Source organism: Hymenobacter metallicola, from assembly GCF_004745645.1.
GTDB classification, from domain to species: domain Bacteria; phylum Bacteroidota; class Bacteroidia; order Cytophagales; family Hymenobacteraceae; genus Hymenobacter; species Hymenobacter metallicola.
Genome location: NZ_SRMB01000001.1, coordinates 1952461 through 2009213, shown reverse-complemented (window position 1 = coordinate 2009213; position 56753 = coordinate 1952461). Strand labels below are relative to the sequence as shown.

Annotated in this window: 52 protein-coding genes (2 of these 52 only partly in view); 18 read left to right on the top strand and 34 right to left on the bottom strand. The window is 59.0% G+C overall.

The features are described 5' to 3' along the window. The 3 genes from E5K02_RS08490 to E5K02_RS08480 all read right to left on the bottom strand — a co-directional run. Window positions 1–118: the 5' end (the start) of a TonB-dependent receptor gene (locus E5K02_RS08490; protein ID WP_135393964.1), read on the bottom strand. Its footprint begins 2663 nt before the window's first position; the window shows 118 of its 2781 coding nt (coding positions 1–118); it begins with the start codon at window positions 116–118; the stop codon falls past the left edge of the window. Window positions 119–184: 66 nt separating this feature from the next. Next, window positions 185–916 carry a hypothetical protein gene (locus tag E5K02_RS08485; RefSeq protein ID WP_135393962.1) on the bottom strand — a complete coding sequence of 244 codons (732 nt, stop codon included), beginning with the start codon at window positions 914–916 and terminating at the stop codon, window positions 185–187. A 545-nt stretch (window positions 917–1461) separates the two neighbouring features. Beyond that, window positions 1462–1764, bottom strand: a complete 303-nt coding sequence (locus tag E5K02_RS08480) for a hypothetical protein (RefSeq protein WP_135393959.1) — start codon at window positions 1762–1764, stop codon at window positions 1462–1464. Between the two features lie 144 nt (window positions 1765–1908). On the opposite strand from E5K02_RS08480, the gene E5K02_RS08475 reads away from it, so the two are divergent. Beyond that, window positions 1909–3348: a cytochrome P450 gene (locus E5K02_RS08475; protein WP_167856325.1), complete on the top strand. Its 1440-nt coding sequence runs from the start codon at window positions 1909–1911 to the stop codon at window positions 3346–3348. A 208-nt stretch (window positions 3349–3556) separates the two neighbouring features. Here E5K02_RS08475 and E5K02_RS08470 read toward each other — a convergent pair whose 3' ends face one another. Beyond that, window positions 3557–4867: a peroxiredoxin family protein gene (locus tag E5K02_RS08470; RefSeq protein WP_135393955.1), complete on the bottom strand. Its 1311-nt coding sequence runs from the start codon at window positions 4865–4867 to the stop codon at window positions 3557–3559. Window positions 4868–5027: 160 nt separating this feature from the next. Between E5K02_RS08470 and E5K02_RS08465 the strand changes: the two genes are divergently transcribed. The 3 genes from E5K02_RS08465 to E5K02_RS08455 all read left to right on the top strand — a co-directional run bounded on the left by E5K02_RS08465 (window position 5028) and on the right by E5K02_RS08455 (window position 11009). After that, a complete protein-coding gene (locus E5K02_RS08465) occupies window positions 5028–7322 on the top strand; it encodes an aconitate hydratase (RefSeq protein ID WP_135393953.1) in 2295 nt (764 codons plus the stop codon). 141 nt (window positions 7323–7463) lie between these two features. Beyond that, window positions 7464–7928, top strand: a complete 465-nt coding sequence (locus tag E5K02_RS08460; RefSeq protein ID WP_135393951.1) for a hypothetical protein — start codon at window positions 7464–7466, stop codon at window positions 7926–7928. Window positions 7929–8126: 198 nt separating this feature from the next. After that, window positions 8127–11009, top strand: a complete 2883-nt coding sequence (locus E5K02_RS08455) for an MSEP-CTERM sorting domain-containing protein (protein ID WP_135393949.1) — start codon at window positions 8127–8129, stop codon at window positions 11007–11009. A 53-nt stretch (window positions 11010–11062) separates the two neighbouring features. Here E5K02_RS08455 and E5K02_RS08450 read toward each other — a convergent pair whose 3' ends face one another. Next, complete coding sequence (locus tag E5K02_RS08450) at window positions 11063–11470, bottom strand: hypothetical protein (RefSeq protein ID WP_206025929.1); 408 nt, start codon at window positions 11468–11470, stop codon at window positions 11063–11065. 106 nt (window positions 11471–11576) lie between these two features. Beyond that, window positions 11577–11792 (bottom strand): hypothetical protein, encoded by a 216-nt coding sequence (locus E5K02_RS08445; RefSeq protein ID WP_135393947.1) that lies wholly within the window; start codon window positions 11790–11792, stop codon window positions 11577–11579. A 530-nt stretch (window positions 11793–12322) separates the two neighbouring features. Here E5K02_RS08445 and E5K02_RS08440 point away from each other — a divergent pair. Then, complete coding sequence (locus tag E5K02_RS08440; RefSeq protein ID WP_135393945.1) at window positions 12323–12667, top strand: hypothetical protein; 345 nt, start codon at window positions 12323–12325, stop codon at window positions 12665–12667. 262 nt (window positions 12668–12929) lie between these two features. On the opposite strand, the gene E5K02_RS08435 is transcribed toward E5K02_RS08440, so the two are convergent. Continuing rightward, window positions 12930–14000, bottom strand: coding sequence for a type VI secretion system baseplate subunit TssG (locus tag E5K02_RS08435; protein ID WP_135393943.1), 1071 nt, complete (start codon window positions 13998–14000; stop codon window positions 12930–12932). A 160-nt stretch (window positions 14001–14160) separates the two neighbouring features. Here E5K02_RS08435 and E5K02_RS08430 point away from each other — a divergent pair, with 160 nt between their 5' ends. The 5 genes from E5K02_RS08430 to E5K02_RS08410 all read left to right on the top strand — a co-directional run bounded on the left by E5K02_RS08430 (window position 14161) and on the right by E5K02_RS08410 (window position 19567). Next, entirely contained in the window at window positions 14161–15006 is an 846-nt protein-coding gene (locus E5K02_RS08430) for a TssN family type VI secretion system protein (RefSeq protein WP_135393941.1), read from the top strand. A 117-nt stretch (window positions 15007–15123) separates the two neighbouring features. Then, window positions 15124–16299 (top strand): hypothetical protein, encoded by a 1176-nt coding sequence (locus E5K02_RS08425; RefSeq protein WP_135393939.1) that lies wholly within the window; start codon window positions 15124–15126, stop codon window positions 16297–16299. 33 nt (window positions 16300–16332) lie between these two features. After that, the gene (locus tag E5K02_RS08420; protein WP_135393937.1) at window positions 16333–17229 is read left to right on the top strand and encodes a hypothetical protein; all 897 of its coding nucleotides are present in this window, start codon (window positions 16333–16335) and stop codon (window positions 17227–17229) included. A gap of 46 nt (window positions 17230–17275) precedes the next feature. After that, entirely contained in the window at window positions 17276–17701 is a 426-nt protein-coding gene (locus E5K02_RS08415; RefSeq protein ID WP_135393935.1) for a GPW/gp25 family protein, read from the top strand. Window positions 17702–17728: 27 nt separating this feature from the next. Continuing rightward, entirely contained in the window at window positions 17729–19567 is a 1839-nt protein-coding gene (locus tag E5K02_RS08410) for a type VI secretion system baseplate subunit TssF (RefSeq protein ID WP_135393933.1), read from the top strand. Between the two features lie 80 nt (window positions 19568–19647). Here E5K02_RS08410 and E5K02_RS08405 read toward each other — a convergent pair whose 3' ends face one another. Beyond that, a complete protein-coding gene (locus E5K02_RS08405) occupies window positions 19648–22164 on the bottom strand; it encodes an ATP-dependent Clp protease ATP-binding subunit (RefSeq protein ID WP_135393931.1) in 2517 nt (838 codons plus the stop codon). Between the two features lie 353 nt (window positions 22165–22517). On the opposite strand from E5K02_RS08405, the gene E5K02_RS08400 reads away from it, so the two are divergent. From E5K02_RS08400 to tssD (E5K02_RS08390), 3 genes are all read left to right on the top strand, one after another. Continuing rightward, on the top strand, window positions 22518–22958 hold the full coding sequence (locus E5K02_RS08400; RefSeq protein WP_135393929.1) for a hypothetical protein: 441 nt from the start codon (window positions 22518–22520) through the stop codon (window positions 22956–22958). Window positions 22959–23005: 47 nt separating this feature from the next. Next, window positions 23006–24382 (top strand): DUF5458 family protein, encoded by a 1377-nt coding sequence (locus tag E5K02_RS08395; RefSeq protein WP_135393927.1) that lies wholly within the window; start codon window positions 23006–23008, stop codon window positions 24380–24382. 100 nt (window positions 24383–24482) lie between these two features. Then, window positions 24483–24884 (top strand): type VI secretion system tube protein TssD, encoded by a 402-nt coding sequence (gene tssD, locus E5K02_RS08390; protein ID WP_100335079.1) that lies wholly within the window; start codon window positions 24483–24485, stop codon window positions 24882–24884. 246 nt (window positions 24885–25130) lie between these two features. On the opposite strand, the gene E5K02_RS08385 is transcribed toward tssD (E5K02_RS08390), so the two are convergent. The 7 genes from E5K02_RS08385 to E5K02_RS08355 form a co-directional block, all read right to left on the bottom strand. Then, complete coding sequence (locus E5K02_RS08385) at window positions 25131–25673, bottom strand: SMI1/KNR4 family protein (RefSeq protein ID WP_135393925.1); 543 nt, start codon at window positions 25671–25673, stop codon at window positions 25131–25133. A 287-nt stretch (window positions 25674–25960) separates the two neighbouring features. After that, window positions 25961–26575, bottom strand: a complete 615-nt coding sequence (locus E5K02_RS08380) for a hypothetical protein (RefSeq protein WP_135393923.1) — start codon at window positions 26573–26575, stop codon at window positions 25961–25963. A 120-nt stretch (window positions 26576–26695) separates the two neighbouring features. Beyond that, a complete protein-coding gene (locus E5K02_RS08375; RefSeq protein WP_135393921.1) occupies window positions 26696–26890 on the bottom strand; it encodes a hypothetical protein in 195 nt (64 codons plus the stop codon). A 125-nt stretch (window positions 26891–27015) separates the two neighbouring features. Further along, on the bottom strand, window positions 27016–27603 hold the full coding sequence (locus tag E5K02_RS08370) for a hypothetical protein (protein WP_135393919.1): 588 nt from the start codon (window positions 27601–27603) through the stop codon (window positions 27016–27018). Between the two features lie 15 nt (window positions 27604–27618). Next, on the bottom strand, window positions 27619–32037 hold the full coding sequence (locus tag E5K02_RS08365; RefSeq protein WP_135393917.1) for an RHS repeat-associated core domain-containing protein: 4419 nt from the start codon (window positions 32035–32037) through the stop codon (window positions 27619–27621). Window positions 32038–32085: 48 nt separating this feature from the next. Then, window positions 32086–32922, bottom strand: coding sequence for a hypothetical protein (locus tag E5K02_RS08360; protein WP_135393915.1), 837 nt, complete (start codon window positions 32920–32922; stop codon window positions 32086–32088). 39 nt (window positions 32923–32961) lie between these two features. Beyond that, window positions 32962–34773 (bottom strand): type VI secretion system Vgr family protein, encoded by a 1812-nt coding sequence (locus tag E5K02_RS08355; RefSeq protein WP_135393913.1) that lies wholly within the window; start codon window positions 34771–34773, stop codon window positions 32962–32964. 445 nt (window positions 34774–35218) lie between these two features. On the opposite strand from E5K02_RS08355, the gene E5K02_RS08350 reads away from it, so the two are divergent. The 3 genes from E5K02_RS08350 (at window position 35219) to E5K02_RS08340 (ending at window position 37142) form a co-directional block, all read left to right on the top strand. Further along, complete coding sequence (locus tag E5K02_RS08350) at window positions 35219–36274, top strand: hypothetical protein (RefSeq protein WP_167856324.1); 1056 nt, start codon at window positions 35219–35221, stop codon at window positions 36272–36274. Between the two features lie 95 nt (window positions 36275–36369). Beyond that, entirely contained in the window at window positions 36370–36699 is a 330-nt protein-coding gene (locus E5K02_RS08345) for a hypothetical protein (protein WP_135393909.1), read from the top strand. Window positions 36700–36764: 65 nt separating this feature from the next. After that, the gene (locus tag E5K02_RS08340) at window positions 36765–37142 is read left to right on the top strand and encodes a hypothetical protein (RefSeq protein WP_135393907.1); all 378 of its coding nucleotides are present in this window, start codon (window positions 36765–36767) and stop codon (window positions 37140–37142) included. 165 nt (window positions 37143–37307) lie between these two features. Here the strand turns inward: E5K02_RS08340 and E5K02_RS08335 are convergent, their stop codons facing one another. The 7 genes from E5K02_RS08335 to E5K02_RS08305 all read right to left on the bottom strand — a co-directional run bounded on the left by E5K02_RS08335 (window position 37308) and on the right by E5K02_RS08305 (window position 44457). Continuing rightward, the gene (locus E5K02_RS08335) at window positions 37308–37583 is read right to left on the bottom strand and encodes a hypothetical protein (protein ID WP_135393905.1); all 276 of its coding nucleotides are present in this window, start codon (window positions 37581–37583) and stop codon (window positions 37308–37310) included. An 87-nt stretch (window positions 37584–37670) separates the two neighbouring features. Beyond that, window positions 37671–37874 (bottom strand): YqaE/Pmp3 family membrane protein, encoded by a 204-nt coding sequence (locus E5K02_RS08330; protein WP_135393903.1) that lies wholly within the window; start codon window positions 37872–37874, stop codon window positions 37671–37673. A gap of 51 nt (window positions 37875–37925) precedes the next feature. Continuing rightward, complete coding sequence (gene tssD / locus E5K02_RS08325) at window positions 37926–38333, bottom strand: type VI secretion system tube protein TssD (protein WP_135393901.1); 408 nt, start codon at window positions 38331–38333, stop codon at window positions 37926–37928. A 33-nt stretch (window positions 38334–38366) separates the two neighbouring features. Further along, window positions 38367–38759, bottom strand: coding sequence for a type VI secretion system tube protein TssD (gene tssD, locus E5K02_RS08320; RefSeq protein WP_135393899.1), 393 nt, complete (start codon window positions 38757–38759; stop codon window positions 38367–38369). A gap of 90 nt (window positions 38760–38849) precedes the next feature. Then, window positions 38850–39893, bottom strand: a complete 1044-nt coding sequence (locus E5K02_RS08315; RefSeq protein WP_167856323.1) for an ankyrin repeat domain-containing protein — start codon at window positions 39891–39893, stop codon at window positions 38850–38852. Between the two features lie 4 nt (window positions 39894–39897). Continuing rightward, window positions 39898–41349, bottom strand: a complete 1452-nt coding sequence (gene tssD / locus E5K02_RS08310) for a type VI secretion system tube protein TssD (protein WP_135393895.1) — start codon at window positions 41347–41349, stop codon at window positions 39898–39900. Window positions 41350–41643: 294 nt separating this feature from the next. Continuing rightward, window positions 41644–44457, bottom strand: a complete 2814-nt coding sequence (locus tag E5K02_RS08305) for a S8 family peptidase (RefSeq protein ID WP_167856322.1) — start codon at window positions 44455–44457, stop codon at window positions 41644–41646. Window positions 44458–44596: 139 nt separating this feature from the next. On the opposite strand from E5K02_RS08305, the gene paaN reads away from it, so the two are divergent. Beyond that, the gene (gene paaN, locus E5K02_RS08300; protein WP_135393891.1) at window positions 44597–46267 is read left to right on the top strand and encodes a phenylacetic acid degradation protein PaaN; all 1671 of its coding nucleotides are present in this window, start codon (window positions 44597–44599) and stop codon (window positions 46265–46267) included. A 77-nt stretch (window positions 46268–46344) separates the two neighbouring features. Here the strand turns inward: paaN and E5K02_RS08295 are convergent, their stop codons facing one another. The 7 genes from E5K02_RS08295 to E5K02_RS08265 all read right to left on the bottom strand — a co-directional run bounded on the left by E5K02_RS08295 (window position 46345) and on the right by E5K02_RS08265 (window position 51122). Beyond that, window positions 46345–46605: a hypothetical protein gene (locus E5K02_RS08295; protein ID WP_135393889.1), complete on the bottom strand. Its 261-nt coding sequence runs from the start codon at window positions 46603–46605 to the stop codon at window positions 46345–46347. A 140-nt stretch (window positions 46606–46745) separates the two neighbouring features. Then, window positions 46746–47483, bottom strand: coding sequence for a LytR/AlgR family response regulator transcription factor (locus E5K02_RS08290; RefSeq protein WP_135393887.1), 738 nt, complete (start codon window positions 47481–47483; stop codon window positions 46746–46748). 45 nt (window positions 47484–47528) lie between these two features. Then, the gene (locus E5K02_RS08285) at window positions 47529–48611 is read right to left on the bottom strand and encodes a sensor histidine kinase (protein ID WP_135393885.1); all 1083 of its coding nucleotides are present in this window, start codon (window positions 48609–48611) and stop codon (window positions 47529–47531) included. Window positions 48612–48656: 45 nt separating this feature from the next. Continuing rightward, on the bottom strand, window positions 48657–49241 hold the full coding sequence (locus E5K02_RS08280; RefSeq protein ID WP_135393883.1) for a DUF7010 family protein: 585 nt from the start codon (window positions 49239–49241) through the stop codon (window positions 48657–48659). 111 nt (window positions 49242–49352) lie between these two features. After that, the gene (locus E5K02_RS08275) at window positions 49353–50297 is read right to left on the bottom strand and encodes an alpha/beta fold hydrolase (RefSeq protein WP_135393881.1); all 945 of its coding nucleotides are present in this window, start codon (window positions 50295–50297) and stop codon (window positions 49353–49355) included. 195 nt (window positions 50298–50492) lie between these two features. Beyond that, window positions 50493–50807 (bottom strand): outer membrane protein assembly factor BamE domain-containing protein, encoded by a 315-nt coding sequence (gene bamE, locus E5K02_RS08270; protein ID WP_135393879.1) that lies wholly within the window; start codon window positions 50805–50807, stop codon window positions 50493–50495. A gap of 9 nt (window positions 50808–50816) precedes the next feature. Then, window positions 50817–51122, bottom strand: a complete 306-nt coding sequence (locus E5K02_RS08265) for a hypothetical protein (RefSeq protein ID WP_135393877.1) — start codon at window positions 51120–51122, stop codon at window positions 50817–50819. A 188-nt stretch (window positions 51123–51310) separates the two neighbouring features. On the opposite strand from E5K02_RS08265, the gene E5K02_RS08260 reads away from it, so the two are divergent. Beyond that, window positions 51311–51766: an energy transducer TonB gene (locus E5K02_RS08260; RefSeq protein ID WP_167856321.1), complete on the top strand. Its 456-nt coding sequence runs from the start codon at window positions 51311–51313 to the stop codon at window positions 51764–51766. Window positions 51767–51990: 224 nt separating this feature from the next. Here the strand turns inward: E5K02_RS08260 and E5K02_RS08255 are convergent, their stop codons facing one another. The 5 genes from E5K02_RS08255 to E5K02_RS08235 all read right to left on the bottom strand — a co-directional run. Next, complete coding sequence (locus E5K02_RS08255; protein WP_135393873.1) at window positions 51991–52545, bottom strand: hypothetical protein; 555 nt, start codon at window positions 52543–52545, stop codon at window positions 51991–51993. Between the two features lie 37 nt (window positions 52546–52582). Further along, entirely contained in the window at window positions 52583–53338 is a 756-nt protein-coding gene (locus E5K02_RS08250) for a hypothetical protein (protein WP_135393871.1), read from the bottom strand. A gap of 206 nt (window positions 53339–53544) precedes the next feature. Beyond that, window positions 53545–54783 (bottom strand): PQQ-dependent sugar dehydrogenase, encoded by a 1239-nt coding sequence (locus tag E5K02_RS08245; protein ID WP_135393869.1) that lies wholly within the window; start codon window positions 54781–54783, stop codon window positions 53545–53547. A 184-nt stretch (window positions 54784–54967) separates the two neighbouring features. After that, window positions 54968–55744 carry a DUF2490 domain-containing protein gene (locus E5K02_RS08240; protein WP_135393867.1) on the bottom strand — a complete coding sequence of 259 codons (777 nt, stop codon included), beginning with the start codon at window positions 55742–55744 and terminating at the stop codon, window positions 54968–54970. Between the two features lie 85 nt (window positions 55745–55829). Next, on the bottom strand, window positions 55830–56753 hold the final stretch of the coding sequence (locus E5K02_RS08235; protein WP_135393865.1) for a PAS domain-containing protein. 3429 nt of this gene lie beyond the right edge of the window; only the last 924 of its 4353 coding nucleotides appear in the window; the start codon falls outside the window, past its right edge; its stop codon occupies window positions 55830–55832.

Below are 56753 nucleotides of genomic sequence, written 5' to 3'. Positions count from 1 at the left end.
GGGGCGTGTTGGTGAACGAGCCACTTATCGTTTGCTCGGCCGGCGCGTTCTGGCCGTACAAAGCCGGGCTGCAAACAACGAGTAGCACTAATAAAAAGGTGCGGTAGAGGTAGCTCATTAGGATACTGAAAGGAGAGCAGGGTAGAGGGTAATCAAGCGGGCCGTACGGGCGTAATTGCGCTTTTTACAGGGTATGGTAGTATTTCGCCAGCTCCAGCAGGGAGGCTTCCCGGGCCGCGGCCTTAAAGCTCAGCTTGTGCTCGGCAATATATTTTTGCAGTTCTTTTTTGCGGTCGGGCAGCAGCTTAAGCAAGTCGCCTTTGGCCGTAATGGGGTAGTAAGCGCCATCTTTTTTAGCGAAGACCTTATCCTTTTCCGAAAACTTGGCTTCGGTGCCCAGGGTGGTGGCCCGCTCCTGCACCACTTTGTAGCGCTTTACCAGCAGTTGCAACCGGTCATTGAAAATCTGGTCGTAAAACCCGGGCTTCATCTCCGAGTCCGAAGGCAGCTCGGCCCCGACCCAGACAAAGGTGTGCCCGTCCAGGCTGAAGCTGTTGACCTTCTCGCGAATCAGCTTGATCAGCAGCGGGCTGGTAGCGTGCTTGATTACAACCTGGTCGTTGACGATGTCATAGCGTATGGGTATGGCTTCGTACGTGTAGCCATCGTAGGTAATGGCAGCCGGGCGGGCCTCGTCCGAGGCAAAAAACTGGTGCCCCCGGGCCGTGTGGTATTTCTGAATAAAGTTGAGGTACTCCGGCCCGTTGAACAGCTGGGCTTCATTGCCTAGGGTGCTGGTGTAGAGCTGCTGGGCATAGGCCAGCGCCGGCGACGCGGTAGTTTGGGCGTAGCAGCCGAATCCGCTGAATAGGCACAGCCAAAGCCCGGCAGGGCAGAGTATATTTTTTGTCAACATTGCGCTAGTAAGACACCCCCTTGCGAGGCTGCCGATTAAGGAAACCCTGAATAATAGACCGCCGCTGCCCCGGGAAAATACTCGGCCCAAACGCACGTATAATTACTGACACCAGCCGAGGGAAAATGGCTGCATGGGGCAAAATAGTGACATTTTACCAAAGTTGTATACAATGGCAACCTTGCTAAGTAGCCCTGCGCTATTCTGCAAAGACAACCTTGCCTGGTCAGCTAAAGTAAGAAACCGTGATTTGTGCTTAAGTAACTATTTGATAAATAGAGTTTTGGCCTTTTTGGAAAAAGCATAGCTCGCAGCAGGCAGCCGCCAAGGGAAATGTCGTGCCGAGGCGCTGCTGACGAAAAGCGGAGCCATGTCAAATTGCATATTTTATTGTTTTTACGCTGATTAATCGGTAGATATTGAGAGGCTAAGGCTGTTTGTAGCGGTATTATTGAGGACTTTATAAAAAAGTAAGCCCACCCACCTGGCTAGGTGAGTGGGCTTAGGCAACCGCTTGGTGAAGCGGCCGGAAAAGCAACTATTCGTTAAACCTTCACTTGGTAGGCCACGCTTTCGGGCTTCACGTCCGATACGTCGAACAGCACGCCGTCGAAAGTGCTTTTCACGGTAATTTCGTGGGTCATGTCGCAGCCGGGGCACTTAATTTCTTCTTTCTCGAATTGGCCGTCGTCTTCCGTGGAATTGGCCAGATGATCGGGGGCCGGCACACCAATCAGGTCGGTAAAGACCTCGGTCTGACAGTGGTTACACTCAAATTTGAGTCCCACGGTGCGCCCTTGCAGATCATCGAGAGGTGCTGGGGTATTAGGTTGCTGCTGAATCCACATAGGAGAAGGGGTTTGGTTTGGAAAGAGTCGGAACAGATGAGAGCGTCGAGTAAGGCCGCGCCCTTGCTAGCTTACGAGGTCATTCTTAAAAAAGATAAACCTGGGTTCCTGGCACACTCGCCATGAGCAGGTTACTTTTGAATCTTGCCCGCTGTTAGACGCGTATTCATGGTCGATTCTGCTTTTCCCGCTGTGTCCTTGCCCCGGGTGCCCCGCTGGCAGTCCCTTCTCCGCTCGTTTGCCCTGGCCAAAGACCCGCTGCCCATTCTGGACAGCTCGCTGGAGCGGTTCGGCGACACCGTGCAGCTGTTCATTGGCGGCGTGCAGCCTTCTATTCTGACCCGGGACCCGGGCCTGATTCAGCATATTCTGCAGAAAAACCACCGCAACTATGCCAAGTCGAAGTTTACCCAGGGCTTCTCCCGCTACATCGGCCACGGGCTGCTGACCAATGAAGGCGCCGACTGGCTGCGGCAGCGCCGCCTGATTCAGCCGGGCTTTCACCGCCAGCGCGTAGCCGGGCTGACGACGCTGATGCAGGAAATTATAGCCGAAACCCTGGCGCCCCTGCAGGCCCAGGCCGCGGCCAGTGGCGGAGTGACAACGGTAGCAGCCCACGAGCTGATGACCGAGCTGACGTTCCGCATTATTGCCCGCTCGGTCTTCAGCACCAATTTTGCCGCCGCCGAGCTAGACCACGTAGCACGCCTGATTACCGAAATCCAGGCTTTCTATGTGCGCACCATTCGGCAGCCCTATCTGAATCCGTGGTTTCGGCTGCGGGGTCAGTTTCGCTACCACGACCAGCTTACCACCGAGCTCCGCACGTTGCTGGCCGGCTATATTGCCCGCCGCCGCGCGGCCAACGAAGCCCCGGCGGCCCCCGCGCCGCCCGACGACCTGCTGCAGATGCTGCTCGACGTGCGCTACGAAGACACGGGCCTGCCCATGACCGACGAGCAGGTACTCGATGAAGCCCTGATTCTGCTCATTGCCGGCCACGAAACCAGCGCCAACGCCCTAACCTGGCTGCTGCTCCTGTTGGGGCAGCACCCCACCGAAGCCGAAGCCATCCGGGCGGAAACGGCGGCGGTAGTGGCCGGCCGCCGTACGGGGCAGGAGCAGGCAGCCTTTGCCTTCGAGGAATTACCCCGCCTGAGCCGCGCCCTGTACGCGGTGCAGGAAGCCATGCGCCTCTACCCGCCCGCCTGGATGGTGGACCGCGTGGCCCTGGCCGACGACAACTATCAGGGCCTACGTATTCCTAAGGGCACCCTGTTTTCGCTCTATATCTACGGTTTGCACCACGCGCCCCGGCATTGGCAGCAGCCCGCCGAGTTTCGGCCCCTGCGGTTTGCGCCGGGCCAGCCGGCCCTGGCGCCCGGCGCCTACCTGCCCTTCGGCGGCGGCCCCCGCCTGTGCATCGGCATGCAGTTTGCCCTCACCGAAATGCAGCTCGTGACCCTGGAGCTGCTGCGGTATTTTGCAGTAGAATTACCTGCCGGCCAGCCAGCCATTCCCACCCAGCCCCTGATTACGCTACGGCCTAAAGGGGACTTTCCAGTGCGGTTAAAGCTGCGCTAAAGCAAACCTGTCATGGCGAGCGAAGCGCGGCCATCCGTCCGCTGAAATGTGCTAAGCCTTCTAAATGTGAAAAGCCCTTTATCGAACCAACGATAAAGGGCTTTCTGGGTAAAGGAAGTGTCTGCCTTCGCAGAGGACGGATTGCTTCGGCCTTCAGCCTCGCAATGACACGGGGAAAAAGCATTAGCACATTCTCCACATCAGAAAACTACTCCTTCAGCAGCATATCCACCGTCTTGTTGAAGTCGGCAATTTCTTCCTGGTAGTACTTGCCGGTGCCGGGGCCGGAGAAGCCCGTGTGAATCTTGCGCACTTCCCCTTTCTTATCCAGGAAAATCGTGGTAGGGAAGGCTAGTACGCTCTGCAGCTGCGGCAGCGACTTGGCGGCGGCGTCCTTGTCGGCAATGCCGGCCACGGCCAGGTCGTAGCCCACGTTCATGCGCTGCTTCATCTTGAGCAGCTTCTGCGAGGCCAGGGTTTGGTCGGGTGTCCGCTCGTAGCCCAGGCCGATAATTTCCACCCCGCGGCTCTTGTTCTTTTCGTACCAAGGGGCCAGGAAGTTGGTTTCGTCCATGCAGTTGGGGCACCACGAACCCAGAATCTGGATGATAACCACTTTGCCTTTGTACTTGGGGTCGGCCGGGGAGATGCTGCCGCCCTCATAGATGCTGGGAAATTTGAAGTCGAGCTTTTTCTGGCCGGGCTTCATGCCGGTTAGCGAGTTGGCGTCGGGCAGCTTGGCGTTGGGGTCTTTCACGGCCGTCCAGGTTTCGTGGCCGCTTTTGCCGGAGTAGAAGTGGCCGCTGATGGACGTGGCATTGGTATCCGTCTCGTTGGGATTTTTGCCCGTGAACAGAAAGCCGTGGCTGCCGTCAAAGGTGGAGAGCTTCAACTCGTTGCCGTCCACTTGGCCGGCCAGGTAACGGTAGTCGCCGGTGCTGGTCAGGAAAGTACCGGTGATATTCTGCCCGTCCTGCTTGAAAACACCCACGGCCGGGTAGGTTTCCCCGTCGTCTCCTTTGAAGGTCACTTTCCAGGTGCCGTCAAAGGACAGGATTTTGCGGTCGGCCATCACCGGGAACAGGGGCTCGGCGCCTTTGGTGGCCCGGAAAGTTACCCGGTAGGGTTCCTTGGCGTCGTATTTTACCCAGGCGCCTTTCAGTTTATCGGCCCCATCGGCCCGCACCACCAGGGCCGCGTCAAATACGCCCAGCCGGATAGTTGTCGAGTCGCCGGCCGTAGTGATTTCGTCGAGCGTGAGGCGCTCCTCGCCGTTACGTAGCGTCACGGTGGGTTTGCCGCCGGTCTGGGCTACGTCGAACAGAAAGGGGATTTCCTGGCCCTGGGCCGTCAGCACACCCCGCCAAGTCCCGTCGGAGAGGGCCGCCGCACCAGCACCAGCGGCAGCCGAGCCGGCGCCGTCCGCTGCTTCAGGTTTCGAATTGGACTGGCAAGCACCCAATGCTAAAGCGAGGCTAAAACTGGCGGCGGCAGCGCGAAAAGAAATAGGAAGGGACATAGAAAGTAGAAAAAGGAATTCGGCCCAAAACTACCAACGGGCCGACTTGGTTTTAAAGATAGGCGGCTAAGATAAATTTTGGGTAGCGCAACGACTGCCGCCTATATTTGCGTACCTGCTCTTCGGAGCCTTACCTATTTCACTTTTTTCCTTCCTGACTATGGCGTTTGACTTAGAAATGATTCAGGCCGTGTATGCCGGTATGGGCCAGCGGATTGAAGCTGCTCGCACCGCTGTTGGCCGCCCGCTCACGCTGACCGAGAAAATCCTGTATTCGCACTTGTATGGCGGTACCGTGTCTCAGGCTTTCGAGCGGGGCGTTTCCTACGTCGATTTTGCCCCCGACCGTGTCGCAATGCAGGACGCCACCGCCCAGATGGCGCTGCTGCAGTTTATGCAAGCCGGCAAGGCCCAGGCGGCCGTGCCCAGCACCGTGCACTGCGACCACCTCATCCAGGCCCGCGATGGTGCCAATGAGGACTTGGCCGTGGCCAACGACGAAAACCGCGAAGTATATGACTTCCTGGCTTCGGTTTCCAATAAGTACGGCATCGGCTTCTGGAAGCCCGGCGCCGGTATTATTCACCAGGTGGTGCTCGAAAACTACGCCTTCCCCGGCGGCATGATGATCGGCACCGACTCCCACACGCCCAACGCCGGCGGTCTGGGCATGGTCGCCATCGGCGTCGGTGGCGCTGACGCCGTGGACGTAATGGCGGGCATGGCCTGGGAGCTGAAGTTTCCCAAGGTTATCGGCGTGAAGCTGACCGGCAAGCTCAACGGCTGGACGGCTCCCAAAGACGTAATCCTGAAAGTAGCCGGTATCCTGACCGTAAAAGGCGGCACCGGCGCTATCGTTGAATACTTCGGCGAAGGTGCCGAAAATATGTCGGCTACCGGCAAAGCTACCATCTGCAACATGGGCGCGGAAATCGGGGCTACGACTTCGGTATTCAGCTATGATGAGAAGATGGCTGAGTACCTGCGCGGCACCGAGCGGGCTCAGGTAGCCGATCTGGCCAACGGCGTACGGGAGCACCTGCGCGCCGACGACGAAGTGTATGCCAACCCCGAAGCTTACTACGATCAGCTGATCGAAATCAACCTCTCCGAGCTGGAGCCCCACGTGAACGGTCCGTTCACGCCGGACGCCGCTTGGCCCATTTCGCAGTTCGCTGCCGCCGTGCGCGAGCATGGCTGGCCCGAGAAGCTGGAAGTAGGTCTGATTGGCTCGTGCACGAACTCCTCGTACGAGGACATCACCCGCGCGGCTTCCATTGCCGAGCAAGCTGTAACCAAAGGCCTGACCGTAAATGCTGAGTTCACCGTAACGCCCGGCTCGGAGCTGGTGCGCTACACCGTGGAGCGCGACGGTCTGCTCGACACCTTCGCCCAGATGGGCGGCGTGGTGCTGGCCAACGCCTGCGGTCCGTGCATCGGCCAGTGGGCCCGCCACACCGACGACCCCAAGCGCCGCAACTCGATTATCACCTCGTTCAACCGCAACTTCGCCAAGCGCAACGACGGCAACCCGAACACCCACGCTTTCGTGGCCTCGCCCGAAATCGTAACGGCCTTCGCCATTGCCGGTGACTTGACCTTCAACCCCCTCGTTGACACGCTGACTACCAAAGATGGGCAGCAAGTGAAGCTCGACGAGCCTCGCGGGGTGGAAATGCCGCCCCAGGGCTACGCCGTGGAAGATGCCGGCTACCAGGCTCCCGCCGCCGATGGCTCGGGCGTGCAGGTACTGGTTGACCCCGCTTCCGACCGTCTGGAGCTGCTCGAGGCCTTCAAGCCCTGGGAAGGTACCGACCTGATGGGCTTGCGTCTGCTGATTAAAGCCCAGGGCAAGTGCACCACCGACCACATTTCGATGGCCGGCCCCTGGCTGAAATACCGCGGCCACCTCGACAACATCTCGAACAACATGCTCATCGGCGCTACCAACGCTTTCAACGGTGAAGCCAACAAGGTTCGGGACTTCGTGTCGCAGGGTGATTCGTACAACACGGTGCCGCAGGTAGCCCGTAACTACAAGTCGATGGGTATCGGCACGGTAGTCGTGGGTGACGAAAACTACGGCGAAGGCTCCTCGCGGGAGCATGCCGCCATGGAACCCCGCCACCTGGGCGTTCGGGCCGTTATCGTGAAGAGCTTTGCTCGTATCCACGAAACCAACCTGAAAAAGCAGGGTATGCTGGCGCTGACGTTTGCCAACAAGGCTGATTACGACCTGATCGAGGAAGGCGACACCATCGACATCATCGGTCTGACTTCGTTTGCGCCCGGTCAGCCCCTGCAGGCCCGTCTGCACCACACCGACGGCGACACCGACCTGATCTATCTGAACCACACCTACAACCAGGGTCAGATTGAGTGGTTCAAAGCTGGCTCGGCCCTGAACCTGATCCGCCTGAAAGAGTCGGGTGAGGCGCAGTTGTCGCAGAAGTAATTCCGAATAATCTCTAAGAAAAAGGCCGCTTCCTGACTGGGAGCGGCCTTTTTTGATGCCTGCCAGGCCCGAATGCAACTTTTCAGATCACGCCGGTATCCGACAGGAAAGCATGTATTATCAACTGTCTATGTTTTCTGTATGAATCCACTCGTTTACTCCGCGGGGCTACTTCTAACGGCAATGGCCCTGAACAGCTGCGCCACCACCTGCGGCGTGGAGCCCTGCAGCAACACGGCAGTGGCCGTGAAAAGCCTCGAGAGTGAGTACGGCTGCCAGGATACCCGCCGACAACTCAGCATCAACCTGTCGGAAACCCACACTGTCATTCGCAACCAAGCCGATTTCGACCGGCTGGTGTCGGGTCCCTGCCACCCACTGATTGACTTCAGCGCCTACGACTTGGTAATCGGCAAAAAGGGGCTGGCCAGCGGCAACGCCGGTATTGCGTACACATACCAGCGCGACTGCACGACGAACCAAGCACGGCTGCAGGTCACCTTTTCGCAGGGCATGACCACTGAAGCTCCCCATATTACCTACCACGCCCTCGTGCCCAAGCTGGCGGCCGAAGAGGGCGTAGCAGTAGACATTGAGGTAAAGTAGGGCGACACCCTACGTATTCACGGACAGCCCGCCCGCTCCCAACGGCCCATTTCACAGGTGAGAAATGGCCGTTGGGAGCGGGCGGGCTGTTTTGATTGCAGGCAGCATCAGGTCCTTTTGAAAATATACTTTGTATTGCAAAGTTCTTTGATATATGTTTGGACCATTGAAAGAAGAACGAACCGAGTGGTTACCTCTATGCGCAACCTGCTAAATCCGAAGTGGCTTTTATTGCTCAATACCCTGCCCGTTGTGCTGCTCGTGCTGCTGTGCTACGGGGAGTTCAGCGTGATTCAAAGCTTGCTGCCTCCGGCCAGTGTGCAGCTCTGGCAGGGGTTTGGCCTGGGGCTGGCCGGGCTGGGCATTGGCACGCTGGCTTACGCCGGAGTGCAGCTACGGCGGGGTCGGGAGGTAGGAGTGGGGTATAGTGTGCTGGCGCTGGTAGCCTACTCGGCTTTTCTGCTCCTGTACATGGGATATGATGCCGAGCTGGTGCCGCGGGCCGTACCGCGCTGGATGATACCCACCGAGCCGTTTCTCTACACCATTACCTTACTGATGCCGACGCTGGCCCACGCCTTGTTTGCGCTGGTGGTGCACTGGACGCCGACCGAGCGGCTGCCCACGGCGGCCGTTAACTTTGTGCTGGCTTTTGTGGCGCCTTTGGCTTGGTACGTTCTGCTGCTGGTGCCCTTTTCGGCTTTTGACAGTGGGCATCAGGGGTGGTTTTGGGGGGCTTTGTTTGCAGTGACACTAGCGGCGGGCGTAATTGGCTTTTTATTCTTCGTGGTGCGCGGAGCCTACATTATGGGGCTGAAGCGGGGCGAAGATGCCGAGTTTCACTTGGTTTGGAAGCTGCTTATTGCCCTGATTTTACCCGTGCTGGGGCTGCTGGTCAACAACGGCTTGTTTTTCGGTCGTCTCATGGGGGGCGAAACCGGCGTCTTTGGCAACTTCAATGACCCCTGGTTTTATGCGCTGGCTGTGCTCAACGGCCTGCTGCTGAGTGTGCCCGACGGGAATAACCCGCGGCAGCGGCTGCTGGTGTTTCTGGGGCGAAGCGTACTGCTGGGCTACACGCTCTACTTTTTCATCGTTTTCCTGCCCTTTCTGCCGCTCTCTGTTTTGGCCGTGCTACTTATTGGCCTCGGGTTTCTGATGCTCACCCCGCTGGTGCTGCTGGTGGTACACGTGCGGGAGCTGGGGGCTGACCTGGAATTTCTGGAACGGTTTTACCCCCGGCGCTGGCTGCGGGCGGGGCTGGTGGCCGGTTTTCTGACCTTGCCCCTCGTTATGACGGGCCGCTACCTGCACAACCGCTGGGTGCTGCACGAGGCCTTGGCCTACCGCTACAGCCCCGATTACAGCCGGCGCTATAGCCTCGACGAGCAGGCCCTGGTCCGCACCCTGCAAACGGTGCGCGAGCACAAGGAGCGTACCGACGACTTTTTTCAAGGTAAGCACGTGCCTTACCTGGCGACGTACTTCAATTGGCTGGTGCTCGACAACCTGACGCTGTCGGACCAGAAAATAGCCGACCTAGAGCAGCTCTTCCTGGGCACGCCGCTTAAGGCTGCCTTTTCCGAGGTAACCGTTACAGCCACGGGAGCAACTACTAGTACCAGTACCGCGGTGGCCCGACCTGCTCTGACCAGCCTGACCTCGCGCAGCACCTATGATGCCCAGCAGCAAGCCTGGGTAAGCTGGCTCGATCTGAAAGTGGCCAATGCCAACACTACGCAGCAAGCCGGGGAGTACACGACGCTGCTGGAGCTCCCGACGGGGTGCTGGGTGGGCAATTACTACCTGGATATGAACGGGCGGCGGGAGCCCGGAATTCTGGCTGAGAAAAAAACGGCCGCCTGGGTCTACGCCCAGATTCTGAATGAGCGGCAGGTGCGCGACCCCGGCCTGCTGGCCTACACCGACGACCAACACGTGAGCCTGCGCGTGTACCCGGTGGTAGGGGATGCTCCGCGGACAACGGGCATTCAGCTGCTGCACAAGGAGCCGGTAACCCTGACCATCGACGGCCGGCAGGTAACGCTCGGCGGCCCGGCTGGGTCGTCGGGCGCAACTGCGGCGGCAACTGCCAACCAGGAGGTGGTACTGGTCAGTGCCGCGGCCAAAGCCCAGCTGCCCCTGGTGCGCCGCACGCCGTATTATCATTTTCTGCTTGACGTATCTGCCGCGCAGGTTGACAACCGCACTACTTATGCGGCAGGTATCAAAAGCAAGTTTGCGCTGCCGGCGGCTGATAAACAGACCCGCTTTACCCTGGTGGATGCCTACACCACCCCTGTACCGACAGGTGCGAGTTGGCAACAGGCCCTGGCTCAGCACGAAAGCAGGGGTGGATTCTACCTGGAAGGGGCGCTCCGCAAGCTGCTTTTCGAGGTGCGGCAACACCCTGGCCCCACGTACCCGGTGATTGTGGTGGTGACCGATAAGCCGGAAAATGCCATATGGGGTGCTGGCCTGGCCGAGTTAAGCAGCGCGTATCCGGAGGGTGACCAGTTCTACGTTCTGGCCTCCGATGGCCGCTTGGCCGCCCACTCCTTACGAACCAACAGCCAGGCCGTGTGGCCTGATGCCCCGGCACCTGGCACCCCGCAGCCAGTACGGGCCTGGCCCGATGCGGCGCAGCCGCGGGCCTACTTACCCAATAACGAGCGGGCTGATATTGTGGTGAATGACGCTAAGATTGGCCTGCCCCAACCTACCTCGGCCAATAGCCGCTGGCAAACCGGCCTGCTGCTGCACGGCTATCAGCAGTGGCAAGCCTTCCACCCCGAGGCCACCGACCAGCAGCGGGTGCCCTTCGTGCAAGCCAGTTTCCGCGCCGGTATTATGACTCCTTTTACGGCTTATCTGGCCCTGGAAAACGAGGCGCAGAAAGCTGCCCTGGCCCGCAAGCAGCAGCAGGTGCTGAATGCCAATGCGGCATTGGATGTGGATGAGTCGAGCCAGGATACGGTAACCGAAGTGCCAATTGATGGCGGGGTTTCGCTGCTGTTGGCCGCCGGGGTAGGACTGGGAGTGCGGGGGTTGCGCCGTCGGAAGCAGGCTAGGGGCAAGTAGTTCTGCTGCCGCGCACCTGGCAAGGGCAGCCAGAGAATCTCCGGCTGCCCTTGCTAGGCTGCTGCCGTCTGCTTTTCCCGGGGCTTTTGCACCAGGTAGTAATACAGCAAAATCAGCAGGCCGGTAAGAAACGGGAGCAGGGCCAAGTGCTTGCCCGTGAGGCTTCCCCACACCCGAACGGTGTCGAAACCCGCAAACTCGCTAATCATCCAGTAAGAGTTGGCTGAAATCCAGAATACAATGGCCAAGTTGTGCGCCAGTTCGGCCTTAATGTCGCGGGTTCGCCAGGTGATGAGCATGGCAATGAAAAGCGTTGGGAAAATCATGGTGATGCCCAAGGGCTTCCAAATCATGCACCAGCCAATGTCTTTAAGCAGCCAGAACAGAATGTGCATGTTTTCCATGCGGCGGTAGGGGGCCGGGATGCTATACAGTAAGTCAGAATCGGTAGGCTGGCTCATAACGGAAGGATAGGCAGACCACGCAAAAGTAACAGTCATCCTGCTGGGGCAATAAAAAAGCCACCCAAACTGGGTGGCTTGTGGAGGATGTCCGCCGGATAGCTGGTTAATTTAGCCAAAGCTGGGCCACGGGCTCAAACCGCTGCCAGTTGAAGGCCCCGTAGGGACGCTCGGCGTAGAAGCCCAGGACGTGCACCTGTAGCTGGCCGGTGCGAGCATTAGGGCGGTACTGAACCGGATATATGGCGCCCGTTTGGGGCCAGTCCCCGATGTGGTCAGCGGGCCGGCTCGTGGCATCAATGCAGCGGGCGTACTGCTGCATGGGGAGAGGAAAAGGAAGGTTAGTCTTCTTCGTTCTGCGCATATACAAAAATAAGGATATTATTTTTAAGCTAAAAATATTAGGTAGAAAAAAAGCAAGTATTTATGCTCAATACGCGCTTGTTGATAGGATTAAAAAGATATTAAACTCAAAAAAATAGTAGGCTGTCTACCGAGTCTAGGGAACTTTTTTGCAGGAGTACTGTCCCTGGCTACTAATTAGATTAGCTTTGATCAGGAGCCTAGTGGTGCTGCTGTCAGCTTAGTTGAAAACAGAGCTTTAATAGAAGGCAGAGGTGCTAGGCGCATTAGACAAGTCCGCCTTATCCCTGCAGCCGTGAGTGAGTCCAGTATCCAGGGGCGGTCTGCCGATAGCTGTCCTGGATACTGCCAAGTGTAGGCTCCCGGCGCTTACCGGGGCCTGGGCCTAAATTCTAGGAATTTCTATGTAGATTCTCGCCATCTTACCGCATCCATAACGGCTACCATCCGTATCGGATAGTGTCCTACCTCCTGATTGTCTGCTCCGTTATGCACTCCACCGCACCTTGCCTGTTCTCTTCCCTGCCCGCGGCTTTGCAAAACCGCTTTGTTCACTTTTTGCGCCAGGAGCTGGGCGGCGGCCAAAATACGGTTGTAGCCCCCGCCGATGAGTGGCTGCAAGCGGCCCTGGCTGTTGACCCCACCGTGCAGGTTCACCCGGCCCGGGGCACTTTCTGGATCCGACGCGGCCGTAAGGCCTTGGAAAACATGGCGCGCCACTTCCTCGTGGTGCCGCGCCCAGTGGCCGAACTGCTCGACCGGCATCAACTGCTGCGCGCCAATCCAGCCGACTACGGTCTTACCGATGAGGAATGGCTGGCGTTGGCTTTATAAAAGCTCAGTTACTTTTCGCCCTTGAAAGCCGCTTCTCCCGCAAGGGGAAGCGGCTTTTTGTCGTATAAGTTTGGGCTGGCCCAGCACGAAGGGCCGCCAAAGAGAGGACCTGAGCTCTGGATAGCTCCTTGCTGTAGGCCCTGTAGCCGAACGGCTCTTAGTTGGGCTAATTATCGGGTAAAGGGGCGCGGTTTCCTCCAGTTCGTTAGTTGGGCTGGTGTTGGCGGCTTACTCACAACGGCAGCCTGGTACGAGCGAAGTGCTACAGGCCGGCCGTAGTATAGCCCAGCACCGGCGCTTCATTTTCTTCACCGCCCAGCACAAATTCCGGGGTTTCCTGGGCCACCTCGTAGCGCAGGACCACGTCGGTTTCGAAAGCTATAAAGTACTGACACAGCAGCTTCAGTGCCCGGGCCTGCCAGGTATCCGACAAGTAAGCTTCCAAGGTAGTGGCCGACAAGTCGCCGAGGCTGATTTCCAGGGCGGGCAAGGTTTCCTGGTACCAGCCGCCCAGTACGAAGTCGCGGCCTAGTTCCAGGTTGCCTAGGCTTAGTCCACCGCCCGAAGCGGAAGCCGCCGCCGGAGTGGGGAAACGTAGCGGGGCAATAGTGCGCAAGGTCACGGGCACTTCCAGCACGCTCTCGAAGCAGAGCTGGGTTAGGTGCAGGTCGCCGGTGATACGGTGAGCCAGCGGCAGCAGGTACAGCAGGGTAGTCACCTGTCGACCCGGCAATTGCCCCTCCAAGTCCCAGAACCGGGCTAGCACCTCGTTGTACCACTGCGCCGAGAGGTTGGTCATGTAACGCCGCTCCTCCTGCTCGAGCAGCACCCGGAACCGGTAGAACTCCTGCTCGAAGGGCAGAAAAAACCGGCGGGCGGCTTTTTCCTTGCGCCGCTGCGTTTGAATTTCCTCGACCATGGGGCGGATACCGGGGCGGGGCGTGGGGTCGGTCGGGTGGTGAAACAGCTCCTGGGGCAGGGCATCGTAGAGGCCTTCCCGGTGCACATCAATCGTGGTTTTGGGCGTGCTCCAGCGGTTGGTCTGCTCCTCCGTTGTGGTGCCCAGGTCGCGGCGGTAGCGGCGGGCAAACAAACTAACGGGCCGAATAACAAAGTCGTCGAACTCGTAGCCGTGGGCCAGTAAATCGGCCAGTACTACCTCCAGGCGTAGATCCATGGGCTGGCGGCGCAGCTGAGCAAACAGCTGCTGCAAGGCCGAAGGGGCTGGGCCAGTACCTGGGCTTACCACGTTAGCACTTCCGTTGGTAGAGCTGCCTACGCGGGGGCGAGCGGAAACTTCCGGGGCGGGCTGTTCAACGCTGAATTTTGGCATACTATATTTTTTCTGACAACTTACACCCGTTTATAACCGGATTCGGTGTGTGCAGCGGCCGTTACGGCTCTGCTACCGGCTCCTCAAAGTGCGCTTACCTTATTACTCCTCGTTGGGTTTGGGGCCATGTCGGCCACCGCCCAACAAATATTGCTGATATATGCTTACTCCCAATCCGCAGGCGCAGGCGCGTAGCGGCGTTTCCAATGCCTTGTCGAATGCCCGCTCCAGTGTGCAGCGCAACCCGACCATCATCAGTACGGTGTTGTACTTGCTGGCCGTTGTAACGGTGTTTGCAGTAGTAGGGCTAGGGGCCGCCTACAGCCCATTGTCCTACAAACTTACTTTTTTCCTGGTTCAGCTGGTAGCTCTGTTCCTGGGAGTGCTCAATATCAATGCCCTGCCCCGCTGGCTGCCCTGGTATGACGAGCAAGACGCGCTGCACGGCTCCATCATGACGCTACTCACCTGGATGGCCGCCTGCCTGGGCTTGGCCGTGTCGAGCTGGATACCCTGGTTTGCGCCGGCCACGCCTTCGCTCGCCTTCGTGACGGCCTCTATTCCGGTAGCGGTGCCCTATTTTTTTTATGCCGCTTTCCAAGCCTGGCGCCACGTACCCGAGAAGCAGTACAAGCTTTGGTACTACCATCCCAACTCTTCCGGCCCCGACTTGTCGCGCATGGATCTGAGCAACTTTATGGTTGTGCACTTTTGGATGTCGCGGCGCTACGGGGAGTCGCTGTTTCACGACTTTTCGTCGAAGGCGCCCTACGAAATGCGCTTCAGCGACTTATTTCATATTTTCCTGACTGACTACAACGTCATCAAGCCCGAGCAGGCCATTCAGTATCTGGACGACAATGGGCAGCCCTACGGCTGGATCTTTTACGCCAAACAGCCCTGGTGGAAGCGTCGGCGCTACTACGATCCGGACTACACATTCCGGGATAATTTCATAAAACAAGGAAATATTATTGTTGCCAAACGCGTCGCCGGCCCCAAATAAGAGCTGCTTTGGTGGGGCGTCGGCCCGATAATCTGGTGGAGCTTACCTAATTTGCAGCCGCCAAGTATCTGGCAATAGCTATTCTGTTATTGGCTTTCCCTTTTCTCACTGATTATTATGCTGCCCGAAATCAAGCACTACCCCGTAAACTGGGTCGACGGAATGAAAATTTCGCGTCGGCATTTTACCGAGCTTGAGCAATTTACTACCGAACATCTGCGCGATGCTACGGCCCTGAGCCTGACTGCACATCGTTACGGCTTGCTGCCCGCTGATCCGCAGGGGCTGTCCTCCTTTGAGTTGCTGCTCAGCGTCGATCATCAGCAAGCCGTTACGGCCCGCCTGACTAATTGCCGGGCCGTGACGGCGGGCGGCGCCCGGATCGAAATTACGGGGGGCAGCGAGCCGCTGACCTACCGTACTAGCTTGGCCCAGCTGCTGAGTGATTTTAACCTGACGGCTACGGAGCAGCTACGGTTTCACGTGGTTGTGTCCGTCAATCCGTATGTGCGCATTCCGGCCGGGGCTCCCGCTCCTGAGGAAATTCCGCCCCGCCACCCCTATACTACCCCCGAATACCAGCTCAGCGTGGTGCCGGCCCTGCAGCTTACTTCCACCCAGGTCAGTTCCTTTCACCTGGTGGTGGGCGAGCTGGTGCATGCCGAGGGTGCCCTGCGGCCCGTGGCCCAGTTTATTCCGCCCAGTATGGCCCTGGTGAGCCATCCGGCCCTGCTTAAGTGGCTGCACCAGACCGAGCACCTGCTCCAGGAAATCGAGACCGAAGCCTTCCGGGTTATTCAGAAGGTGCGGATGCGGGTTGACAAGAAAAACAACCTTAGTGAACTGGTGCATCTGGTAGCCGAGCGTCTGGTAACGGCTCTGGCCCAGGAGCTGCCGGGCTTGGCCTTTACGGCCGCCGAGCAGCCGCCCGTCGTGCTGCAAGGAGCCTTGATGCGTTTGGCCAAGCAGTTCAGAACCAGCTTGTATTGCCTGACCGAGGCGGAACGGGAAGAGTTACTCAAGTACTTTGAGCAATGGTCTGAGATTCTGCCCGCCACCCTACTCAATGCCCTTAATGAGGCGGTAACGGCCCGTTACGAGCCGCTGCGGGTCCACGACAGTTTGCAGCAGTACTATGGGCTCTGGCAGCTGGTCGCCACCATTTTCCGGCAGCTCAGCCAGCTCGAGTACATTGGCAAAAACAAGGAGGGCTGGAAGACTTTCATCAACGAAAACCCGGTGGCTGCCTCGGCGGCTCCCGAAAAGCCCGCCACTCGCTGGAACCCCTTCTAGCCCCGTTTCCTTTCCGACCTTCCTCGTTCTTTCATGAAGCCCCTCAACCAAGCTGAACGCAACACCCGCCTGTGGAAATTTACCTTGCTGTATCTGCTGGCGTTGGTCATTCCGGTGGCCGCTTCCTACTTCCTCTTTTCCGACGGCACCGTAGCGGATGAAAATGCCCGGCTCAAGCGGGAATTGGAGCTGACCAAAGATGAGCAGCGCCGCCTGCTGACCCAGATGGATACGCTAACCAAGCACCTGCAGCGCATTGATTTCACCGACCGGCAGCTGCGCACCGAAAGCAACGACCTGGTAATGGGCGAGCTGAACAAGCGCACCCAGGACTACCTGAATTCCATTGCTTTGTCGCTCAACGAGCTGCGCCGCGACTCGGCCAAGATGCAGATGGTGGCCAACAAGCGCATTGCCCAGAACGTGCTGCGCGACTTCGACCTGTTCCGCAACAACCGCAGCACCATCGACTTCTTGCGCCAGTCGCTCGACAAGCGGGGCATCGACGTGTCGGGCAAGGAAGCCCTGGCCGCTGAGCTGGCCCAAACCAAGCAACTGCTGGCCACCTACCAAGCAGCGGCGGCCAACCGGCCCGCGCCTATGCCTGCGGGCGGCGGCATGGGCGGAGGCGGCGGGAGCGGCGGGGGCGGGGGCAACAGCAGTGCCCGCGCGGCCGAGCTGCAGCGTAATCTGCTGGATGCCCAGCAGCAGGTAAGCCTGCTGGAAGATAAAGTAACCTTTGCCAATGCTGACTGTCTGCGCCTGCGCGCGGCCGGGGCCGGTGGAAAGCGCCGCAAGGAAATGCTGGAGCAGGCCCGTAAAAACTACCTGCAGATTCTGCAGAACCCCAGCTCCGGCGACATGAAGGAGACGGTGGAAAAGATGATAGAAGTAGTCGACCAGGAGTTGAAAAAAGGCATTTTTAACTAAGCCCGGCCCTGTAGTGCCCGGTGCTAAGGCAGCTGCCCCACGTGTTATGAGCGACGAGTACTACCGTATTCCCCTGGACTTTGAAGCGCTACTGCAGCGTCGCAGCCTGCCCCGCTGCTCGGAAGAGGAGTCGATTGCCCAGCACCTGTACCTGATGCTGACCACTTACTTCGGCGAGTCGCGCTTCGACCCCACGTTTGGGTGCCTGGTCTGGGAGCAGGACTTCGAGGCCATGACCAACATGCGCTGGAAGGACGCGGTGCAACGGTCGGTGGAAGAAACGATTCGAACCCACGAACCGCGACTGGAGCAGGTGAAGGTAGTGGTCGGCGTCGATGATTTTGAAATGAAAGGTGTCAATCAGCGCATCCGGAAGCGGCTGGAGGTAACCGTCAAGGCCGTGCTGCACCGCACCAACGAGCCGTTTGGCTTTCGCGCCAGCTTATTCGTAGCGCCCTTATCCGTTAGTTAATTCCGCGTATCTTTTACCTGTGCCCGCATGACGCCTCAGCCCGACGATTTTACCAAAACGGCCATTAAAACCCGTCTGACCCACAAAGCTGCCGAGCTTTGGGGGTACAGCGAAGCAGAAATGGAGGGGTTCGACCCGCTGGTGCAGATGCTGATGGAAGCCTGCGCCGTGGAGCTGGAAAAAATCGGGCAGGAAATTCAGAGCACCCAGCACCGCCTCGTCGACCGGCTGGCCAGCCTGCTCAACCCCGACGTGGTCGATGCGCCGCGCCCGGCCCACGCCATTGCCCAGGCAATGCCGCGCGAGCCCCAGGCGTTGCTGCCTTCGGATGCGCAGTTTGTGTACCAGCGCCCCGCAGCCGGTCGTCAGGTGACTACCCAGCCCGTCTTTTTCTCGCCGCTCCAACCTACCAGCCTCACCCACGGGCGGGTGCGTTACCTGGCTACCGATACTACCCTCTGGCAGCTGGAAACCAGCCTGCAAAAGCGGGTTATTGCCCAGGCCGCCCTGCCCATGCCCACCGAGCACCGCCGCATCTGGATTGGCCTGGAGCTGCATCCGGAAGTAACCTCGCTGGGGCAGCTGAGCTTCTATCTGGACTGGGCCAATGAGCCCCAGCGCAACATCTACGCATCGTTTCTGCCCGGGGAGTCGTGGCGGCTGGGCGACGCGCTGCTGCCCGTGGCCCCCGGCCTCGAGGATGAGGACCAAGCCACGCCCTTCTTGCACCAGGAGTACGACTTTCTGCAGCGCGTCGAGCAACACGTGCGGGCCGTGTATGCCCCGCGCTTTGTGCGCCTGCAGCCCGGCGCGGCCACCGCGCTAACTTCCTACGTACCGCAGCCCTACCCGGCCGCGCTAAAGGCGCAGCTGCCGGCCGCGGCTCTGGAGCAACTCACCCAACCGCTCGTCTGGCTGGAGATACGCTTCTCGCACGCGCTGCCGCCCGAAGCCCTGACCAATCTGCTCTGCGGCATCAACTGCTTTCCGGTGCTGAACCGCCGGCTCCACAAGCGCCTGTTTCGTCTGCAGCAGGCTCTGAATATCTTTCCCCTGGATTCGGAGGAGCCGTTTCTGGCCATGCGCGAGGTATATAGTCTGAGCAATGTGGTGTACCGTTCCACCGCTCTCACCGGACTCAAAGATTCGGAAACCGATACCTACACGCTCCGCTCCCACGGGGTGGGGCGCTTTGATGCCCGCACGGGCAAACAGGCGCTGGGTGAACTGCTGGAGCTGCTACGCGACGAAAGCCGGGCTTTCTCGGCCACCGGCACCGACTTTATTTCCTCTACGCTGCGGGAGCTAAACCAGAACCTGGCCCGCTTGGAAGAACGCCTGGGCCGCGATGGCGTCGCCCAATCCACGGCGCCCTACGTGCTACTGCGCCCCCACGACGTGAACGACAGCGTGTACCTGGAATATTGGTCGAGCGACGGGGCCGCCGCCAACCGCCTGGCCCCCGGCAGCCGCCTGCAGGTCTACGATGGGCAGTACCTGGACGAGGTGCAATTGCTGACGAGTACCCTTGGGGGGCAGGAGCGCCCCCGACCGGAAGAGCGGGTGCACGCCCTGCGTAAGAACCTGCTCAGCCGTAACCGCATCGTAACGCTAGAAGACATCAAAGCGGCCTGCTGGGCCGAGTTAGGCAGTCAGCTCCAGCAAGTGCAGGTCGAGAAAGGCTTCCGCAACGGGACCACGCCCGCCGCTGGTTTTGTGCGCTGCATCCGCATCACGCTGATGCCCGCAGCTAGCAGCCGGCTGTCGGGCCCGGAATGGCAGCAAACGGCGGAAGATCTGCAAGTAACCTTAGCCAGTCAATCCGCTATGAACCTGCCCTACGAGGTCAGTGTGAAGACGCTGTAGCACGCTCTATGCTTAAGCGAATAACACGGAAAAGGCCAGCATTAGGTGCTGGCCTTTTCTAGTGGGCGCTACCGAAGGGACTAGCCCTGCTCTACGGGCGCCTCAATGGTGGTGCTCCAGGTTAGCTCTTCCGCCTCCGGATCTTTGCTGAGCGCAATGACAGTGCCCTTGCCAACTTCCCCGGCAATAATCATCCGGGAAATAGGCCGCCGAAGCTGCTGACGGATAACTCCTTTGATGGGCCGGGCGCCATACCGGGGCGTGAAGCCCGACAAGGCCAAGTGCGTGCGGGCCTCGTCCGACAGCTCCAGGGCAATACCCTGGCGGCGCAGTTGCTCTTGTAGGGGGCGCAAATGGATGTCGAAAATCTGTACCACATTTTCCTCCGAAATCGGGGCGAAGGGCACAATTTCGGTGAGGCGGGCCAGAAACTCGGGCCGGAAATGACGGCTCATGGTTTCCATCAACGTATTGGTCGCCGGAATTTGGCCTTCCCCAAACGACTTGATAATCTGCTCACTGCCAATGTTGGAGGTGAAGAGAATAACGGCGTTGGAGAAGTCGCCTTCCCGGCCCAGCCGGTCGTGCAGCCGGCCCTCGTCCAGGATCTGCAGGAAAATGTCGAACACCGAACTGTGGGCCTTTTCGATTTCGTCGAACAGCACAACCGAGTAAGGCTTCTCCCGGATTTTGTTGACCAGCATCCCGCCCTCTTCGTAGCCCACGTAACCGGGAGGGGCCCCGTAGAGCAGGGCGGCCGAGTGCTCTTCCTTGAACTCCGACATATCGAAGCGAATCAGGAAGGACTCGTCGTTGAAGAGAAAATCGGCCAGGGACTTGGCCAGCTCGGTTTTGCCCGTGCCCGTGGGCCCCAGCAGAAAGAAGGAGCCGATGGGCTGCCCGGCTTTGGTCAGGCCCGAGCGTGATTCCAGGATGGCTTCACACAGAGCCTTTACCGCGTGGTTCTGGCCCACCACGCGTTGCTGCAGGGTCTGGTCCATATTCAGTAGCTTCTCCCGCTCGTTGCTTTGTAGCTTGCCCAGCGGAATACCGGTTTTGCCGGCCACGACGGCCGCCACATCGGCCCGTTCTACGCTGTCCTTTTTCGTGCCCGATAGGGCCACTACGCTGGCCAGCAGCTCGCGAATGTAGGCTTCCAGCGGCTCGGAAGTTTCCAGCGTGTCGGGCTGCTGCTCCTGATCGAGCTGATTGAGCCATAAGTGGCTGACCTGATTCTGCACCTGGTAGAGAAACCAGCGCAGCTCTTTCAGGTAGTCGGCTTCTGCCAGTTCCTGACCACGCAGAGCCAGGGCCTCAAATTCGTGCTGCAGCTGCTGCAGCTCGGCTTCGGCGTGGCTGTCGAGCATGCGAATAGCGGCCATGGTGCGGTCTACCAGGTCAATGGCCGAATCGGGCAGCTGCCGGTCTTTGATGTAGCGTTTGGCCAGGCGCACAGCTTCGCTCACGGTGCCTTCGCCAATTTGCAGGCCATGATGGGCGGCGTAGTGGGGCAGCACGCTTTCCAGCATCCGTTCGGCCACGACCACGCTGGGCTCTTCCACCCGCAGCACGTCGAAGCGCCGGTTAAAGGCTTCGTCGGCCTCAATATACTGCCGGTACTCGTCGTTGGTGGTAGCCCCGATAACGGTGATTTCACCCCGGGCCAGCTCCGGCTTCAGCAGCTGCGCAATGCCCGCGCCGGCCGAGCCTTTGGGGTCCAGCAGCACGTGAATCTCGTCGATAAACAGAATGGCCCGGGTGTACTGCTTAATCTCCGTCAATACACTCTTGATGCGGTCTTCTACCTCGCCTTTGTAGGAAGCACCGGCGACGAGCGTACCCAGGTCCAGCTCAAATAACACGACCTGCTGCAGGTGGGTTGGTACTTTTTTCTGCACGATCTGCTGGGCAAAGCCCTCAACCAGGGCCGATTTGCCTACACCCGGCTCCCCGACCAGCAGCACGTTGGGCTTGGTCCGTCGCCCCAGAATTTCGGCCATCTGCCGGGTTTCCCGGTCGCGCCCTACGATGGGGTCCAGCTTGCCCGCGGCGGCTTCGGCGGTTTTATCAACGCAATACGTGGCCAGGGCCCCCGCTTTGCCAGCAGGAGCGGCGCGGTCGGAGAGGGGGGCGGAGGTTTGCCCATCAGCTCCTACGGCCAGGGGCTGCTTATTTTCGGTTTCGGCAGCACTCATCACCTCCCGCTGGGTCAGGGGCAGGGATTTGAGCTGCTCTTCGGTGAACGCCAGGCCCGGGCGCAACAGCGCGGCCAGTAAGCTCAGCGGGTCGGTTTGATCCTTGGCCAGCTGCAGGGCCACTAGGTCGGCTACTTCCAGCACGGGCTTCAGCTGGGCATCCTGCCCGGGCATCTCCGGGGGCCGCGTCGATTTGGGCAGGCCTTCCAAGCGCACCTCGGCCCACTCGCGCAGGTAGTGAATGTCCTTGTCCAGGTCAATTGCCAGCCAAGAGGCCAACCCAATTTCGTTGTGCAGCAGAGCGGTTAGCACGTGCGGAGCCGCGTAATATTCGTGGCGATACTCATGCGCTACGGCTTGGGCAATGTGCAGGGTGCGTTTTAATTCGTCGGAGTAGGACACAGGGAAAGAATAGGGTTAGAGTATCAAAGAAGAGAAAGGAGATACGAAAGGTAGACGGGGCGGGGCGAAAAGAAGCTCAACGCTTACTGCGCAGGGGTAACGCGTTGCGAACGAGGGCAACGGCCGCAAGGAAATTCGATGCTTTTTTCTAACTCATCTGTGGCAACAAACGTAAGCATGCTAAAAATAGCACAAGTCCGATATTCTGGCATCTTGCCATTTCATCGAACAAGTAAAAATAGTGGCGTTAAAGTATTGGATTTCGCGAATTCCTGTACCTTTCGCCCTAAGTAGACCGTGTAGAAATTGTCTAACGGATTGATATTTCATCATTTAGTCATAAATCTGTTTCTATGTTCAACTACGGAATCGGCGGGCAAGAGCGCAAGCTTGATAACGCGCAAGAGGCCATATCAGACATTCCGCTGAATCGGACTTTGCTGGTACAAAAGCTGACGGCTGACCCGCCTCTGCGAGCCAAAATTGTAGAAGGGCTGCGTACACCCGAAGCGGTATTCGCGCATTTCAAGCCGGAAGTAGCCGTTGAGTTCGAAAAAGAAGATGGCTCGGTGATACCCGAGAAACTGCAATTCGAGTCGCTCGGTGACTTCGGCAAGCAGGGCATCATCAATCAGAGCAATTTCCTGCAAAGCCTCGATACCGAGGCCGACAACCTGCAGAAATTGCTGCGCCAGCTCAAATCGAACAAAATTTTGAAGTCGGCCCTGGAAAACCCCGAAACCAAGGCGGCTTTCCTGGCGGCTATTGAAGCCATGATGAACGAGCTAGACTAGCTCGTTGCCGATTTCCTTCACGCTTTACACTTTAGTAGGGAACCACTATGGCCACCGAAAACCAAGATAACACCTCCGCTACCGGCGCAACCCGGGAACGGGAGCTAGCTCCGCGCCTCGAACAAAATGCTCAGGCTTTGGCAAAGTTCGGCGGCTTCGACCTGCTGGAAACCACCATCGACGGGGCTTCCAATCTGAACCCGGAAAAGAAGGCCCGGAAAAAGATCTTTCTGACCGAAGACAGCAAGAAGGCCGACCGGCAGCAGCTTAAAAAGCGCCTGGCCCTGTGGCACTCCGTGCTCAGCGAGTCAGATTCCGTAGCCGATGCCGTGCAGAAAAGCGAAGAAAAGGTAGAGTCGGCTAAAAACCAGCTCACCGACAACCTCCGCAAGGCCATCGAGGCCACCCACGACCTGGAGCAGGCCTACCGTTCCGTGACGCTGTTTTACCGCAACACCGACCAGAACGAAATCAAGAACATTTCCATCCTGAACGCCGACAAAGAGCAGCTGCAGGATCTGGACAATACCACGTTCATTGACGCCGTTTCGGACGAGCTGGAGCAGAATTACGACCGCCTCGACCTGCGCGACAACTACTCGCTGCTGGTTATTCCGGGCTACCTGGGCTCCAACAAAGTCATCGACAAGTGGGCCAAGATTGCTCATAAGAATAAGGTGATGATGGTAACCGACTTCGAGCACTACGACTCGCCCGACGACGTCATTGAGCTCTTCGACGAAGCCAACCTCACCGGGGCTGATGCTCATAAATCCAACGTCATTATGGCCTGTAACTGGCTCGTGGGCCGGGGCAAGCTGGAGGAGGTAGGCGAGGAAGAAGACCTGTTCGTGCCGCCGTCTTCAGCCCTGGCCGGGCGTATCTACAGTACGCTGGCCTCACAGGTAACGGCTGGCCGCAAGCACGGTACCCTGAACGAGGTCGATGGGGTGCGCTTCCCCTTGCGTAAGAGCGAAATTGCCAACATGGAGAAAATCGGCCTGGTGCCGATGGTCAATGAGTACGGCCGGGTTATGGCGTTTTCGGCCAAGACCCTGTTCAACGGGGACAACATCGGCTTGCAGACCTACTCGGTAGTGCGGGTGTTCGACCACGTGACTAAGGTGCTGATTGACTTCCTGAACCGCCGGGCCTTTGAGAACTGGGACCACAACGTGCGGATGGACATTCAGAGCCAGATCGTACGCTTCCTGGATGGTATTGCCGGCCCCGGCAAGCTCATCGAGAAGTTCTCCATTAAGAAATTTGAGCGGGACCCTAACCAGAAGGACCGCATCCTGCTCGACATTCACATGGTGCCGTACTTCCCGGCCAAAACCTTCCTGGTGTCCTTGGATGGCACTAAAGGTGATGATCCGGATGCTCCGGGCCGTGACTGGAATGCCGAGTACAAACAGCAGTAGAGCCGGATAGTCCGTGTGGTGGGAAAAGCTGTTGCAGTTCGTAAAACGTTGTAGTGCCTTTATTATTTCCCCATTTTTTTCACCCCCTAATCCTTTTATCATGGCATCATTTAGTGCATTTTTCAACGCCGCTGGCAGCGGTGACTGCGAAGTAGTAAGCTGCAGCTACTCCTTCGACCAGGCAATCGACGATAAAGGTCGTCCTTCGTCCAAAGTGCAGGGTGGTACCATTAAGGTTACCATCGTATCGACCGACAGCGCTTCGCTGACCAGCTGGATGCTGGATCCGTACAAGCGTGAGAGCGGTAAAATCATCTTCAAGCGTATCGACCAGGACTCGACCCTGAAGGAAATTTCCTTCGAGGAAGCCTACTGCGTAAGCTACGCCGAGCATTTCGATGCCCGCGGTGCTGATACCAACACCTCTATGACTTTGAGCCTGACCATTTCGGCCAACAAGATCAACGCCAACGGCGCTGTGTTGGACAACAAATGGGTATAAGCGCTTCGCGTTAACTCCGCAAAAAGCCCCCGTGACACCTGTCGCGGGGGCTTTTTTATGATTTTTTTGCCCTCATCCCACACTGCGGGCTTGCTTACAGATTCAGCCAAGCTACTGTTTACTACTAAGCAGCATAGGTTTGGGCTGCTGCGAACTTTTCACGTGAGATATGGCTGATGGCTAGTGTATGCAATTGAGCTAAAAACCCGCCCTCCCAGAGAGTACTACAGAGTACTACCCGTCTTCTCAGTGTTGTAGAAGCAAAGGTTCAAAGGACAGCGGTAGTTTAGGGTAGCCAGGCCCCAGCATGGTTTTGATAGCCTCCTCGTTCCCGCACTTCTCCACGAAGTGGTACAAATTGGCGGCCCCGTAACGGATACCACCCATACGGGCTGCCAGTACGTAGATAGGCAGTTCATCATCGGGGCTACGATGCGCTGAATCCCACGCCAGGTATTCGCCATTCTCACTCATGGCAAACGGAATCAGGGAGGACTCAATGCCTGCATAACCATCGGGCTCCAGTAGGAAAGGATCGTGCTCCATCTCCTCGTAAAAGTTATCCATTGCCTGTTTGATCCAAGGGCTACGAACGGTCCACGAATCAGAATGTTGGTCCAGTGGAACATAGATTAGAAACAGGCCACAGAGCCTTCCCCAGCCCAAATGGGTAGCAAAGTCAATATAGGAGGACGGAAAGCCTTTGCCATCGGCGAATCGATATGCTGCCAGATAGTCACCATCTGGATTCGTTAAGGGATACTTTTTAAGCTGGTCGAAAACAGACACAGAGTATTTCGTTGGAAGTAAGATCCGGAATCAGGATACGAAGTATTCCGGCGATGTGCCTGTGAATGAGCCGAATGGTGGGAACATTTCGACGCTCACTAATAGCGGTAATGCTTGTCCTGCCAGAAGGTAAAACCATAACCAGTGTAGTCTTAACTATGAGCTCTGTTGGCCGGCGCTATTCCAGACGTATTGGTACATATCGGCCACGGCAGTTCGCTTCTTCGGCTACCCTCGATTCATCTGCTCCCTGCCACTAATAACGCCGGTGGCCATATGGGCTGCTGTTACATCTTGGCAATGTTGACGTTTTCTACCAAGGGGTTGGTAAAGCTGTCAAAGCTAGTTGTCTCACGCAACTCAAACACGAATTTAAAATTTGCCGTTGGATAGGGTAATATTTTTTTACGCTTGAACCCTAGCAACTGCACTTTATAATCAGCTGGCGTGATGGTGAATCTTTGGGAACTATGTATTGTCTCACCGTCCAGTGTTTCGTAAGAAATACTTTCTTTTTCTTTAAATTCAACTGGATTCCAATTGTCCAAGGTGTCGAGTGTGCCGATCCAAAGAGCCGCGTCATTTCCTACGCGTAAATTACAGTCGTCAAGGTTTAAGACTTCTTGCCATTCTTCACCAAAATTTGATGCTTCGGATAAATATTTGACCTCAATGTTATAAGAAATTGAATTGATGGTTGAAATGGGTAAAAGGGAACCATCTTTTATAGCTTCTTCCAGAATGCCTCGGTTCTTATCAAAGAAGCTATTCAGTTTTTTGGTTTTGATATTATTACTTTTGAGAAACGATGTAAAACTTTCTATGGATAAACAATACAGACCATAGCCACTTACATCAACTGTTTTTTCGCTCATTACTTTGGGGTTGTTTAGTTCGGGCATGGGATTTCACCAGCTTTATGTAACCCCTATGCGTTTTCTAGCACCTCTCATGGCGTCAGTTTGCGATATAGAATTTGACAAGCGCCGGGCAGTCTCATTCTTTCCAGTACTTGCTCATGGCTATCGAGTTGGGCCTGCCACGTTTAATACCTTGCTGGTCGTCGAGTCCAACGGCGTGTCCAGGTGGTAGTAATAGCGCGTGCCATCGGCTTTCCACAGCTGCCTTCTGTAGCTGTAGCGGCAGTCGGGGCGCACGAGCATGCGGAACAAGTTGCCGATAGTATCAGGTTGGCGCAACTCGCGCGCCATCGGCATACTCGACGGCCATAGCCTAGAATAGAGCGTGGGTAAGGCTGGTGCAGCCACAGAGGCTGTTCTCGATTCTGGTGAGCTCATCCGCTTCCTGTCCCTAATAACGCCGGTAGATAGGTGGGCTGCAATTACATCTTGGCAATATTAACGTTTTCTATCAACGGATTTGTGAAGCTGCCTAAGCTGGTAGTTTCGCGCAATTCAAACGAAAAGCCAAAGTTTGCAGCAGGATGGTCCTGTGGCGCTTTCCGTTTAAAACCTCTCACAACAACTTTGTACATGCCCGGTTTAACGTTGAATTTAAAGCTCCTGAAAAGGGTTACCCCATCCATTGTTTGGTAGGAAATACTGTCTCCTTGCTCATATTCCGCCGAGTTCCAATCATCAAGCCCATCCAGGGAACCTATCCATATAGCGGCATCATTGCCAACCGTCAAATTACAATTATCCAAAGTCAATACTTCTTGCCAATCTGAGTCAAATACGCTTAATTTTGCAGCAATGCCTGCCTCTACCACATAGCGGGTCGAAACTATAGTGGATAGTGGGAGCAAGATGCCTTGCTTAATAGATTCTTCCAGAATATCTCTGTTTTTGTCAAAATATGTATTTAGCTTTTTTGCTTTTATTTTATGCTCTTTAAGAAAATTGCTAAATGCCTCGACAGATAAGCAGAAAAAGCCGTAGCCAGTTACTCTTACAATTTTTTCTTTCATTTCAGCAGGATTAGTTTATTTAGGGCAGGGTATTTTACCAGTGTTATGTAGTTCTCGCAGCTTTTCCAACGCTTCACCTGGAGTCAGGTTTTCGAAGAGAGCATCTTTTGTTCCCGGTATCTTCAAGAATCCCTTTTCGGGGAAACCGGCATAGGCTTTTTTGCCTTTGTCGAAAAAGTCATCCACCGACCCGGTATACTTCGAGCCGTGAAAGGGGACTCCTTCATCAATCAAGGCCCGGTGCAGGCGTTTGTGCAGGTCGGCCGTGTCGGTGGGGTCATCGGGGTACCAGGCAATGGAGCCCGGTTTGTCGAGTTTGGACAGTTGAAGCTTGCCCGCCACACTGCGTGGAAACAAGTGGTGGCCCATGCCATCGTGATTTAGATCCGAATACCAGCCAAACGGATCAATCCACGCGGTGGGGTCGGCTACGTAGCTATACAGGTTCATGCCCCCAAGCACTCCGATGGGGTCCTGGCTGATATAGCGGCCTACTTCGGGGTCATAGTAGCGGAAGCGGTTGTAGTAGAGGCCCGTTTCGGTATCCTCGTACTGGCCCTGGTAGCGGAAGGGGCAATCCTGGGGCTTGCCTTTTCCTTCCAGTACTTGCCCGTAGCTGTCGAGTTGGGCCTGCCACGTTTTGGTGCCTTGCTGGTCGTAGAGTTCCAACGGCGTGCCCAGGTGGTCGACCACCACACTGTACGCAGCGTGGGCCGTAAGCTTGGCCATGGGGGCAAACGAGGCGTCCTCGAAGAGCCAGGTCGTTACATCTTGTACACTTCCTGCTCCGGGCCCTATTTCCAGCTCCTGCCACTCGTGCAAGGGCTGGTTGCCATCCCACACCCAGCGCGTGACTTTCCCTCGGAACCGCTTGCTCAGGCGCCGGCCCAAGGCATCATAAGTAAACGTGACAGCATAGCCGTCGGGCCGGGTAACCGAGGTAAGTTGACCGGCTCCATCCCAAGCGTAGTGCCACTGCTGTCCATTGGGTAGACGCTTACGCACCAGGTTGCCTTCTGCATCGTAGTCGTAACGCGTGCCGTTGGCCTTCCGGAGTTGCCCGCCTTTGCTATAGGTGCGGTCGGTGCGGCTGGGTGTACGAAATAAGTTGCCTATTGCATCAGGCTGGCGAACTTCCTGAGTGCCGTCGGCATACCGGGTGGCTACCAGATGCCCCCTCTCATCGTAGGTGAATGCGGTGCGGCCGGTTGCGGTGGCTTCAATTTCCGCTAGCCTGTTCGGTCTCAGCCATTGGTAGTGACGCTGCTGAGTGTTAGCCGCACGTTCCGTTTGAATTGTCTGGCGCGCTGGCCGGCCAAGTACATCATGCTGCCAAGACAACTGTAAACTTCCAAGGACTCGCTCGATTTCCTGCCCAAAGGTATTGTAGGAGAACTTGGCCTGCCAGTGGTCGGTGCGCAATTGCTCAATTTGCCCAGTGAGGTTCCGCTGCATCTGGGCAGCTGCACCCAGGGAGGAGCGCACTCCCAAGCGTTGCCCGAAAATATCGTACTCAGACTCCACTACATGCCGACCTTGGGCTTCCCGCACAACTTGGCCCAGTGCGTTTTTGTCTAAACAGACCCTGTGATTAGGAGTATTTGCTTCTATTAACTCACCATCCGGGCGATACTTAAACTGCGCCTGAGTACCGTCGTGATGCAGCACTTCCGTCAAGCGGCCTACGGCATCGTAGGCGTACTGGGTTGAGCGGCCGGCAGGGCGCTGCAGGGTGGTGACTCGACCCGCTAAGTCCCGGTGATACCGGCGGGTGAGGCCGTCGAAGCCTATTTCCTCGACCACTTGCCCCGCAACATTCAGGATGAGGGTATACACTTCGCCATGCTCGTTGCGGAGGCTGGTTAAGCGACCTTCGGTATCGTAGGCAAAGGAAACGCGGACTCCGGCCTGGTCCCGGGCAGCCAGGTGGCCTGTACGTGTGTACGTATACTGGGTCGTTGAATGTGGCCCCTGCTCCCGAAGGACGCTACCTACAGCGTCATACGTAAAGGTGCGTTCTGCTCCGTCTGGCTCACGAAGCCATATTATTCTACCCAGTATATCGTACTGATAGTGCCGAACATTCCCCCTGTAATCCGATGTGCGAATAACCCGACCCAGAAAATTATATTCGTTGGAGCTTACCTGTGCGTTTGGAGCAAGGACCTCTCTGATATTATGATGCGCATCATAGCGCAAGCGTAAGGTTTGGGCCAGATTATCGGCGACACTCACTAGGCGACCCTGCGCGTCGTAACTATACTCAGTACTAGCTCCTAATGGATTGACACGACCAAGCAAATTTCCTGCTTCGTCATATGTCCATTGCCACACCTCCCCATTTGCATCTATTGCCTGGATTGGTAAGTCTTGCGGGTTGTATTGCGTCTGGATCTTTGCTCCATCCGGATACGTGACCAGCGTCTGGTTGCCGCGGGCGTCGTACTCGTAGCTGGTAGACTGCCCCAACGGGTCGCGCTCCAGGGTCAGGTCCGTGTTTTCGTTGTAGGTCCACTGGCGCACGGCCCCTAGCGAGTCAAGCATCACTACAACCAAGCCATTGAGGTGAGTGTAGTGCTTGGTATAGCCCACCGAGTTGGTAACGACCGTGTGCTCTGGGCTTTCGTAGCGCAGCTTTGTGTCGTAGACACCCCCGTCGCCCCAGGTGCGCAAGCAGCGCGCTTCGGGGCCGGTGCCGTCGTAGCGGAAGTAGAAACTCAGCCCCACCCGGTTGGTTTCGCGCACCAGCAGGTGGTTGTCGTAGGCAAAAGTCATGGCCTGGTCCAGCGCATCGGTGGTCCGGACCATGTCGCCGGCTGCCGAATACTCGTAGCGCACGACCACGAAGTTACCAGCTACTCCAGGCTCGGGTAGGGGAGCGTGCAGGGCCGTCAGGCGGCCCAGGCTGTCGACATCCGCCCGGAGCCGGCGGCCGGCGCTGTCGGTTATGGTGTCCAGAAAACCTTGGGGGGTGTAAGTAAAGCGAATGGCAAAGCCATTCTGGTCTTCCACCGCCTGTAGCAGATGCGCCTCGTTGATGGCCTGCGCGGCGAATACGTACCAGAGCCGCTCATCCTTGTTCCAAATGCGGTAGCCCTGCTCGGCATTGCCGAAGGCTTCGAGCTTCTCCGTGCGGTTGAAGCTGCCAGCCTCCCCAACGGGGGCGGAAAACAGGGCCAGGCGGCCGTCAGCCATGCGCAGGGCCAGGGTGCCGTCGTCTTCCACGGCCAGGGCCAGGTCGTAGCGGTGGTGCCAGCCGTGGCCCAGCGGGCCCCGGTGGGTAGAGCGCGAATACCAGATTCGCTCCCAGACGAAGGGAATCGGGCCGGGCAATTCAAAGTCTACGGCTTCGGTAAATACCAAACCGGCCGCTACGTCCACGGGGTGACCTTCCCGGGTACATTTCTTCGGGCCGGCGCAGTCGGTTACGGCGTCGAGCTTCTTGGCTTTTTTACCAGCCTTGACGGCGGCTTTCTCGGCTTTGCGGGCCTTTTTAGCACCGGTGAGCACCTTGCCCATGACTTTCATCTTGCCCGCGGCCGAGCGGCCCACCCGGGCGGCCAAGCTCATTGCATGGCCTTCCACGTCGGCCAAGCGGGCGGCGCGGCTGGCCATGCGGGCCACGCGGCTGGTCTTGGCCGCCGCATTCAGAGCGGCCCCGGCGCCGGCCGTGCCCACGGTCAGGCCCACTTCGAAGGCTACCTGACCCGTGACGTTGCCCCAGTCGCGCGGAGACATATTCTGGAGCTTGTCACCTACTTTCTGCCAGTTCTCGCCGTTGCTGGCCCACTCGGCGGCATTGCTCACGCCTTGCTTGGCGCTGTTGGCCGCATTGGCCCAGTTCTGAGAGTCGCCGGCCCATTTGTAGGCATTGGTGGCGCCTTCCCCAATGGCCTTGGCCGTATCTACGGGGTGAGTCACGGCGTTCCAGCCGCCTTTGGCCATGCCCCAGAGGCCTTCGGCCAGGCCTTTACCGCCTTCCCACACGCCTTCGGCCACCCCCAATTGGAAGCGCCCGATGTCACCGACCGGACCCAGGGTTTTGAGAAAGTCATCGGCCTGATCGGCCAGGCTTTTTTCCGGGGCCGGGGGCGGGGCGCAGGCGGCCTGGGCGGCTGCCATACTGAAGTGAATGCCGACTTTGCCACCCAGGCCGCACTGCAGCTTTGAGTCTTCCAGCAGCAGGTGGGCCGGACCCAGCTGCACGTCATTTTTCACCGGGCTCCAGGTAATGGGGACCACCATGCAGGGCATCTTGGTGATGGAGCAAACCCCCATGGGAGGCACGTTCACTACCGGTATCTTGTCAAGATCAGTGGCCAGGTTCTGGCCGTAGATAGACGTGCGGGCGTTGAACGTAACATTAAAGGTCGCCGGTAGCGTGCCTTTGTCACAGGTTAGAAAAACGCCGGCCGGTACATATTTCTTTGCCATAAGTAAGTTGAACGAAACCCTCGAAAACGATAGAAATATTACCCCGGGTCAGGACCCGGCGGGCTGCAGCATGCACAGCGTTTTGTTCATAAACACGCCTTGCACTCCATAAATGGTAAACTGAGCCGCATGGAGTAAGGCCTCCTGGTGGTCAAACTCATAGCTTTCCCGGTGCTGGCTGCGCAGGGTCGTGTCCAGATCATACTGGTCGGTCATGGTGCGCAGGGCCTGGCGGGCGGCTTCTTCCTGGTAGGCTTCCATGTCTACTTTGCCTTCCACGGCCAGCCCTACGGCTACGTCCGCCGGAACCTGAGCCTGCCGCTTAATCTCGGTCTGGAGCGGCAAGTCGAGGTTGCCCAGAAAGCGGGCAATAGTGCGGGGCCGACCTTGCGTGGGCTGCTCATCGTAGCTCTGCCCGTAAAAAGGGGGAAAGAGCGAGCTGTACTCGTAGCCCCGCCGCAGCACATCTTCCAGGTAGCCGTCGCCGTGCAGCACCTGGCCGATACCGGCCACCATGCCGGGCGTTATCTGTTCCGACCGGCGGTACTTCTTTAGCAGCTTGGGCTCCAGCGCTTGCCACTGGTTGCGCAGCTCGGCTTTATTGCAGACGCGTAGCAGACCGCCCGCCGCATCCGTCTCAATCAGCAGGTGGCTACGAAGCTGGGCCGTATCGGCGTCGAGCTGGGCTACGCCGTTGGTTTCGGTTTGCTTGAAATCGAGTACCGATACCGAGTACAGCCAGCCGTCGGCCGTTTTCTGCAAGGGCTGCTTTCGGAAGGCCGTACGGCGGGTGTTCTCGTAGAGCAGGTTGCCCAGCAAGCTGGTCGTTTGTACCGTTACGGTATAGTCTTGCGTGGTCGGAACCAAAGGAAACGACAAAGTCATAGCAGAAGCCAAAAGTACAAACCTGAAAAAGAAGCGGCCTTAGCCGTTGATCTTCACGGTACTGCCGGAAATATCTACGGTCGAGCCGCTGCTGATTTCCATTTTGCCCGAAGTAGATACGCTTTTCTCCTTGGCGCTGAAGGTCATCTTGGCCGTGGCGTCGGCTGTAATGTCTTTTTCCGCTTTCAGGGCAATGCTCTTAGAGGCCGAGGTTACCTTGATTTCCTCTTCCGCGTCTATCGTGATGTTCTTGGCGTGCATCTTGATTTCGCCCTTATCACCGGCTTCCAGCGTGATGGTCGAGCCCAGCACGGTCACGGGGCCGTTGCTCTTGATGGTGATGCTACCGTCGCCTTTGAAGCCAACTTCGACCGCCGTGCCTTTATTGTTGGAGTTGGAAATCAGGATGCGCTGCTCGCCCTGAGTATCGGCCATCACAAACTTGTTGCCGCCGGCCGTCTGCAGGCCTTTCAGGTTGTTTTGTGGGTTGGTGTACTTGGCGCTTTGCTTGTTCTGGGGGTGGAACATGTTGCCCAGCACCACCGGAAACTCGGCCAGCCCGTGCTCATACCCAATCAGGACCTGGGAGCCCAGCTCCGGCGTGAACAGCTGGCCCTTGCCGTCGCCGGAGTACGGGGTGCTCACCCGTAGCCACGCCGATTCGGCTTCGGTGGGCTGGGCGACGGGCCAGTAGTAGCGCACCCGGATACGGCCCAGGTTGCGCGGGTCCTGCAGGTCGATAACCTCGGCCAGCTCGGGCTGGGCATCGGTGGCAGCGTAGAGCGGGTTGGGTGGCGGCGCTTCCACCGACTCGGGCATGGCCTCGAAGTGGTTCTGGTAGTTACCGTCGCCATCGACCTCGTGGCGCACGGCCAGCACCCGAAACTTGCCATAATCCTGGCCCGCGGCATCCTGCACTGCCAGTACGCAGCCCGGCGTAATATCGTAGGCTTCGCCGCTGCCTTCCAGGCTTACTTGGTTGGCTGCGCGTTTGGCCGCCAAGTTATCCAAGCTGCGCTGTAGTTGGGCCTGGTCGCTTACCTGGGCCCCGGCCAGCAGGCGGTGGGGCTGGGTGAACAAATCGTCGGACTTCTGCACCGCAAACTGGCTGAAGGGATGCCCCGCGGCTGGGGTAGCGGCCTTGGTCTTCAGGGGTTTGTGGGTGCGGTAGTTGTAGTGGGCGCCCTCCGTTTTGCCCGGCTGCAGGTGCATCGAGAGGGTAAACATCTGGGCGCTGCTGCTTTTGAAGGGAATCGTTTTACCCGTGCCGCGGCCCAGCTGCAGGGTTTGGCCGTCGTAGTAAAACCACTCGCCCTGCTGCGCGGCCAGGCGGCTCAGAAAGTTGAAGTTGGTTTCGTTGTACTGTACCGTATATGGTAGCACATCCTGGTACTGGGCCTTGAGCTGCTTTTTCAAGGCATTCCCGTCGTAGGCACCCAGCACGGCAGAGAAGATATCCTGCGCTGATTTCTTAACAAAGGTTCGGCTCTGCGTGCCATCTTCCAGCAAAAAGGAAGGGCTATAGCCGCTGACGTGATAATAATTGACCAAATCGGCATCGGTCTGGATGCTGATGTGGGTGATGATGCCCTTGAACTGAAAGGAGCGGCCCGAATCCGTGGGCAGGCCGCCAGTCCAGCTGATGGCAATGTTTTTTCCGCTTAGCCGCTCGTGGGCCTGCGCAAAAAGTGCCTCTGGTTTGAGGCCTAGGGCTTTTCCCAGCGCTTCAAACGAGAAGTCCAGGGCGAAGGTGTGGTGGGTCAGCACGTGCTGACTGAGCGTTAGTCGATTGTAGTCGGTCAAGGCCAGGCCGCCATCTACATGAACGCTTACATTAACTGGATATGACATTTAGAAAGTATATGAAGATTACAATGGAACGAGTGTAAAAGTAACCGAATAAATGAACTGACGTTACGCAATTAGCTTAGCTTGCGGTCGAAAGCCCTGCCATACCGGGTTGGTTTTCCCTGCCCCACCCGGTGTAAAGCCCGCTTTTTTGCTTAGATTATTACTGCTTTAAACAAATAATACTGCTATGAATCCAGGTTTTCAGGATGGTCGCCGGCCCCGGGCGAATGCCGTAGCATCATTGGCTAACACGGGTCATCTGGGTCCGCAGAGCCGGCGGCCCAGCCCCGGCGCGGTGCAGCACGCCCACCACGCTGGCCAAACGGTTCGGCAGGGCCCGCAGCCCATGTCGGCGCGCCGGACAGCGGCCGTTAATGCCGAGCACGCCCACTTGAAGCGGACTGTAAACCAAGTAGTGGAGTTGTCCAAAGCGGAAGTATGGCGCATGAACTCGGATGCCCAGCTGCGCAAGCGGATGGAAGCCATGCCGCACAGCCGCTACGACGCCAACAAGATTGACAAGCGCTACAAGACCGACGTCGAAGATGAGTTCGGCAACCCCATGGGGCAGGAGCGCTACGCCGTGGGGCAGCTCTGGGTATTTGCCAGCACCCTGAATGACGCCTATGGCACGCGGGTGTACTGGGTGTATAATACGCAGACAAAAGTACTCGTATCATTCACGCCGGAGCGAGGCATTGCCCGCGACAAGCGCACCTACATGTCGGAGAAAGACCGGTTCCGCAACGTGGCGGCCGGCACCGGGGTAGCGGGCGGGTACATGGAAAAAGGCTTCCTGGCCATTAGCGCCGGCATGCTCACCGGGGGGCTCGTTTACGAGGTGGGAGGCTTGGCAGCAGTGGGTACCGTGATTCGGGGGTACCTAGTGAAAGCAGGGAAAGGTGCCGCAATGCGGGTTCTGGTAGATCTGAGTACGCAGTTTGGCGTAGGTGCGGTGACGGGAAAAGGTTCGTGGGGAAACCGGTTTTCTACATCATTTGGCGATATAAACTGGACGTCAGCTGCCGGGGCTGCTGTTATAAATTCAGAAGGGCTTAAGTGGTGGTCTAAGCTATTGGTTGCCTTTGGATCATCGGCTTCAACTAACTATTACACAGTGAAAGTAAGCAATGATAAGAAGTATAAAAGCTTCGGCCATAGTGTCAATTTTGACGATGCGAAAGAAAGTAAGGAGTTTGTCATCAATGTTATAGCAGGCACTGTCTTCGATCAGATCAAAGAGTATGGTGCTCCTTGGATGGAAAACGTGATGCGCAACACCCCAAATACGATGGGTATGCTCACCGCTATTAGACATAATATAGTGCCTTCTAAGGCTGCCATAAAAGCAGTGGATCAAAAGATGGTCGCTATGCTGAGCTATGAGCTAGGAGGCACACTTGAAACCGTAAAAAAAATATGGGAGAATTATCAAGCTGATGCTGAAGAAGCATTGAAAAAGCATACGCCCGTAAAGCAATCAGCGAAACCGGTAAAATGACGAAGGTATTTCGTGTTATAAAAAAGTACTGGGTTTACCTAGGCATTGCATTCTTCATGGCCGGGGCATGGTATAGTAGCCACGTTGATGAGGAAATGCACACGCGGGCTCGCTACACCATTGGCTATTTGACAGGCGGGTATTACACGCCCAAAAGCGGCAAGCGCTACAGCTACCGCTATGAGGTGCGCGGCCAAGAATATGAGGCCACCGACATCCGCGAGGTAAATATGAATACGGCTACCGGAGCCCGGTTCGTGGTCGAGTATGACAGCCTAGATCCTGGGGTTAGCAGAAGCCATTTTGCGTTGGCCGTGCCCGATAGTATCGGGCAGGCGCCGGCCAATGGCTGGAAAGTACCCCCGTTCATTACCTCCCCCAAAGACTTGAACTATGGTCGGGAAGAGGAAGCGCGAGCGGAATAAAGCAGCTTGATCAACTTGACTTGTTACCGCGTCAGGCCGTCGTTGGCGGCCCTTGGCTAAATAGCATGCCAAAAAACCTCCCCATTTTTCTTCTGCTGGCTTTTGGTTGGCTCATCTACTACTATTTCCAGCGGGCTGATGAAGTGCACGCCAAGGGCAAGTACACCATCGGGTATGTCGATGGAGCCCACTGGGCCGTGAAGAGCGGCAAGCAGATTGACTATTCGTTTTCCGTGGCCGGTCGTGCTTACTCTGGTGGAGAGGACGAACTGCCCCAGATGCAGCGGGAAAATGCGCGCTACCTCATTAAATACGACAGCACCAGCCCTGATTGGCACGCAGTGTACTTCACCGTTCCGATTCCGGACCACATCAAAGAGGCCCCGGCTAATGGGTGGCCGGAGCCGCCGTTTCCGGTGCCCGACAAGGTTCTGCAGCGGTAACAAGGGCTCGTAGTTAGGGGCGGTGACCCCTAGCTCATGTCCCAATGGTAGCCAAACCAGTGCGGCTGACGGTTAGAAGCGGCAGCTATTTCCGGTTTCCCGGCAGGCGCCGAATTAAGGCCGGTAAAAAGAAGTTGTAGCAGAGTAAGAGAAAGGGAATCGGACTTAGCAACGCCGCCATAATTGGTGCAGTATGGTCAGGGCTTCGAGCACCAGTTCCCGTTCCGCTTCCCAACTCCAATGAATATGGGCGGAGGGCGTCAGCAATTCCAGCAGCTCATCGGCCCGGTAAGGAACTTGCGGTTCCTGGCGCAAATGCGTTAGCACAAAGGTCCGGGCTTGCTCTAGTGGCCCCTGACTGCCTTCCTCGCCCCGGGTCGTGACTTTTTCCAGGGCCTGGCCCAGGAGTTGAAGCTGTGAAATAAGGGTAGCAGTAGCCATACAGAAACACGTCAATGCGCGTTTCAAAGCTAGGGGTTTAATTCTGGGCAAAAAGCCTCGTAACCTGCGGGCGAGCCGCAACCCTGTTTACCGGCTCGCCCCGGTTTTCATAGCTGCCATCATTTCCCGATGGCGCCGCTCGTTCAGGTCATTGTTGCGGGAGGCTACGCCCCAGATAGCCGCCGGTAGCCAGCCAATGAGCGTGATTTGCAGGATAAAACAGATGATGCCCTTGAGTAAGTGGCCGTTTAAAATCATAGATAGGCCCGGAAGCAGGATGGCGAGGAGCATGGCAGCAGTAGAGTAAGCAACAAAAAAACAGAGAAGTAAGCCAAACAGTAGTTAGCGGGTCAGGGCCCAGTTGCTGTCTTTGGTTGTAGTGCCCAGGGCTAGCTTGGCGGCCGCAATCTGCAGGATGCAGTAGTAGGACGAGGGCTCCGCATCGTCGTCTACAGCAAAAACCTCCTCATAGGCCACGCACAGGCCCTCTTCGAAGGTAAGCTCCTCGTGGGCCAGGGGCTGGTCGATGCCGTTGAAGAGGATGGCCCCGCTCATCTTTTTCTCGGGGTCGGCGGCCCAGGCAAGCAGGGCGTCGCTATCGGGCACCACGAGGCTGAGCGAGATAAGCCCGCTGCGCACCTTGGCCGACGCCCGGCCCCGGGTGTCGGCGTGCTGGGTGAATTCGTAGCTGCAGTTTTCGATAGGAAACACGTTGCCCTCCAGCAGCAGGGAGCTTTGGAAAGAAGCCATAGCAAAAGCGGGTTGAAAAGATGGAACGCCGGCCTACATGGGCCATTTATTGTCTATTTCAACCGAGCCTATCTTCAGCCGGTTAGCCGATAAGGACAAGCTCATAGTCATGTTCTGCGACGATTTGGCGGCGCTGAACTCCTTGCGCAGTCCCACGCAGAAAGTGTCCTCGAAGGTGATGGTCTTGCGCACGGCCCGCACATCGGAGTGAAAAATGCTGATCGAACCGCTCATCTTCTTGGTGTCGTCCAGGGCCCAGTGATGAATCAGGTCGTCGGGTTGCGAGTCGAGCTCCACTTGCAGCCGGCCCCCGTGTACCCGGGCTTCGGGCCGGCCCACGGCATCAGTAGACTGCCCAATGGACCAGCCAAAACGACGAATGGCGTAGGTGCGGCCTTCCAGGTTTAATTCAGCGCTAAAGGACATAGGAGGAAAGAATTTGGCGGCTGCCGGAGCTACCGCCGGGTAGAACATCAAGGATACGAGTGCAAACTATAAAACGGAGTGGCCGCCGGGCTAGAAGCCCTCGATACGGCTGGCCTGGCCGGGGCTCAGCTCGTGCTGGAGCACGGGGCTTTCGGGTGGCAGCTGGGTTTTCAGCCAGCCCCGAAACGCTCGTTGGGCTTCCAGGCGCACCCGGAATTTCTCGGTGCTGTTGGGGGCTGCCGCAATCTGGGCTTTCCACTTCCGGCCTTCCGGGGTTTGCAGCCACTGTTGCCGGTAGCTCTCCACGGCGGTGCTTTGCTGGCCGTTGGCCACGGCCGGGTTGGGCACCGGAAACTGCACGCCCCGCTCTTCCAGCATTCGGCGCACCCGTTGCTGCCAGATATAGGCTTCGCTTTGCGGGTCGCCTAGCTGGTGGTCCTGCACGATAAAGGCCAGGGTGCCACCCGAGTGGGAGGCCTTGCGGAAGTCGGCGCCCCGCTCCAGCAGGTAGGCCACCTGCTCAAACTGGTTGAACGTCGCCAGGGCCAGCAGAGGCGTATTGCCCAGGCCGTCGGTGGCGTTGATGTCGGCACCGTGGTCGAGGAGCAGGCGCATGGTAGCGAAGCGCTGGGCGTCGATGGCGTGGAACAGGGCCGGCGCGTCGCCGGCCACGGCGTCGTGCATCTTGCTGTTGGGGTTGCCCTTGGCATCGAGCAGAATCTTGACCAGCTCGGGGTCGTCGCCGCCCGCTACCAGGGCCACGGGCTGCACCATTTCCTGGCCGTTGAGCATGGACACCTGGTTGGGGTCGGCGCCGAGGGCCAGCAGCTCGCGCACGCACTCTTTCTGGCGGTTGGCCAGGGCAAACAGCAGCAGCGTCATGCCCTGCGGACTACTGTACTTGAGGTTGATACGCTGGGTTGTAACCACCCGGCGCAAGGCGGCGGCATCCCCGCGGTAGATGGCCTGGGCGGCCGGCAGCTCGGGACCGGTGAAATACGTTTCGGGAGACTTGGTAGGCATCGGGGACGAAGCAGAAGACGAACGACGGGAAGATTGGGAGCAGGCCGAGGGCAGACCAGCCGAAAAGCAGAGCGCCAGCAGGGGCAGATAACGCAGTTTCCAGCCGGACATACCGTTAGGGCTGAGTCGTGAATTTGCGAATGGTAGCCGTATCGGCATCTTTTTCGGCCTCAATGGCGTTGACGACGGCTCCAATAGGATGGTAGCCGGCTTTGTCGAGCACATGGGGCGTGCCGATGGATTTGGGAATCAGGCCGCCCAGGTGGTTTTGCAGGCCGTTGAGCGGGTCGCGGTTGGAGTACACGTTGTCGATAATGCCTTGGTTGGCCCGCATCGCCTCCTTGGTAATGCCGAAGGGCTTCACCGAGTTGGGGTGCAGCCCAGCGGCATTAAAGGTGTAGCCCTTGGCGCCCGTAACGGTGCTGGCCGCGGCGGCCAAACCGCCGCCCAGGGAGTGGCCGGTCATGTCGAGGCCCGCATCCTGCACAATGTCGAGGCCCGCGCCGTACTGCTGCTTGAGAGTCTGGGCTACTTTGATGGCCTGCTGGTACTGCTTGGTCGGAATACCCAAGGCCTGGGTCAGGTCGGCTTTGATGTCGCCCCACTCGGTGGGGTTGGTGCCCCGGAAGGCCAGCACTTTGCGGTTGGGCTGCTCGAAGTTGCTGTCGTAGAGGGCGGCGGCAAACCCGGTTTTCTTATCGTCCCACACCTGCAGCGCTTCCCAGCCTTCGGGAACTTCCTCGGTGAAGGTGGGCAGCACTACCCCGCTGGGGTCGAGGGTCGAGGTAAACTGGTAGGCGTGCTGGCTGAGCTTGGCGCGTTCTACGGCCACATTGTTGAAGGCTAGCCGGTCAACGGCCTTCTGCAGGATGTTGCGGTCAGCCACGAGCGGGCTAGCCTCGGCCTCGGCCACCTCGGCGCTGGGGCCCGCGCCGAGCATAGAGCCCAGACGGGCCAAGGGCCCCCGGTTGCCTGGGGTAGCCGGGGCGGCTGCGGCCGGGGCCGCCGAGCTGATCAGCTCGTTCATATCCGCCAGCTTACCCCGGCCCGCTTGCAGCAGGCGCAGCCGTTTCTGGTAGCGCTCCACCTTCGATTCGACGACTTCCAGAGCCTTGGCCGCGAGGTTGGCGCTGGGTAGGGCCGGGGCCGCGGCAGCCAGCAAATTGCTCACCGCCGCCGGGGCACCCACCGAGCCGGTACCTAGCACAAACTCGGGCGCCGTGATGGTCAGGGCACAGCTATAGGAGCCGTTTTGCCCCTGCAGCACGTCGAAGCGCTCCTCGTAGCCAACGCACTCAGCATCGGCAAAATGTACTGACTCGTGGGGGCTAAGCTGACTGGTATCGAAGAAAATGAGGTGGCCGCCGAGCTTTTTGTGGGGGGTAGCGGCCCAGGCCAGCAGCGTGTCGTCATCCTGGGGCACATCGAGCAGCAGCAGCAGTGGCCCCTGGCGGACCCGGGCCGAAACCCGGCCTTTTTCCTGGACTTGCTGGCGAAATTCGACGCTGCACCAGCTTACCGGGTAAACCTGCCCTTCGATATACAGCTCAGCATGAAATGATGCCATAACAATGCGTTCTGAAAAAGTGATACCCTTGCCCCAAATGCGGGGGCTCCTAATCGTACTGCTATTATAACGGGGGTAATATACTTGTAAAATTTTAGGTGCTTCCGATAGTGCCCGGTTTAGAAATGCGTAGGCGTGGTCGTTACGGCTCCCCGTTTGGCTGGCTATACGCACCTTTTAGCTATTAAGAACTGGCGCACACCGAGCGGTTGGCGCAAAAAAATAACCTGTTTGCGGGCGGCCACAAACAGGTTATGCTAATCCAGAACAGCGGGCAGTGAGTTGAAAAGGCGCTTATTCGAGCACAACCACCCGGCGCGAGAGCACCTGGGTGGCACCCGTCAGTTGCAGCAAATACACCCCGGCGGGTAATGAAGTTATTTGTAGCTCGGCCCGCGAGCCGCTGAGGGGCTGCTGGCGAACCAGCTGGCCCAGGGGCGTAAACAGCTGGGCCTGCTGGAGCTTGAATTGGGGCGGCACTTCCAGGTGCAGCAGGGTGCGGGCCGGGTTAGGGTACACCTGCCAGGTCAGGGCCTGGGTGGGCTTACGGCTGGGCAAAACCAGGTTATACCGGCTCTGGGCCGCATCGGCGGCCGTTTGCAAATCCTCCAGGGAAGAAGCCCCAAGCACGGCAAAGGCCACAACGACTGAGTCGCCGGGTGCTAGCCGGGGCAGGCCCGTGCCCACTACCTGCGACACGTCGGTGCCGGCGGTAGTGCCGGCCGAGCTGTGGCGGGCTTTAGTGCTGAGGGTAAGAAACTTTTCGGCGCTGCTGAACCCGTCGGCCAGCCGCACGGGCGAGCCGGCGGGGGCATTGTTATTAATAGAGTAGCAGGCTGCGGTGCCGCCCGTAAGCAGTTTTACCCCCGCGTACACCGTGGGCCTTTCCCGGTCGTGCACGTAGCCCAGGGCCCGGGTCGAATCCCAGGCGGCCGTGTTGCGGTTGGCATCGGGCAGCACGTCCCAGTCCATGAACAAGCCCGCGTACAATGGCTTGAGCGTATCAGGCGTCACGTTTTTGAGCTGGTATTCGACAATAGCGTAGTCCCGGTCGGCGGGGGCCGCCCACGCATAGCCGCGCTGGCGAATCCGGACGCCCACAGTGCCGGTACGCCGGGCACTGGGCAGCGAGTCCTGCAGCAGCCCGTTAGCTTCCTGGGTGGCGCGCAGCGGCTGGCGGCTCAGGGCAATCTGGCTTACGGAGTAGAAATCCTGGTTGACCTGGTTCCGCTCGTTACGCACCCTGTCCGACACCCGCTCGGGCGAAGTAGCCACCATCAGGCCGCCCTCGTAGAGCAGGGGGGCGCTGCCTTTGTAGGTCACGCTCTGGCCCAGGTCCGAGCCCAGCCCATCGTAGCCCAGGTTGCCGCGGCTGGTCAGCGTCAGGTGCAAGTCGCCGGCGTCGAGCACCACGTAGTCGGGGTTCAGCGTCACGGTCAGAAACTGGTCGGTTTGGTACCCGTTATCAGCCGTAAGCCGGTAGCGGAGTACGGCTTTGGTATTGATGGGCACGGCGCCGGCTACCACCAGCCGGAAAGGCGTGGCATCGTTGGTTGCGCGGGCCAACATCGGCAGGGAGCCGACGGTAAAAGCGCCCTGGCGCACCGTGAGGTAGGGCGAAAGCGAGGTCAGCGTCACGGTGAGGCCGGCCACGGGTTGCAGCAGATTCTGCAGTTCTACCACTACCTGAAACGTGTCGTTGGGCTGGTACGCCTGGCGGAAGGGTAGTAGCTGACTGCGCAGAATGCGGGCTTCGCGCCGGTCAGCCTGGCTGACGGCGTGATGTACGTTGAGGCGGCCGGTGCCCAGCTTGCCCCGCAGCGGAATGTTGCCGGGCAAGGCATATACGTCGTCGGCCGTCTGGCGCAGCTGGGCCGCTACCTGATCGGCCGACAGCTGCGGGAAGCGGGTGCGTACCAAGGCGGCGGCACCGGCTACCAGGGGGGCGGCAAACGAAGAGCCGTTCACCGGGTAATAGTCGCTGTCGTTGTTGCCCAGAATGGTCAGGACCTGCTCGCCCGGCGCGCCCAGCGACACGCGGCTGCTGTAGGTAGCCGGCCCCGATTTCTCGTCGTTGGGGGCCAGGGCCGCCACCGAAATGACGTGGTCGTAGCTGGCGGGGTAAAAGTCCAGCTCGGCGTTGGTATTGCCGGCCGCGGCCACAACTACCGCGTTGCGGTTGATGGCGGCGTAGGTAATCACGTCCTGCTCGAATTGGGAACGGCCCCCGAGGCTGCCCCACGAAGCATTGATAACCTGACAGCCGTGGTCGGCGGCGTACACAATGGCCTCGAAACCGGCGAAGCTGCCGGTAGCCGTGTTGGGGTAAATCTTCAGGGGCAAGTACTTGCATTTGAAACCTACCCCGGCCAAGCCTACGCCGTTGTCGGGCTGGGCTACGGCGCAGCCCGTCACCAGAATACCGTGCACGGGCTGAAAGACGGCCATGTTGATGGACGCGTCGTTGTCGTTATCGGCCACGTCCCAGCCCCGGAAGTTGTCGACGTAGCCGTCGTTGTCGTTGTCGAGGCCGTCGATGGGGTCGGCGTAGTTTTTCTTGAGCTGATTGCGCAAGTCCTCGTGGCTATAGCGCGTGCCCGTGTCGGTGATGCCAATGACGATGCTCGTGTCGCCCTTGGTCACGTCCCAGGCGCGGTAGGCCTGAATGTTTTTCAGATAGAACTGCCCGGCCGTGTTCGTCGAGTCGGCCAGCGGGTCGTTGGGCTGGTAGAGCGGGGCGCGGTAGTTCAGGGGCTCGGCGTATTCGAGCACGTCGGTTTGCAGCAGCCGGCGGCAGGCTTTGGCCAGGGATACGTCCTGACGGAGCGTAATCTGGTACACCAGCTGCAAGTCGACGGAGCCGGGTACTTCGGCACTGGCCGGCAGGGTGCGCGGAAATTTCTGGCGCAGGTCGGTGGCCCCCAGTTGCTCCAGAGCCTGCTCCAATTCGGCAATGGCAACGTGGCTGGCCGTGCCCTGGGCCTTGTATTCGGGCTTGAGCTTGAAAACCAGCGTACCGGGCAGCTGGCGGGTGCTGCCCTGCGCCCAGGCACTTACGGCGCTGCACAGAAAGCCAAAAAGAACTAGATAACGTAGCAGTTGGGGCATAGAGCGGAATTCGACGGTTCGTCGTTCGATACGTAAATTTAGCCCTGCCGGGGCGTACTTGTTGAGCTGCGCCCCGAGTTTTCGACCAACGCCTCCGAATTCCCCGCCAACTTTCGTTCGCCCTATTTCCCAAGCCGTTATGAGTTTGCCCACCCAGCGCCACCAAGACACCATCGATACTGCCATTCGGGCCCTGCACGGCCGCACGTTCTTTGCCGCATTTCCCGAAAATCCGTCCCCGGAAATCTACGGAGCCGATGCCGACCGCCTGGGCCGCGAAGCCTTTGCGCGCCAGCGGAACCAGCCCTTTACCGAACTCCTGCAAGCCGGCCCCGAGCAGTGGGTAGGGCAGGAGGAGTCGCCCTACGAGCAGCAGCCCCTGGGCGTGCGCTACCCGTTTTTTTCGCCCGAAACCCTGCTAACCCGCGCCCAGGCCAGCTTCGAGCCCTGGCGCAAACTCAAGCCCGCCCAACGGGCCGCCCTGCTCACCGAAGCCCTGGACGGCATCAAGGACCGGTTTTTTGAAATTGCCTACGCCACGATGCACACCACCGGGCAGGGCTTTATGATGGCCTTTCAAGCCAGCGGCCCCCACGCCGCCGACCGGGCCCTGGAGGCCATTGCGGCCGGCTACGAAGAGCAAACCCGCTTTCCGGAAGAAACCCGCTGGGAAAAGCCCATGGGCAAGTACAATCTGGCCCTGATGAAAACCTGGCGGGCCGTGCCCAAGGGCGTGAGTCTGGTTATTGGCTGCTCCACCTTTCCCACCTGGAACTCGGTGCCGGGCCTTTTTGCGTCTCTGGTAACGGGCAACCCCGTGCTGGTGAAGCCCCACCCGAAAGCCGTGCTGCCCATTGCCATCGTGGTGGCCGAAGTGCAAAAAGTGCTGGCCGCTTATGATCTGGACCCCAACATCTGCCAGCTAGCCGTGGATGCCGACGACCGGCTGATTGCCAAGGAGCTGGCCGAAAGCCCCGTGGTAAAGCTGATTGACTACACCGGGGGCTCGGAGTTTGGTACCTACCTGGAAAATCTGAAGGGCAAAACCGTGTTTACCGAGAAAACCGGCGTCAACTCCGTTATCCTCGATTCCTGTGACGACTTGGATAAGGTGGCCCAGAACCTGGCTTTCTCCGTGAGCCTGTATTCGGGGCAGATGTGCACGGCCCCGCAAAACTTCTTTATCCCGGCCGCGGGCGTGCGGGTAGGCCAGGAGCAGGTGCCCTACGAGGAAGTGGTGCAGAAGCTGGCAGCAGCCGTTACCAGCCTGGCGACCAACCCCAAGGCGGGCCCGCACGTGCTGGGCGCCATTCAGAGCCCGGCCACCTACGCCCGGGTGCAGCAGCTCACCCTGGATGGGGGCCGCAGCATTTTGCCCTACGGCCCGGTGCCTCACCCGGTGTACGAAAATGCCCGCACCTGCTCGCCGAGCATTCACGAGGTGGAGGCCGCGCGCATCGAGCAATACTGCCAGGAGCTGTTCGGGCCGATAATGCTGGTTATCAAAACTCAGGATACCCAGGAAAGCATCCGGCTGGCCGCCCAGCTGGCCCGGGAGTACGGGGCCATCAGCTGCGGGGCCTACACCACGGATGAGCAGGTGAAAGAGCAGATTATGGACGAAATGAGCCTGGCCGGTACGCCGGTGAGCTTCAACCTGACCGGCGGCATCTACGTGAACCAGAACGCAGGCTTCTCCGACTTCCACGTGACGGGCGGCAACCCCGCCGGTAATGCTTCCTTTACCAATCCGGAGTTTGTCATCAAGCGTTTCACCTGGGTCGGCTTCCGGGAGCCGCTGGAGGCGTAAATAGCTGGAAGCAACAAGGCCCGCCGAAAGTACTTCGGCGGGCCTTGTTGTGGGCAGTAGGTACGGTCGGGGCCGACTTACCGGCCGGGGTTCTTATCGAACTTGTAGTCCTTCGGCGCGGGCACCGTGCCCGACTTGTAGGGGTTGCGGGCATTCAAATCGACGCCGAAACCGGGGCTGCGGCGCTTCTTGAACTTCGACTTGTCGTTGTTGCGACGCGTGGTTTCACTGTAGGCCTTGTACTTCTTGGGGCCACCACCTTGGGTTACGGTATCCTGGGAGCAGGACGCGCCAAGTACTAGCAAGCTCAGCGCGAATATGTTTAGCAGTCTTTTCATGGGAGAGGCAAGTAAATAGCCCATTCGGCCGGGCTGGATTTTTGCTCTCTAGTATACTATTACCGGGAGGGAAAGGATGCGAAATCGAGGAGAACTTGCCGAGTCTGTCGGGCCGCAGTAACCACTTGAAGCAGCCCGGGTTACAAGCTTAACAACTCCCGGAAAAGCACGGACTGCTTACGCGAAACCTCTACTTCCGGCCCTTCCCGGAGCTTTATTTTCAGGGTGTTGCTAAACCAGGGCTCGATGTTCTCAATCCATTTCAGGTTGATAATCTGCTGGCGGTTGGCCCGGAAGAAAATTTTGGGGTCGAGGCGGGCCTCCAGGTGCTGCAGGGTCCGCGGAATCAGGGGGCGGTGCTGCTCGAAGTAGATTTGCGTGTAGCTGCCGTTGATTTCAAACAGCTTGATATCGGCTAGGCGCACAAACCAGCACCGCTCCCCGTCCTTCACAAACACCTGGTCTTGCATACTCAGCGGGGCCGGGGCCGGCTCCTCGGCTGCGGCCGGGGCCACCAGGGCCGGAGCCAAGTGCTGGGCCCGGGCTTTTTCCAGGGCCGTAGCCAGGCGGGCCTCGCTGATGGGCTTGAGCAAATAGTCCAGGGCATTGACTTCGAAGGCCCGCAGCGCGTACTCGTCGTAGGCGGTGGTGAAGATAACCTGCGGAGCCACGTCCAGGGATTCGAGCAGCTCGAAGCCGGTTTCGCCGGGCATGTGAATATCCAGGAAGAGCAGTTCGGGGCGCAGCTGCTCAATGTGCTGGCGGGCCTCGGCCGCGTGCCGGGCTTCGCCCACAATGGTTACCTCGGGAAACGCCTGCAGCAAGTGGCGCAGCTCGGTGCGGGCCAGGCGGGAATCATCAACCAGAAGAGCATTCATCGGAAACGGGAGTCGGGCAAAGAAACTAGGTGGGGCCGGGAGTGCCTACGCCGCCGCGGTGGCACCCCGGGAAAGCGCCGGCTGGGGTAGCGGCCCGGCGGGTAGGCGCAGCTCGGCCACGACGGTGTCGGCGGCGTTGTGCAGGCTGAGGTGGGCGGCGCTGCCAAACAGCAGCTGCAGCCGCTCCCGGGCGTTGCGCAGGCCCACGCCCTCGTGGCCGGGGCGGGGCTGGTAGTGGCCGGTGTTGTGCACCGTTACCCGCAGCTGGCCGCCGTCGAGGGTGGCCGTGAGGGAAATCTGCCCACCGTCGGGGCGGGGCGCAATACCGTGTTTAATAGCGTTTTCCACCAGCAGCTGCAGGGTCATGGGCGGAATGAGCACGCCCCGGGTCTCGGGGGCTATGCTTAGGCGATACTCCAGGCGCTCTTCCAGCTGCATGGCCTCCAGGGCCAGGTAGTGTTCCACGATTTCCACTTCCCGGGCCAGGGGCACTTTCTCGGTGCTGTTGAGCTGAATGGAGTAGCGCAGCAAATCCGAGAGGTGGGTTATCATGTCGCGGGCCCGGGCGGGGTTTTCCGTCACCAGGGCCCGGATGTTGTTGAGCCCATTGAACATGAAGTGCGGATTGATCTGGGCCTTGAGCATGCGCATCTCGGCCTCGTGCACGGCCGCGGCCAGCTTCCACTTGTCGACCTCGGCCCGCTTGTAGCTGTCGAGGTAATGCAGGCCGAAATAGAGCACGGCCCAGAGCCAGAACACGAAGTTGCCGTAGAGGGTGTAGAGCAGCAGCGCCGTCCAGCTGAACTGGGCGGGCGTGAAGATGTGCACTACAAACATCATAATCAGCGAAATCAGCACCTGCGTGCCCAGCGACAACAGAAAGTTGACGACCAGCAGGCGGGGTACCACGGCCAGCACCGGCAGCCGCAGCCAGCCCCCACGCCGAATAACAGTCCGCAGCAGGTGGCTGGCGCCGATGTTGATGGCCACGATGCACAGCTGGGCCAGGGCGTAATTCACCGTGAGCTGGCCCATCACCTTGAAAATGGTGATGCCCAGCAGTGCGTACAGCCCCCAGCAGGTGACTTGCAGCAGCCAGTACAGTCGACGACGGGTAAAAGGGCGCATACGCAGCGGGGACAACGAGAAGTGAGGGAGTTTTCGGAGCAGTCCTTAAGCGGCTACGGCTACCAGGGCCGGGTAGTGAGGGCGCTTTTTCTGGTAATCCAGGTAGAGCCAGCCGGCCAGCACCAGCAGGCTGGCCACGATAAAGCCGGGAATGTAATAGAGCTTGTCTACGGGCAGGCGGGTACCCAGCAGCAGGCAGCCCACGGCAATTACGCCGGCCATAACGGCGAAGGATTTCGTGTTGTAAAACCAGGCATAGGGAAAGAAGTGGGCCCCGGTAATAATGCCGTAGGTCATCACAAAATACTGGGGGTACTTGCTGTAAATGAAAATCAGAATCGGGAAGTAGAAGAGCTGGGCGAAGTTGAGCCACAGGCCCAGGGGCTGAATGGGGTTGTCCTTGATGGTCCAGGTAGTGCGAAAAACCTTGGAAAACAGCAGGGCCATCGGGAGCATCACCCCGCCCAGGCAGAAGGTAAACAGCCCGTTGCGGCCGGGGCTGTTGGGCAGCATCCAGATCAGGGTAATGGCCGACCAGATCAGGCTGGCTGCCACAATAAAGTCGAGGCCATTTTTGGCTTTCACCGATAGTTCCAGGCGCAGCGCGTCCAGGTTAAGTTGGGCAGACATCAGGGTGGGTACTTAAGAATAGTGGAACGTAAAAAGGAAAGCCAGATAGGGCGGCGTATTCTGTACCGGGCCTAAGCAAAGGCCTAAAATGCGCCGCCCCGGGCAATATTCCTACTTGCGGGCTACCGGGTGCTGCTTCAGGAAGGCATCCGTTTGGGCAAAAAACCACTGGCTATCGTCGTACATCAGGAAGTGGCGGCCGGCTTCCGACATTTCGATGCGGTGCTGAGGCAGCTTGGCAAACTGCTGGGCGAAAATGGCCCGGGTGCTTTCCTTGGTCGAGCCGTACGGCTTGTAGGCGGCCCAGGCCCCGAGTACCAGCGTGGGCTGCTGAATGCGGGCCACGTCCTGGCGCAGGTCGGTGGTCATCATGTCGTACATGGCCTGGGCCACGGTGGCGGGGTCGGAAGCCGCTCCCCAGCGGGCTACCTGCGTTACCCGGGCCGAGTCGGTTACCAGGCTGCTGACCATCTGGCGCTGGGCGGCCATCGGCATTTTGCCCTTGCTCATCTGCTGGCGCATGCCTTCGGCCATGGGCTTGGCCGCTTCGGCCGTCAGGTTCGGATTCTGAATGGCGGCCATAAAGGGCAGCGAATCGACAATGACCAGCGGCCCCACGGCTTCGGGCTGGGTGGCGCTCATCCAGAGGGCCATAAAACCACCCAGGCTGTGGCCCACCACAACGGGCTTGTCAAGCTTTTGCGTGTTGATGTAGGTCAGCAGCTGGTCGCGCACGCCCTGCAGGAAGGCGCTGGTAGTGGCCGCCGCGGGCTGGCCTCCGAAGCCGGCCAAGGACACGACGTGGCACTGGTACTGCTTTTGGTAGTGGGCCAGGGTTTCGTCCCACACGGCGCCGGGGCAGGTCAGGCCCGGAATCAGCAGCATGGGCCGGCCTTTGCCCACCACTTTCACCGTGAAGCTGGGGTGAGCCGGGGCGTTGTCGGCGGGGGGGGCCAGAAGAGCCGCCGGAGCGGGGGCGGCCAGGGCAGTCGTGAGCGGGGCAGCGGCCAGCAGCAGGGCGGCCAGGATGGGGCGGAGGGTAGCGGTCAGGTTCATCGGAGTAGCGGTTAGGTTAGGGCTGAATGATGGCTCAAACCTAGCGCAAGCCCGGCCCGCGGGAAACAAGTTTTGGGCGAACGGTAAATTCGGGCGCTGATCTGCTTTTAACCCGGCCGAATGGGAGCGCCCAAAACCAAGCGCGGCCCCGACTCACTCCGGAGTCGGGGCCGCGCAAAGCGAGAAAAGGCGGGGTTAGTTGCCCGTGGGCCGTTCCGAACCCGAGGCTTCGGGCGCGCAGGTGGCCGAGGCCACCTTGCCGTCGGCGTCGAACTGAATCCGGATGGGCTGGGTGTCGGTGGCGCTGCCAAACTGGTAGGACCAGGTTTTGCCCGTCGTGCCGGCCAGGTCTTCGCCAGTGGGGGCGCCCATAATGCCGCGGACCTGCTGCTCGGTCATGCCAGTTTTCACTTTCACGCAGTTTTCCGCGTTCTGAAAGCTTTCCTGAGCCGTGCAGGCGGGTAAGAGCAAAGTGGCAGCCAGGGCCAGCAGCGGGACAAAGATTCTCATAGCAACGGGTTAAATGATATTACGCAGGTCTTCGCGCAGCGTGTCGATGCCGCGGCGAATTTCGTCCCAGGTGCTGGAAGGCCGCTCCGTGGGCGCCTTGCCGGCCGGGCCCACCAGGTCGGCCAGCTTGGCGCGCTTTACTTCCAGGGCCGCAATGTGCTCGTGGTAGGTGTTTTCGGAGTTGACCGTAGTGGCGTGGGCGCGGTTGCGCAGGGTTTTAATCTTGGCATCCAGTTCCTCCAGAGCCTGGTGCAGCTCGGCTTCGCTCAGGTGCTGAGGCACGCGCATATTTTCGGGGTGCGGGGTGTACGACATGGTGATAAGGGGTAAACAGAGGCGTGAATAAAGCTCCGGGCAGTCGGTAGAAATAATGTACTGCTTTTCATCGGCAAAGGATACTGTCAATGTTACCAACACAAGGGCAACACAAGCATAACGAAGGCTTTACCGCGGAGCTTCTGGCAGTGGATAGCTTTGTATATCTGCTCGATAAGCTCCTCGCTATGCTCCGATTGCTACCCCTGCTTTTATGCATTTTGGTTTTCTCGACCCGCGCCACAGCCCAAAGCCAGCTCACGGCGGCCCTCACCGACACGGGCAGCAGCCAAGCCCCGGATGCGGCCGGCGCCAGCACGGCTACCCTGGTATACCACATGGCCGAAGAACTGCCCAGCTTCCCGGGCGGTGAGGCGGCTTTCACCAAGTTTCTGCGGGCCAAAATTCAATATCCCGCCGCCGCTCTCAACCGTGGTACTTCCGGCAAGGTCCACGTCAGCTTCGTCATCGATGAGCAGGGCCACATTCTCGACCCCAAAGTGGTAAAAGGCCTGGGCTTCGGCCTCGACGAGGAAGCCCTGCGGCTGGTGCGCATCATGCCCTGGTGGAACCCCGGCAAAATTGGCGGCAAGCCTGTGAAAGTCGCCTACACGCTGCCCATCGTCTTTCGGGCCCTGGAGTAAGGAGTGAGCTGGTGAACTAGTAAAATGGTGAGGTTTCGTTCAACGACCCGTGTCCTTGCGAGCAACGCGAAGCAATCCGTCCGCTGCGCAGGTCGTCCCGCTTTTACCCGGAAAGCCCTTTCCCGTATGCTACGAGAAAGGGCTTTCTACTATGAAACAAGCTTTGGTGGAACAGGTGAGGAAGTTTCTCCTCCGCGCTGCACTCAGGAGGGCAGCCCCAACAACTACGCCCCGAATGACTTGGGGACACCCAGCTCCCGGGCCAGGGGAGCCGCGCCCGATTGCCACAAACGCTGCAGCAACTCCTGAATGGCAGTGCTGAGCTCCACGTGGTAGTCGGCGTGGAGCTTTTCAGTTTGGCGCAGCGCGTCGTGGGTGCGCTTGGCCAGGTGCTGGAGCAGGGGCTGGGTGGGGCCGTGCAGCTTGGCTACGAGCTGGGGCTGGTGCTCAAAGATGCGGTTGAGCAGGCGCAGGGTCAGCTCGACTTCTCCGAAGGCATCCTCCGTAATCTTGGCGTGGTAGCCAATGCGGGCCTGGAGCTGGCGTACGATGACCAGCAAATCGTTGGGGGTTTGGTGGTAGCCGCGCACCGGGTCGTCAATTTGGGTGCGGAGCTGGGCGCGACGGTCCTCCAGCGCCTCGGGGCCTTCGAGCAGGCGGAAGGCCAGCTGCTCGGTCAGGACGGGGTCCTGGGCTACGAGGCGGGCCAGGAGCTGGTCTTTTTCCTTTTGGGGTAAGTTGAAGAGAGCTTTGCGCAGGTCGGGGGAAAGGGCGGGCATGCAGTACGGCTAGGTCAGACTACAAAACACGCAAAACCTACGCAGTGTGCCACCGCCGTGCTATTTTCCAGCAGTTTACGGCTATAATTCCCAGCAGGAATATGATTGGTAGCTGCCAATTCGGGGAGGTAACAGCTTCACTCCAGACTTGTTGCCAGCGCGTAAGCCAGTTTTGCATTTGGACCTCGAAGGAAGGTGGTGATGGGTAGTAGATTATTTTATCGATTATTTTCTCGTCGCAAAAGCAACAATTGGGTGGTTTCAAGTCCGAGCTATTAGGTGGCCGGTAGGCTTCGGTAAAAGCATATAAAGTAGTTGGCTCGTGGTGAAAGTCAACCAGATACTTGGGTGTAGCGGCCCTGGCCCATTCCAGCATTCGAACCATACTAGCGTAGGTAGACTGGTCTTCAAAACGGATGCGGATACCACGGGCGTGCAATGAATCCGGCAACATAGCTTCAAAAGCCTGCTGTGTCTGTTGCATAGTGGCAGCATCCTGCCCAGATGATCCAGTAAAGGTGAAATCCCGCCATGAGCGAAAACCTGCCAGTTGAGAGTAAAGAAATAAATTCTTCCCTGAAGAAGACTGGAGCAGCGAAAGGCCCCCTAAGGAAAGAATAGAGTCAGATACTGGCTTGGGCACCAACGTAAGCTGTATAAAATACCGTGGCTTTAACTGCCGGTGCCAAGGCCGCAACGCCAGACACCCTAGTAGCAACAGAAACCCCAGCGCCAGCAAGCCGGGCGGAAACAGCAGGGGCCGGCGGTAGCGGCGAGCAGGATAGAGCAGCATGGCGGGGCAGCAAGGTTAGACCGTAGAATAACGCCTTAAAGGGTCTGATATTAGGTAAAAAGAACGTCATGCTGAGCTTGTCGAAGCATCTCTACCGCCAAAGCAAACTGAATTACTATTGCGGTAAAGATGCTTCGACAAGCTCAGCATGACGGTTTAGCACTCAGCCAGTTTAGCCAGAGTATTTCACCTGGTTACACTGCGTTTTAGCCTTTCTTCGGCTTCTCCTTCTGCGCTTGGCTGCTGCTCTTGCCGCCACCGGCATACGCCACGCGGTAAATCACCCCGTTGGAGTCGTCGGAAATCAGCAACGAGCCGTCCGGGTGCTGGGCAATGCCGCAGACGCGCCCGAACTGCTCCTTGTTGTTGTTCACGAGCCAGCCGGTCACGAAATCCTCGATGCCGGTGGCCCGGCCCTGAGCGTCGTACTTCACGCGCACGATACGGTAGCCGGAGGGCTGGGCGCGGTTCCAGGAGCCGTGCATGGTCGCGAAGGCGTCGTTCTGGTATTCTTTCGGAAACTGCTGCCCGGTGTTGAAGACCATGCCCAGCGGGGCGGCGTGGGCGGCGTAGAGCTGCGCGGGCTTCACGGTTTTGGCCGCGTACTGCTCGGGCGTCATGTCGGCGGGCTGGGGGTGGGGCGGGATTTTGCCGTCGGCGTACACGTAGGGCCAGCCGTAGTCCGCGCCTTCCCTGATTTCGTTGAGCTCTTCGCGCTGGTCTTCGTCGCCGAGCCAGTCGATGCCGTGGTCGAAGCCCCAGAGGGCCTTGGTGGTGGGGTGCCAGCCGAAGCCGATGGTGTTGCGCAGGCCCTTGGCAAACACCTTGCGGCCCGAGCCGTCGGTATTCACCACCAGCAGGGTGGCCTGCTCCTTGTTCCGCTCGTCGCAGGCGTTGCAGGTGCTGCCCACCGAGAGGTAGAGCTTGCCGTCGGGCCCGAAGTTCAGGGTGCGGTTGGGGTGCTGGCCGGCGTCGGGTAGGTCTTTGTAGAGCGTTTTCAACTCGCCCAGCGTGCCGTCGGCCTTGATGTCGGCCACGAACAGCTCCCGGATGGCGCTGATATATAGCTTGCCGTTGCGCAGGGCCAGGCCGTGCAGGTCGGGGCGCCGGGCTACTTCCTTCAGCAGGTCCGCTTTGCCGTCCTGGTTCGTGTCGCGCAGCAGCTGCACGGTGCCCTTGGTGCGGTCCGACACGTACACGTCGCCGTTCGGGGCCACGGCCAGCATGCGCGGGTTGCCGGTTTTGTCGGCGAACTTGGTGACCGTAAAGCCGGCCGGGGCCTTAAGCTGGGCCACGTAGGCGTCGGTGGCGTCCACCTTGCCCGGCTTGAAGACGTTGACCGCAAAACCGTCTTTCACAGTCTTCTCATAGTCGTTTTGGGCCTGGGCCGAGGATACAGAAAGCAGAGCGGCTACCGTCAGGCAGCCGGGAAGCAGGAGTTTCATACCGGAATAGTTGAGCAAATACTGCTCAGCTGTACCGGCTCAACCGTAGCAAGGTTACATTGGCAGAGTAAGGTAGAGACGCAACCTTGCGTCTCAAGTGTTGAACGACTAACGTGTTGCACAACCGTCGCAGCAACGGCGCGGACGACGAGACGCAAGGTTGCGTCTCTACATCGTTCTGGCGCTACTTCGCCAGCGTCAAGTTGTAGCTCACGCCCAGGCGAAAACCGTGGTTGAACTCGAACACCGGCAAGCCCGACACCGGCTCGTCTTCCGCGTGCTGGGTTATCTGGTTGAGGTAGACGGCTTCGAGGCGGAAATTATCCTGCACCTGGTAGCCCAGGCCCCCGGCCAGCCGGTTCTGGTTGAAGACCTTGCTGGCGTACTTGCCGAAGCTCAGAAACACCTCGTCGAAGCCCGTCAGGTACCATTCGCCGGTTTCCAGGCGCGGGCCTTGCAGCGGCAACACCACCGAAAGCTGGTAGCGGATGCGGTTCTGGTACTCCCAGCTTTGCACGCGGCGGCCCCGGCCCTCGGCCAGCTGCCCCTGCCAGCGCTGCTCCAGCCGCAGGCGTTGCTCCAGGGTGGTGCGGCCCACCGTGTCGCTGAGCTGCACGTCCTGGTAGAGGCGGTGCTCGGGGAAAGGCACGCCGGTGTCGGCGGTGGGAAAGTCGCCGTAGGGGTGGGTTATCAGGTTGGTGTAGCCGCCCGCCACACTCAGGCGGGGCCGCAGCTGGTAGGCCGCGCCCAGGCGGGCCAGCTGCTGCTGGGGCCGGGTGATAAAGTGGGTGCGCCGCCACTGGTACTCGGTGTGCAGGGTCCAGCGGTTACTAAGCGGATGGTCGCCTTCGTAGACAAACCAGCCGATGCGGTTGTGGTCGGCTACGCGGGTGGCTTGGCCGCAGGCGGCAAACGAGCCGAGGCAAAAAAGAAAAGCCGCGCCGGGCTTGAGGAAAGGCATACCCCCTAGACGCAGCCCGACCGTGCGAGGTTATGCAGCCCGGTTATCGGTGTGGCGTGGGGTGGGCGCTTTTCCATTGGTTATATCAACTCAAGGGGGCGAGCGGCAGGCGGATGCGGACGTAGGCCCCGCCGGACGTGCCGGTTTCCATGGCCCCGCCCAGCAGCTCCACCCGGTCGCGGATGCTGCGCAGGCCCAGGCCCGTAGCGGAGGCCGGCTTGGCCGCGAAGCCTGGGCCGTTGTCCTCCACGCGCAGCAGCACCCAGCCCGGCGTGGTTTCCACTTCCAGGCTGGCCTCGGTGGCGCCCTGGGCGTGCTTGATGACGTTCTGGGCTAGCTCCTGAGCCATGCGGTAGAGTGCCACTTGCAGGGGCGGCGGGATGGGGCCGGCTTCTTCGTCGAGCTGCACCTGGCAGTGCAGGAGCAGCTGCGGGGAGCTCATCTTAGCCCCGATGTCCTGCAACGCGGCCGTCAGGCCAAACTCCTCCAGCATAATGGGCACCAGCTCATGCGAGAGGACGCGGGTTTGGCGAATGGCATCAGCCAGCAGCCGGTCGGCTTCCTGGCGGGCAACCACCAGGGTCGGGTGGGTGTGCAGCACCGGGACGTGGAGCTGGTCGAGGCGGAGCTTAGTGGCGTACAGCAGTTGCCCGATGCCATTGTGCAGGCCTTCGGCAATGCGTTTGCGCTCGGCCTCCTGGGCTTCCTGCACCGCCTCAAACAAGGCCCGCTGCTGGCGCAGGCGCAGGCGCAGATTGTCCTGCTCCAGGTGGTGCAGCTGGCTGATGTCCACGTCCACGCCCAGCACCCGGCCCGGCTGGCCCTGCTCGTTGGACAGAGCCACGGCTTTCATGCGCACGATTTTTACCTGCCCGTGCACGCGCAGGCGCAAGGTTTCCTCAAAGCCCTGGCCGGCGGCAAGCTGGTGCAGCAGCTGCTCGGCCCGCGGCCGGTCCTCCTCGAGCACGGCCTCGCGGTAGCGGTTGGGCGTGGCGGGGCTGCCCGCCGG

Bases quoted from the DNA above. Each gene is read 5' to 3' on its own strand.
- E5K02_RS08350 (WP_167856324.1), top strand. From the start codon at position 35,219: ATGAACTCGGATGCCCAGCTGCGCAAGCGGATGGAAGCCATGCCGCAC.
- E5K02_RS08375 (WP_135393921.1), bottom strand. From the start codon at position 26,890: ATGCCGATGGCGCGCGAGTTGCGCCAACCTGATACTATCGGCAACTTG.
- E5K02_RS08410 (WP_135393933.1), top strand. From the start codon at position 17,729: ATGACGCCTCAGCCCGACGATTTTACCAAAACGGCCATTAAAACCCGT.
- E5K02_RS08445 (WP_135393947.1), bottom strand. From the start codon at position 11,792: ATGCAGCAGTACGCCCGCTGCATTGATGCCACGAGCCGGCCCGCTGAC.
- tssD (WP_135393899.1), bottom strand. From the start codon at position 38,759: ATGTCCTTTAGCGCTGAATTAAACCTGGAAGGCCGCACCTACGCCATT.
- E5K02_RS08465 (WP_135393953.1), top strand. From the start codon at position 5,028: ATGGCGTTTGACTTAGAAATGATTCAGGCCGTGTATGCCGGTATGGGC.
- E5K02_RS08330 (WP_135393903.1), bottom strand. From the start codon at position 37,874: ATGCTCCTCGCCATCCTGCTTCCGGGCCTATCTATGATTTTAAACGGC.
- E5K02_RS08470 (WP_135393955.1), bottom strand. From the start codon at position 4,867: ATGTCCCTTCCTATTTCTTTTCGCGCTGCCGCCGCCAGTTTTAGCCTC.
- E5K02_RS08255 (WP_135393873.1), bottom strand. From the start codon at position 52,545: ATGCCCGCCCTTTCCCCCGACCTGCGCAAAGCTCTCTTCAACTTACCC.
- E5K02_RS08345 (WP_135393909.1), top strand. From the start codon at position 36,370: ATGCACACGCGGGCTCGCTACACCATTGGCTATTTGACAGGCGGGTAT.
- E5K02_RS08290 (WP_135393887.1), bottom strand. From the start codon at position 47,483: ATGAATGCTCTTCTGGTTGATGATTCCCGCCTGGCCCGCACCGAGCTG.
- E5K02_RS08400 (WP_135393929.1), top strand. From the start codon at position 22,518: ATGTTCAACTACGGAATCGGCGGGCAAGAGCGCAAGCTTGATAACGCG.
- E5K02_RS08430 (WP_135393941.1), top strand. From the start codon at position 14,161: ATGCTTACTCCCAATCCGCAGGCGCAGGCGCGTAGCGGCGTTTCCAAT.
- E5K02_RS08365 (WP_135393917.1), bottom strand. From the start codon at position 32,037: ATGGCAAAGAAATATGTACCGGCCGGCGTTTTTCTAACCTGTGACAAA.
- E5K02_RS08395 (WP_135393927.1), top strand. From the start codon at position 23,006: ATGGCCACCGAAAACCAAGATAACACCTCCGCTACCGGCGCAACCCGG.
- E5K02_RS08370 (WP_135393919.1), bottom strand. From the start codon at position 27,603: ATGAAAGAAAAAATTGTAAGAGTAACTGGCTACGGCTTTTTCTGCTTA.
- E5K02_RS08340 (WP_135393907.1), top strand. From the start codon at position 36,765: ATGCCAAAAAACCTCCCCATTTTTCTTCTGCTGGCTTTTGGTTGGCTC.
- E5K02_RS08450 (WP_206025929.1), bottom strand. From the start codon at position 11,470: ATGAGCCAGCCTACCGATTCTGACTTACTGTATAGCATCCCGGCCCCC.
- E5K02_RS08305 (WP_167856322.1), bottom strand. From the start codon at position 44,457: ATGCCCCAACTGCTACGTTATCTAGTTCTTTTTGGCTTTCTGTGCAGC.
- E5K02_RS08335 (WP_135393905.1), bottom strand. From the start codon at position 37,583: ATGGCTACTGCTACCCTTATTTCACAGCTTCAACTCCTGGGCCAGGCC.
- paaN (WP_135393891.1), top strand. From the start codon at position 44,597: ATGAGTTTGCCCACCCAGCGCCACCAAGACACCATCGATACTGCCATT.
- E5K02_RS08240 (WP_135393867.1), bottom strand. From the start codon at position 55,744: ATGCCTTTCCTCAAGCCCGGCGCGGCTTTTCTTTTTTGCCTCGGCTCG.
- E5K02_RS08355 (WP_135393913.1), bottom strand. From the start codon at position 34,773: ATGTCATATCCAGTTAATGTAAGCGTTCATGTAGATGGCGGCCTGGCC.
- E5K02_RS08420 (WP_135393937.1), top strand. From the start codon at position 16,333: ATGAAGCCCCTCAACCAAGCTGAACGCAACACCCGCCTGTGGAAATTT.
- E5K02_RS08380 (WP_135393923.1), bottom strand. From the start codon at position 26,575: ATGCCCGAACTAAACAACCCCAAAGTAATGAGCGAAAAAACAGTTGAT.
- tssD (WP_100335079.1), top strand. From the start codon at position 24,483: ATGGCATCATTTAGTGCATTTTTCAACGCCGCTGGCAGCGGTGACTGC.
- E5K02_RS08265 (WP_135393877.1), bottom strand. From the start codon at position 51,122: ATGTCGTACACCCCGCACCCCGAAAATATGCGCGTGCCTCAGCACCTG.
- E5K02_RS08440 (WP_135393945.1), top strand. From the start codon at position 12,323: ATGCACTCCACCGCACCTTGCCTGTTCTCTTCCCTGCCCGCGGCTTTG.
- E5K02_RS08360 (WP_135393915.1), bottom strand. From the start codon at position 32,922: ATGACTTTGTCGTTTCCTTTGGTTCCGACCACGCAAGACTATACCGTA.
- E5K02_RS08260 (WP_167856321.1), top strand. From the start codon at position 51,311: ATGCTCCGATTGCTACCCCTGCTTTTATGCATTTTGGTTTTCTCGACC.
- E5K02_RS08455 (WP_135393949.1), top strand. From the start codon at position 8,127: ATGCGCAACCTGCTAAATCCGAAGTGGCTTTTATTGCTCAATACCCTG.
- E5K02_RS08245 (WP_135393869.1), bottom strand. From the start codon at position 54,783: ATGAAACTCCTGCTTCCCGGCTGCCTGACGGTAGCCGCTCTGCTTTCT.
- E5K02_RS08250 (WP_135393871.1), bottom strand. From the start codon at position 53,338: ATGCTGCTCTATCCTGCTCGCCGCTACCGCCGGCCCCTGCTGTTTCCG.
- tssD (WP_135393895.1), bottom strand. From the start codon at position 41,349: ATGGCATCATTTCATGCTGAGCTGTATATCGAAGGGCAGGTTTACCCG.
- tssD (WP_135393901.1), bottom strand. From the start codon at position 38,333: ATGGCTTCTTTCCAAAGCTCCCTGCTGCTGGAGGGCAACGTGTTTCCT.
- E5K02_RS08480 (WP_135393959.1), bottom strand. From the start codon at position 1,764: ATGTGGATTCAGCAGCAACCTAATACCCCAGCACCTCTCGATGATCTG.
- bamE (WP_135393879.1), bottom strand. From the start codon at position 50,807: ATGAGAATCTTTGTCCCGCTGCTGGCCCTGGCTGCCACTTTGCTCTTA.
- E5K02_RS08485 (WP_135393962.1), bottom strand. From the start codon at position 916: ATGTTGACAAAAAATATACTCTGCCCTGCCGGGCTTTGGCTGTGCCTA.
- E5K02_RS08425 (WP_135393939.1), top strand. From the start codon at position 15,124: ATGCTGCCCGAAATCAAGCACTACCCCGTAAACTGGGTCGACGGAATG.
- E5K02_RS08460 (WP_135393951.1), top strand. From the start codon at position 7,464: ATGAATCCACTCGTTTACTCCGCGGGGCTACTTCTAACGGCAATGGCC.
- E5K02_RS08315 (WP_167856323.1), bottom strand. From the start codon at position 39,893: ATGTCCGGCTGGAAACTGCGTTATCTGCCCCTGCTGGCGCTCTGCTTT.
- E5K02_RS08280 (WP_135393883.1), bottom strand. From the start codon at position 49,241: ATGTCTGCCCAACTTAACCTGGACGCGCTGCGCCTGGAACTATCGGTG.
- E5K02_RS08295 (WP_135393889.1), bottom strand. From the start codon at position 46,605: ATGAAAAGACTGCTAAACATATTCGCGCTGAGCTTGCTAGTACTTGGC.
- E5K02_RS08415 (WP_135393935.1), top strand. From the start codon at position 17,276: ATGAGCGACGAGTACTACCGTATTCCCCTGGACTTTGAAGCGCTACTG.
- E5K02_RS08435 (WP_135393943.1), bottom strand. From the start codon at position 14,000: ATGCCAAAATTCAGCGTTGAACAGCCCGCCCCGGAAGTTTCCGCTCGC.
- E5K02_RS08275 (WP_135393881.1), bottom strand. From the start codon at position 50,297: ATGAACCTGACCGCTACCCTCCGCCCCATCCTGGCCGCCCTGCTGCTG.
- E5K02_RS08285 (WP_135393885.1), bottom strand. From the start codon at position 48,611: ATGCGCCCTTTTACCCGTCGTCGACTGTACTGGCTGCTGCAAGTCACC.